The following is a 55,961-nucleotide window of genomic DNA, read 5'->3' as shown; positions in this document are numbered from 1 at the left end:
CCTCCGACCGCCTGGTTCGTAGCCAGGTACTCTATCCAGCTGAGCTAAGGGCGCACGGTATCTTCAAGAGAAGAAGTTGTGAAATATATCACATTCTGTTTCTACGAAACAAAAAAAAGGCCATAGGCCTGTAATGAATGGCGGTGAGGGAGGGATTCGAACCCTCGATGCGGCTACAAACCACATACTCCCTTAGCAGGGGAGCGCCTTCGGCCACTCGGCCACCTCACCTTATTCATTATTCTCGAAACACTTACAAGTAAGAGTAAAGAGAATGGTGCGCCCTGGAGGATTCGAACCTCCGACCGCCTGGTTCGTAGCCAGGTACTCTATCCAGCTGAGCTAAGGGCGCACATTGTTACTTCTGTGTTTGCTTGCAAATTCAAACGTGCAAGAAATGGCGGTGAGGGAGGGATTCGAACCCTCGATGCGGCTACAAACCACATACTCCCTTAGCAGGGGAGCGCCTTCGGCCTCTCGGCCACCTCACCGTCTTGCGGAGGCACATATTACGTTTTACCGAAAATATGTCAAACACTTTATTGAAAAAAATTGGACAAAAACACTCAACCGTTTGCTATTTAATCAAAGCGCTTGCAAATTGAACTTATAAGCTTCAAATCGCGCTTTTTCCCTTAAAAATTAAGGTGAAAGATTGGCAATAATAAACAGCCGAAAACAATTATCTAATTTATCCAGCAGCAAGTGCTACCGCTGTTTGCACAATACTACGGGATGCGTATTTGCGCCATAGGGGAAGCTAACAAATCTTGAGTTTGCGCAGACAAAATACCGTGCAATAGCGATGATCGATCCTATTTGTATTTCATAACGTCATAAAGTTCTCACTTCACCGCGTTAAGACTAACCCGTTACCACCCCATCGATGTTCAAATGCGTATTTCCATTCCCCCAAGATCAAAAAAGGCTAGCAACAATGCTAGCCTCTTCTCTACGCAAAAGTATTAGTAGTTGCCAGGTGCAACGTTACCATTACCTTTTTCAGCTTGAATGCGCATGTAGATCTCTTCACGGTGAACAGATACTTCTTTAGGTGCGTTAACACCAATACGTACTTGGTTACCTTTAACGCCTAGTACAGTAACTGTTACTTCGTCACCAATCATCAGTGTTTCGCCAACGCGGCGAGTCAAAATTAGCATTCTTTGCTCCTTGAGTAATCTCTAAATTTATCTAGCTACGCGAGCATTATCCAACAAAAGTTATATTTTCGTAAACTATCGATTGAGTTTATTTAACCAAAATGCACTTCTTTTTTAGGATAACCCTGTGTTTCACGCGCTACGATGTATGCATTGTGTAATATGTTAGCAGCCATATCGACTTGCGTTGGTGATATCACCAAAGTTAAAGACTGCTGTTGCAATAAGTGATGCTGTACATCAATTTCGCCTTCAGACAACAATCCATGTGAACTGACCACAATTTCTTGTGTTCGGCTTCCTACCACAGTTAACAAACTAACCTGTTCACTATTACGGATTTTCTCGTCAAAAACTAGTTTTAATTTAGCACTTATGTCCGGTTTGATAATGAGTGCTGCCCGTTCTGCTCCCTCGATCACACTACAGACTTCAATCCCTAATAAATGACAATGCGACATGAGGGACGGTAAATCTTGATTCAAACACTCGATGCGAACCATATCTCTTTGAATGGCTATCCCAGCAATATCATTCAAACAGTCATTACCCGCGATAAGAGTTCCCTCGCCTTCTTCAAAGCTCGAAAGCACTCTCAATGGTACATTGTGTCGCCACGCATGTTGAACACATGGAAGGTGTAAAACCTTAGCGCCTCTGCGAGCCATTTCTTCCATAGAGGGAAAATCTAAGGTATCTAATTTCTTAGATTGCTTAACCACTCTAGGGTCGCAGGAATATACGCCATCAACATCGGTATATATCTGACACTCTTTCGCTTGAAGGGCGCCCGCCAACGCAACGGCCGTGGTGTCTGAACCACCTCGCCCTAAGGTTGTGATATCACCTTTCGCATTAACGCCTTGAAAACCTGCAACAATGACAATCTGGTCATCATCTAACAGCGCTTTAATAGGAGCGGTATCAATACGCTCAATCGTCGCATTATTATGATTAGAATCGGTGTGTATTTTGGCTTGATAGCCAGTCATCGATGTCGCTTCATAACCCAACTTGTGCAACGTCATCGCCAACAAAGCCATGGAAACTTGTTCTCCAGCTGTTAACAGCACATCCAACTCTCTAGCGTTTGGTACGCTATCAACTTGTGAAGCTAAGTTAACTAACCGATTTGTTTCACCTGACATAGCAGAAACGACAACCAGGATCTGGTTCCCTTCATTTTTCGCTTCAATGATTTTTCCTGCTACATGATGGATTCGTTCAATTGAACCCACCGACGTTCCACCAAATTTCTGCACGATAAGAGGCATTTTCACCCGTCCTCACCTTCCCAAGACCAATGTCTATATATGACAAAAAAACACATACTCCGCGTCATGGCGAAGCAATAAAAAATTAACCAAGGAGTCTAACGTTACCATTAGCCTTCTTGGTTAATCTCAATCAAACCTTTTTCAGACGTTCTTCCAATGGGCTAAATAAAAGATGCCCAATCAGTTGATTGGGCATCTTTGTATCAATTACTTAAGCTTAAAGACGCTCTTCAAGCCAAATACGTACTGATTTAAGCGCTTCAGGTAGTGCTTCAACGTCAGTACCACCCGCTTGAGCCATATCTGGACGACCGCCGCCTTTACCACCAACTTGCTCAGCAACCATCTTAACGAGGTCACCCGCTTTAACTTTGCCGATAAGGTCTTTAGTTACGCCAGCAATCAGGCCAACTTTACCGTCTGCTACGTTCGCAATCAGGATGATGCCGCTACCCACTTGGTTTTTAGCATTATCAACCATAGTACGTAGGTTCTTGTTGTCTGCGCCTTCAATGGCAGCAACCAGAACTTTAGTACCAGAGATGTCTTCCACTTTACCCATGATGTTTGCGCCTTCAGCTGCAGCCATCTTTTCTTTAAGTAGTTGGATTTCTTTCTCTAGCGATTTCGCTTTCTTAGCTGATTCAGCAAGCTTCTCTTCGTAAGCGTTAGCCTGAGCTTCTACTGCATCTAGAGCTGCTTCACCCGTTACCGCTTCAATACGACGAATACCAGCAGCGATACCACCTTCTGAAATGATCTTGAATAGACCGATATCACCCGTGTTGCTTGCGTGGATACCACCACAAAGCTCAGTAGAGAAATCGCCCATAGACAGAACGCGAACTTCATCATCGTACTTCTCGCCAAACAGTGCCATTGCACCTTTTTCTTTCGCTGACTCGATGTCCATGATGTTCGTTTCAATCACATGATTCTTACGAACTTGTGCGTTAACTAGACGCTCTACTTCTTTAATCTGTGCTGGTGTTACCGCTTCAAGGTTAGAGAAGTCAAAACGTAGGTTGTCTGGCTTAACTAAAGAACCTTTCTGAGCAACGTGCTCACCTAGCACTTCGCGCAATGCTGAGTGAAGTAAGTGAGTTGCAGAGTGGTTTAGTGAGATAGCAGCACGACGCTCAGCATCAACGCGCGCTTCTACTTTATCGCCTTGAGCAAATACGCCTTCAACGAGCTCACCGTGGTGTGCAAATGCATTACCTAGCTTTTGAGTATCTTGTACTTTGAATAGACCCGACGCTGTGCTTAGCGTACCCGCGTCACCACATTGACCGCCTGACTCAGCGTAGAATGGTGTCTCTTCAAGGATGATGATTGCTTTGTCGCCCGCTGATAATGAAGATACTTCTTCGCCGTCAACGAATAGCGCAGAGATTTCACCTGCACCTTCAGTACCTGTGTAGCCACAGAACTCAGTGTTGGTGTCTACTTTGATCGTCGCGTTGTAATCCGTGCCGAATTGGCCCGCTTCACGAGCACGCTGACGCTGCTCTTCCATCGCCTTTTCAAAGCCTTCTTCATCAATAAATAAATTTCGCTCACGCGCTACATCGTTAGTAAGGTCTGCTGGGAAGCCGTATGTGTCATACAATTTAAACACAACCTCACCTGGTAAAACCCCAAATACTTCATTGCTATATTGCTCTTTATTCTGAATAGCTAAATTAAGCTCAGATTCAATAACATCCAATTCTTGGTTTAGAATAACCATGCCACGCTCTAGCGTGCGACCAAAGTTCTCTTCTTCGATGCGAAGTACTTTTTCAACAAGCTCTTGCTGTTTCTTAAGCTCTTCAGCCGCAGAGCCCATCACTTCAGCCAGTACACCCACAAGTTTGTGGAAGAACACGCCTTGTGCACCAATCTTGTTACCGTGACGAACTGCACGACGAATAATACGACGTAGAACGTAGCCACGACCTTCGTTTGAAGGCATGACACCATCAGCGATTAGGAATGAACAAGAACGGATGTGGTCAGCGATAACGCGCAGCGATTGGTTAGATAGGTCGTCGTGACCTACTACTTCTGCTGTCGCCTTGATTAGCTTTTGGAATACATCAATTTCGTAGTTAGAGTGAACGCCCTGCATGATTGCAGAGATACGCTCAATACCCATACCAGTATCTACAGCTGGCTTAGGTAGCGGTTCCATAGTGCCGTCAGCATGACGGTTGAACTGCATAAATACGTTGTTCCAAATCTCGATGAAACGGTCACCATCTTCTTCAGGTGTACCAGGACGACCGCCCCAGATGTGCTCACCGTGATCGTAGAAGATTTCAGTACATGGACCACAAGGACCTGTGTCACCCATTGTCCAGAAGTTATCAGATTCAAACTTCTTGCCACCTTCTTTGTCGCCGATGCGAACAATCTTGTCAGCTGGGATGCCCACTTTCTTGTTCCAGATTTCGAATGCTTCGTCATCTGTCTCGTAAACCGTTACTAACAGGCGATCTTTTGGCAGACCTAGTGTTTCAGTCAGGAATTCCCAAGCAAAGCCAATCGCTTCTTCTTTGAAGTAATCACCAAAGCTGAAGTTACCTAGCATTTCGAAGAATGTATGGTGACGAGCCGTGAAACCTACGTTTTCAAGGTCATTGTGTTTACCACCCGCACGTACACAACGCTGAGCCGTAGTTGCTCGAGTGTAGGCACGTTTTTCGGCGCCTAAGAAGCAATCTTTGAATTGGTTCATGCCTGCGTTAGTAAATAGCAGGGTTGGATCGTTATGTGGAACTAACGATGAACTGTCTACGATTTGGTGTTCTTTGCTCTCAAAGAACTTAAGGAACGCGTTGCGAACCTCATCAGTGCTCATGTACATGCAGCTCTTCCTGAAAATAGTCGAGTTAGAATTTTGCCGTATTGTAGATCATGGTTAAGGCTTCGACTAGTTTTCTTGTAGAAAAGACACCCTTGGGCAGGATTTTAGTTGGAATTCGATAAAATGAAGAATATTCCACTAGCTCGAGCAAAGAAAAAACAAAAAAAACCTCGCACAATATGTACGAGGCTTAAGCAGTTGGAACTCAATCGAAAACCAGTAAACCGTTATTAAGAGTCTGTCTTACTGGTTAATGCTTAGTGCGTAAGATAACCACTTCATTTTGGTCTAGGTTAAATGTGCCACTGCCATTAGAAACAACCACTTGGTCAGTTCCTAGTACACTGTCGTAAGTTCCGTTTGCCAATCCTAAATTCACCGCGTTAACCGATGTACCTTGACCGAGGTTCATTGCAACCACAACTACGTCATCGCCTGCGTTACGTTCATATACCAATACATCATTGCTTATCCAACGCTCGATATAATCACCTTGCTGAACCGCATAGCTTTCTTTACGAAGCTTACTTAATGTTTTTATCATCTTGTAAGCATTTGTCGTTTTATCAAAGCTTGGCATCATTTCACGGTTGTAAGGGTCATTACCTTGTTGACCAAAACCATTGGTAGTGAAGTTAGCCGCGTAGTGCTCTGTTCCGTAATAAATACAAGGAATGCCACGAGAGGTCATAATAAGCGCTAAACCCAGCTCCACTCTGTCTTGTGCAAATGCAACACTTTGACGACCACCCCACTTGTCTTTACCTGCGCCAAAGTTCTTCGCGTCTGAGCGTAAAACGGTAGAGATACGAGACGCGTCATGGTTATCCAAAAACACCACTTGCCAATCACTGCTTGTGAATTTTTGGTCACGTAATTTCATGTAATTATTAATAGCGTACATACCAATATTGTTATGGTGAAGTAATGCATTTTCGATCGTATTACGTAATCCAAAGTCAAGCAGTGCTGAACCTGATGTATTGGCAAAATCGATAGAAGCAAAGTTTGATCCCGTTGCGTCAGCGCCTGAATCCATCCACTCACCAAAGAAATAGAAATCTTTACCTTGGCTTTTCTTCGCGTATGCGTTTATTTGGCCAGTAAAATCTTGGATAAACTCTTTATCCATATGTTTCACCGCATCAATACGGATCGCATCTACCCCTAAATCAACCCAGAATTTCGCACCATCAATCAAATACTGACGCGCAGGGCCATCTTTACGTTGATCAAAATCGGTTAAGTTGAATAAGGTTTTATCGCGAACCGCCCTTGCGTCGTTCCATTCCCAATCTTTACCGTTTTCAGCGATCGCTCCATTATGATGGTAATACCCTGCATTATCATTTTTGTAGTCGGTAACTCGAACACCCTTTTTATAAAGTGCACCGTATTCCCCTTCATCATCAGGGTTAGAGTGATTAGGCGCATAGTCCAGCACGAGTTTCATGCCGTAGCTATCCATTTTCGTCTTTAATGCTTTAAAATCGGCAACGGTACCTAGATGCTCGTCAACTTTAAAGAAGTCACGTCCCCAGTAGCCGTGGTAACCCGCACCGCCTCGACTGTCAGGCACGTTAATGTTATCTGCTGGAGGCGTTATCCAAATGGCCGTGATCCCCATATCATGCAAGTAATCTAGCTTTGCAGTTAAACCTTTTAAGTCACCACCAAAGTATTTTTTGAAATCCGATTTGTCTGCCGAATACATGTCGGCACCCGTCGCTGTATTATTGGCTGAATCGCCATCATAGAAACGGTCAAGAAACACGAAATACATGGTTTCATCACGCATATCAAAGGGAAGCTTTTCATGGACCACCACTTTATTCGTGTCGTCATAGAAATTAATTTCGTAGGTTTTATTAGGGTCAACAGAGAAATTTGATAGAGGGTAGTTTTCAGACCAATCACCAAAGCGATCAACCTTAAAACTAGGAGAGTTCGTTCCATCACCGGTGTTAAATTTTTTCACTATTTGCCAGTGGTTTGCTTTCACTTTAACCATAGATTCAGCTTGCCAGTTATTGGCGGTACCACGGAAATAGGCCTGGTTCCAATCTGCCATAGCAGGTAGGGAAGCCAGTAATGCTGATAGCACAATAAGCTTATTCTTCATGTGTCGTCCTTTATTCACGTTATGGGGTTTCGTTTTATATTGTTTTTACTTTTATAATGCCGCGCTCTATAACTGTTACGTTAAATCACCATAATGAGGTCTATCAGCAACAGTAAATTTCAGGTACGACAAAGCCTTAAGAAATAATTCTCAGGATCATTTATATTTATTAGAATTCGGGTAATGCCCTGAACCTAGCAGGCCGGCTCAGGGCATGTTGTTAAGGTAAGTTTTGTAGAGTAATAGCCTTTACTATTTTGATCTTATTGACACTTTTTGCTGTGAAGCATTTTCGTTTTAAAAATAAACTTACAACGTCAGGTTCTGTTCGGTTTCACCATCAAAAATATGGCAAAAAGCAGAATCAAAATTAAAGCGTACTTGGCTGCCAATATCTGATGTACTTATGTTTTGGTTATTCACTCGCGCGACAATTTCGTTATCACCCAATTTGAAATACAGGTATTTTTCATTCCCTAAGTTTTCAACCACGGTCAACTCACCAGGGTGTACGTTCACCATCTCATCATCAGCAGCAATATTTATGTGTTCAGGTCGAATGCCTAGACACACGGGCTTATCAATATGGTCCACTAGCTTTTCTTGTAAACGTTTAGGGATAATAATTTGCGCGCCAGGGGCAAGTTCCACGTAAATGTCATCACCTAACTTACGCAGGGTCGTGTTCACTAGATTCATGGCTGGGGAGCCGATAAAACCCGCCACAAACTTGTTCTGTGGCGCGTTGTACAAGTTGGTCGGCGTGTCCACCTGCATAATATTACCTTGATTTAATACACAAATACGGTCGCCTAAGGTTAAAGCTTCCGTTTGATCGTGCGTGACATAAACCATGGTCGCAGGGTTACCTTCATCTTTAAGAGACTTGTGCAATTGTGCGATTTTTACACGCATCGAAACACGTAGTTTGGCATCAAGGTTGGATAGAGGCTCATCAAATAAGAATACGTCCGGTTTACGAACAATGGCTCGCCCCACTGCGACACGCTGACGCTGACCACCCGACATTTCTTTAGGCTTACGGTACAGGAGATCGGTAATTTCTAGTTTTTCAGCGGCATCTTCTACGCGTTGTTTGATCTCTTCTTTTGGTCGCTTTTGCATTTTCAAACCAAAGGCCATGTTATCGAAGACCGTTTTGTGTGGGTACAACGCATAGTTTTGGAATACCATGGCAATACCACGCTCTTTAGGCGCTAAATCATTCACCACTCTATCGCCAATACGCACTTCACCTGCTGAGATATCTTCTAAGCCAGCAATCATTCGCAATGTGGTAGATTTGGCGCAACCAGACGGCCCCACAAATACCATGAACTCACCTTCGTGAATATCTAAGTCAATTCCGTGTACGGCTTTAAAACCATTATCGTACTGTTTTTCTACTTTACGCAGGCTAACTGTTGCCATTTGAAACTCCGAATACGGGTTAAATCTTGATAGGTAAAAATCTTTTTAGCCAGTGACTGGAGCTCTCAAGTTACTGGCTAAAAAGACGTAAACATTAATCATTGAACATTTAGGGTTTATGTTTAAAACATAGGTACTCTGATATTCAGAGCACCTTTCATCTGTATCACTGCGTCAACCACGAGTTTATAAACGGTGTTATACAGCGTGGTTATAAATGATGATATAGAGTGGGTTATGTCGGTGCTACATCGGTTGGCTACATCGCTTATTTACACGCTTTAACCAATGCACGAACTGGCTTCTTATCTTCGTTAATTTCAACACTCCATAAATATTTGCCATCCTCTGGAATATTAACGGTTGTGTTTTTTGCAAAGCCACCGCGTTTTAGTGCTTTCTCATAACCTGCCGTCATCGACATGCCAGCTGCGGTAAATTGTGGAGACCAGCCCATCGTTGCGAACTGCAAACTTACGTTGCCCGCTTTTTCTTCGCTTACCACTTGGTAAATACCTTTGCCTTTATGCGACATTTGACGGTTTTCCATGTGGATCCACTGACCATCAGGGAAAGTGCCTATAACATAAAGTGAAGGACGAATTGGCCCGCGATCTTCCACCGTGGCGAGATTACAATCGGCGAAAGGACCTGTTGCTTTCATTTGATCAGCTGCTGGCGTGTCAGCTGTGCTCGCACAGCCCATTAACGCTGAAGATAAAAGTGCGGCTACAAGTAGAGTACGTTTCATTGTCATTTCCTTATTATTTTTTATATATGTAGGGTTCTATTCCGTTTTAGTCATCGCGAGTTAGGGCTTTAATTTTTTAAAGCTCTCGCTTCGGCAACCTATAAACGAAATAGTCTCGCTATTAAGCTCTTTTTCGGTACCACCGATCTTTTGTCTGTATCAAGTTCTAACGATTTAGAGTTTGGACGGGGGTTACTGTTTTTTTGATGAGTTAATTTGTTCAATACGGCTAAGTTTTTATAATAAGAACGTGCATCTTTCGCCGGATAACCGAACAGATCACTATTGGCAGGGAAAGAGTGGCTCACACCTGATTTGGCTTTAATAACGGAGTTTTTCCCGATAGTAAGATGCCCTGCGGTACCGGCTTGACCATGTACAATGACATGATCTTCCAAAGTAGTGTGGCCCGCAAAACCAGCCTGAGATACCAGTAAACAATGCTGACCTATTTTGCAGTCATGCCCTATTTGCACTAGGTTATCTATTTTGGTTCCACGACCAATAACGGTGTCGCCTAAAGTGCCTCTGTCGATGGTGTTATTACAGCCAATTTCAACTTCATCACCAATGATCACTCGACCCACACTTTCCACGCGTTCATAACGGGTGTTGTGCCCGGTCATGTATTCGAAGCTGTAATTACCAATGGAGTTGTTAGAGTCAATGGTGACATTGTTACCAATCACAGTGCCTTCTTTGATGACTGTATTGGCATGAATTGCAACGTTATTGCCGATTGTTACACCGTTCATGATTTTAACACCGGGCATGAAATGGCAACCTTCACCTATTTGACAATGCTTTCCGATATAAACATCGGGAGTATCTGATGTATTCCCTTGATCAAATAGTTGATATTTTTGAACTTTATAATGACGCATTAGTTGATTGAGCTTCTCAGCTTCGAGCTTCTCAATCACGATTTTTGTTTTTGCTTTAGTCTGTAAAATGGCTTCTGGCCCAACAATGACATCAGCCAAAGTTTCAGATAGCCCTTTTAAATCGGCTTTAGCAAAGACAATGGCTAAGCCGCCCTCTTCTACGCTAGAAACTGGGCGAATCTTCGATATTTCTACCGTGTTATCACCTTCAATTTTTCCACCAACGATTTGGGCGATATCTGAAACTTTGATCATAATATTACTCTGTCATTTGAGTTGTGATTAATACCACTTAGAAGCGGTAAAGCGCTTGTAGGTACATTGTTTCTTGTTCTACAGTTTTCTCTTCGCCTTTCAGCTTAGAGAAGGTCTCTGTGTCTTTAGCCCACTCAAGTTCGCCTTTTACCAACCAATCGTCGCCAATTGCTTGCTCATAGCCTAAAGTTGCCTTACGAATATCTTTGAAGAAAGTTTCGTTCTTTGCCCAACCGTCTGTATGTTTCGTTTCGTTTTCACCAATACGAGCACGAACGTACATAGTGCCGGCTTCTTCAAAGCTGTACTGAACGATTGGTTCAATATACATCTCGGTGAAATCGCTGGCTTCATTGATTGAACCGTTTCCGGTTTTCGCTTTATTTTCTTTAACTTGATAGTAGAGCTCAGCTGCAACTTCCCACTGACCAAAGCGCTTGTAAGGTTTAAATAAGAAACTGTAACCTTCCTCTTCACGAGAACCCCAAGCACTCTTATCTGAATCGTTGTATAGGTACTCTAGGTTTGAATAGAAGCCCGCTGAATATTCATTATTCCAGTACGTAAGGTATGGACGAATACTGTGCTCAGCTTTCGTGGTTTTCAAGCCGTCTACTTTCGCAGAGGTAACAATATCACCCTTTGTATATTCCAACTCATAGATCAAGCCCGTTCCCCAGCCATTTCCTAGTTGAAAACTTTTGTTTAATGATAATAAGTGCTTATATCCATTTTCTGTTTCTGCGTAATCGCCTTTCTTTTTCTTACGATTTTCAAGTTTGAACGCGTAAAGTGCGGTCGCATTCCACGCCGCGTTATTATAGAAGACGTTAAACACTTCATGAGTCGTTGTACGCTCTTTAGACTTGCCGCCACCCCATGATGCAAAATCAGTGATGTTTTTCTCTTCGACTTCAATCGATGTTCCAACATGCCCACCAAATTTTAAAGCGTCATAAAAAAAGATATCACTTGGAGACATAGTTCGGTCATCAGCAGCCGAAGCGCCAGCACTAATAAGTAAAGTGTTGGTGATCACTACAGACAATAATGTTTTTTTCACGGTCATTCCTTATTGATTCTTCACTGAATCATTTGTTGTTATTTGTAGGGTTATTTTTGTTCACTGTTTCTCTTTATCTATCCACTGTGTCTCTTGATAGGCTTGCTGATTTCGCAACATTTAACCAGAAAAACATAGTCGTCCGTAATGAACGCCTATTTATTGTTCTAGAATTATAAATGTTTTGCTTCCTATTGAATTTAGAAATGAGAGGTCAATCACCCTTGACTGCGGAGATTATTGATCACCATCACAAACGGTAGGCTTTTCATTAATCTAAGTATCAAAACGAACAAAGCACCGTTCAAAAGCCCCAATAAAAAAGACATAAAACCCTATAGCTACCAGATGTAAAAAGCACAAACAGAAGGTGATAACCATCACAAATACGCTGACATTTTAACCAGGTAATGTTGACATATTGTCGGCGAGACATACCATAGTAGTACTTAACGAACGACTACTAAGAATTTAAATAGCGCGGTGTCAGTATGAAAAATTCAGGAATGAAAAAGAATCTATTCGCGGCAGCCTTAATGGCGGCAACGTTAACGACCAGTACATTAGCGGCTGCAGCCGATGCAAACGCAGACACAATTCAGCCAGAAAATGGGGCTGAGTTGTTAATCTGGACCGACAAAACAACACTCGACTACATGGAGTACGCCGCTCAGTCCTTTAATAAAGAGTTAGGATACGATATTGATTTTTCATTCCGTGGGTTAGCGCCGATCGATGCCGCTTCTCGTTTGATTCAGGATGGCGGCTCTGCTCGCGTGGCAGATGTAGTAGAGATTGAACATGACTTATTGGGGCGATTAGTCGTGGCAGGTGGGGCGATGGAGAATCTGGTGTCTGCCGAACGTATCTCGAATACTTTTATGCCAAATGCGATTAATGCGTCTCAAGCTGAAGGGGTGAGCTATGGCTTCCCAGTTAGCTTCGCTACTACCGCTCTGTTCTACAATAAAGATTTACTGACTAAAGCACCTGAAACTTTTGAAGAAATTATTGAATTTTCAAAAACTTTCAACAATAAGCAAGAGCATAAATACGCACTGCTTTGGGACATACAGAACTATTACGAGTCTCGTATGTTTGTCACGCTTTACGGCGCATACGAATTTGGTAATAACGGTACCGATGCAAAAGACATCGGCATTAACTCTGAAAAAGCCCAACAAGGCTTAGAAGCAATGAAAACCCTGCAAGTGGCCAACAATTCAAATCCAGTTGATATGCGCAACCCGCAAGTACGTCGTGGCTTATTTAATGAAGGAAAAGTCGCCGCTATTATCGACGGCCCTTGGGCAATCGAAGGGTATCAAGAATCAGGTATAAATCTTGGTGTTGTACCTATGCCAAAATTAGCAGGCCAACAACCACGCACTTTTGCAACTGTTCGTCTTGCGGTTGTGTCTTCTTACACTGAGTATCCGAAAGCCGCACAATTATTTGCTGACTACCTTACTTCCGACGCGATGCTGAAAAAACGCTATGAGATGTCAAGAGCACTCCCTCCTATCCAGTCAGTTATGGAAGAGATCATTGTTGATGCCGATGAAGCAACTTACGCCATTATTACGCAAGGTTTCTACTCAGACGCAATGCCATCTATTCCTGAAATGGGCTTCATTTGGTCACCAATGGCCAGTGCTATTACAGACTACTGGGTAAACGATAAACCTGCGAGTTCTGTTCTAGACCGTGCGCTTTCGATCATCGAAGAACAAATAGAATTACAAGAGTAACCTCTGAACTCCCGTCGCGACTCACAAGCGACTTAGCTCATGCGCTGTGTCATAAAGCCACAGCGCTAGTTCAGGGCGTGACCAGAAAACGAATACAAACGACAACCTAAACAATAGAGATAAACAATGTTGTTAACAGAGAATCAGCCGGCATCGCGAATGCCCGCTTCACTCCTTATTATGGGGAGTACACAGATCGTAAAAGGTCATTGGATAAAAGGCGGTGTATTTTTAGCCATGCAGCTAATCACATTGTTGATTCTCCCGGAGCTGTTGGCCTCGCTAAAAGGCTTAGTCACTTTAGGAGATGTCGCTCAGGTTCGTGAAGGCTTTAAAATATTACAGGGCGATAACTCGGTCTTTATGTTGGTTGAAGGGGTCATAGCCCTACTCTACAGCTTCTTATTCATCTGTCTGTACATCGCTAATGTCCAAGATGCAAAAGTCAGCCTTAAGTCACGACTGAACCTTCGAGAACAATTTAAAGACATTTACGACCAAAAGTTCGCGTTCATCATGCTATCGCCAGCTTTTATTGCCAGTATCGCATTCATTATTTTACCAATCATAATTACGGTACTCGTCTCTTTCACTAACTATTCGGCACCTCATCATATCCCACCAAGAAACCTTGTAGATTGGGTGGGGTTTAAAAACTTTGTTTCACTATTTGAACTGAAAATATGGTCGAGCACTTTCTTCGGTGTCGCTTCTTGGACGGTTCTGTGGGCATTTTTTGCCACCATATGTACTTGTGGGTTTGGTTTTTTACTGGCGCTTGCGCTACAAAATCGAAACATTAAAGCAAAAAAAGCATGGCGCTTTATCTTTATTCTCCCTTATGCCATTCCTGCTTTCGTGACCTTATTGATGTTCCGCTTGCTACTGAATGGTATTGGACCAGTCAACGCAACGTTAAACTCGTGGGGCTTTGATTCGATTGCCTTCTTATCAGACCCTTTCACCGCAAAAATTACCGTTATCGCGGTGAGTGTTTGGGTTGGCGCACCTTACTTTATGCTGCTTATTGCAGGGGCACTGACTAACATTTCAAGCGAACTTTATGAAGCCAGTGAAGTCGATGGTGCAAGCAAGTTCCAGCAATTTAAAGAAATCACCCTGCCTATGGTGTTGCACCAAGTGGCCCCATCGTTGGTCATGACCTTTGCCCATAACTTCAATAACTTTGGGGCGATTTACCTGTTAACCGAAGGGGGTCCTATCAACCCTGAATATCGATTCGCAGGACATACCGACATTCTGATCACTTGGATTTACAAGCTCACGCTCGACTTCCAGCAGTATCAAATCGCTTCGGTTATCTCAATCATTATCTTCTTGTTCTTGTCTGGTATTGCGATATGGCAATTCAGCCGCATGAAGTCATTCAAAGACGATGTAGGTATGTAACATGGCTAATTTAAATAGTACGAATAAGTTAATTAACATGGACAAATACATTGGCAAAATAGGCACCCTAGTCGTGTACCTATTTCTCATTGCCAACGCATTATTAGTACTTGGACCAGTGATTTGGACAGTTCTAGCTTCATTCAAAACGGGGAATAACTTATTCAGTTCTTCTTTCACAAGCATTGACTTTACGCTCGACCACTACCGCGCATTGTTCACGGACACACCCTATTTAGACTGGTATAAAAACACCTTTCTTCTCGCGACAGCGAATATGGTTATCTCACTGGTTGTCGTGACTATTTCAGCGTTTGTGTTCTCTCGCTACCGCTTCAATGGTAAGCGCAACATTATGATGAGCATTCTTGTATTGCAGATGTTCCCGGCCTTTCTTTCGATGACGGCTATCTACATTTTGCTATCAAAAATGGGATTGATTGATACCTATGCTGGCTTGTTATTTGTGTATGTAACGGGCTCATTACCATTCATGATTTGGTTGGTGAAAGGTTATTTCGATGCCATTCCCACTTCATTAGATGAAGCAGCAAAAATTGATGGCGCAGGCCACATGACGATTTTCCTCGAGATCATTCTCCCTCTCGCGAAACCTATCTTAGTGTTTGTTGGTTTAGTGTCTTTCACCGCACCTTGGATGGACTTCATTTTACCTACGCTGATCTTACGCAGCGAAGAAAAAATGACGCTAGCCATCGGTATTTTCAGTTGGATTTCATCTAACTCAGCGGAGAATTTCACGCTGTTTGCCGCGGGTTCATTATTGGTTGCAGTGCCCATCACTTTGCTATTTGTTGCGACTCAAAAACACATTACTACCGGCCTCGTCAGCGGTGCAGTTAAAGAATAATAATTAGGGATGATTTCCGCTATGGCTATTACAAATTCAGTTATCAACAAACCGATTACAAAAAGCTCGCTGACTCACTCAGCAAAAAGTGCAGACAGCTACGCTTACAACAATGAAACGCTTCACCTTCGCTTACGCTGTGCAAAAGGCGAACTAGACAAGGTTTCACTTTGGATAGGCGACCCGTACCACTGGGCAGAAGGTGGCCTCGATGGTGGCAACCTAGGTGGCAGTGATGCACACGGTTGGGTGGGTGGCAATGAAGTGACCATGATTCATGAAGGGGAAACCGAGTACCACGACCACTGGTTTGCAGAGTTTACTCCACCGAAACGTCGTAGCCGCTATGGCTTTATTTTGTACGGAAAAGGCGGCGAAAAGATTCTATTTGGAGAAAAACGCTGCGCCGACATTTCAACGACTGAAAATGCAGAAATCGAGCTGAGCAACTTAAGTAATTTCTTCTGTTTTCCTTACATAAACCCTCGTGACGTTTTAAAAACACCGACGTGGATAAAAGACACCATTTGGTACCAAATATTCCCAGAGCGCTTTGCTAATGGTCGCCCTGAAACATCACCTGCCAACGTGCAGCCTTGGGGAACCAGACCTGTATCCGACAACTTTATGGGTGGCGATCTATGGGGCGTGATCGATAAGCTCGATTACCTGCAAGATCTTGGCGTGAATGGTTTGTATTTGTGCCCTATTTTCACAGCCAACGCCAATCATAAATACGACACTGTCGACTACTACAATGTAGACCCGCACTTTGGCGGCAATGAAGCTTTTAAAGCACTCGTCGATGAAGCCCATAAACGTGGCATGAAAATTATGCTCGACGCGGTGTTCAACCACATTGGGTCTCAATCTCCACTATGGCTAGACGTTGTGAATAACGGGGCAAAGTCCAAATACGCCGACTGGTTTTGGATCAATCAGTTCCCTGTATACCCAGATACGCCAAAAGAAGACTGGGATTTCTGGAACTTAAACTACGAAACTTTCGCCAACGTCGTCGAAATGCCAAAGCTGAATACTGAAAATGAAGAGTGTCGCGCATACTTATTAGACGTAGCGTGCCACTGGGTAGAAGAGTTCAACATTGATGGATGGCGTTTAGACGTAGCCAACGAAGTGGACCACGCGTTTTGGCGTGACTTCCGTAAAGTCGTAAAAGATGCCAACCCAGACTGCTACATTCTTGGTGAGATTTGGCACGAAGGTATGCCTTGGTTACGTGGCGACCAATACGATTCGTTGATGAATTACCCGCTGACACAAGCCATTACCGACTACTTTGGTCTTGGCGACGTTGATAAAGAGAGCTTTGTAAATGCAGTGAACGCGTCGTACATGGCATACCCACGCAACGTAAACGAAGCGATGTTTAACTTATTAGATAGCCATGACACCACTCGCATTATCTCTTTATGCCAGGGCGACAAACGTAAAGCTAAATTAGCCTATTTATTTATGTTCACTCAAGTCGGTGCTCCATGCATTTATTATGGTGGCGAAATTGGTATGGATGGCGGCCGCGGCATGGGCAGCGAAGACAACCGAAAATGCATGATATGGGAAGAATCAGAGCAAGACTTAGAATTCAAAAACTTCATTCAAGAAATGATCGCTTTGCGTAAAGCTAATCCCGATTTTAATCAGCCTAGCATTGACTGGTTAAACGTGGAGGATGAAAAAGGGACGGCAGACAAAGAGTGTATCGCTTACCGCCGTGGCAATTTAATGTTTGTTCTAAACAATAGCGATAAAGATAAACAGATCATGCTCGATGGAAAATCACTGACCATTAGCGCTTATGGCTACGTGATTGAGCAAGCGAACTAAATCCAAGTGTTTCGTTAATCAAATCATGCTCATTAAAGCAGAACCAAATATAGTGATGGGAATCGCGATTGATTCCCACTCTATTTACTCGGTCGCCAGCACTTCTAACGGACAAGAGGTGTATAGAATGGTGCAGCGCACTCCTGGCGACCTTGCCCACTTGACTCAGCATTTGATAAGCCGAATATCAAGCGTCAGCTACCGCTATGGACGTATCGCCGCGATAGGCATAAGTGTATCTGAGTTTTTGTTATCTCATCGCCAATCTGCACATAAACTTGCAAAATCAAGTCCTACTCACTCGCCAGAAATCACCCAATTAACACTAAACCTGAATCAGCATTTCAAGATCGACTGCTCGCTTGTGATGCATTCACACAGTGCGGCCATTGCGTGCGACGCTATTAGTAACGCCATGAAAAGCGCTGACTCAATTGAACAACCACTCTCGGCAGGTTCAAGTCTAAATAAGAGGGCTAGAGATTTACACAAAGAGGCCATACTCAGCGTATTTTTGGGCGATGGTTGTGGCATAAGTTTTTATCAAAATAACGAGCAAGTGCACCACCCATTAAGCTCACATTGGGCACATTCAACGTTACCAAATTTTCAATGGCTCGTTGATGGCTTAACTCCTATATGTCGCTGTGGAAACGAGGCGTGCATTGAACAGTTTTTATCCGCACCAAGTATTGAGCGGCAATATCATCAAGTCGTGCTAAAAGACCAAACTTTAACGCAAATTTTTTCAGGCGTAGACCAAAGTGAACCGCATGCATCGCGCATCTATCGTACTTATATCGACCAATTGGCGCGCAGTTTAGTTAATCCCATTCAGCAATTACAGCCCACACGACTCGTATTATCAGGCGAAGCAACGACCTATCCTACATTAACGGCAGATTTAAAAGTCGCATTGTCTCGCTACATTCACGTTAATGAAATTCCAGTGATTATTCACCCAAAACAAGATGAATTCACCTTTGCTCGCGGAGCGTTTCTCATCGCTGAAAAAAATCACAACAATCATTTACGCTCGTCGTGACAAGAATGGTAACCTTAGAAGGAGAAGATATTGAATAGTTTCAGAGGACAACCCGTGTCAGAGCTAGTCACCAAATTAATGGATTTTGGGTTTACCAAAACCGATGCGCTTGTTTATATTAATTTACTCAAAAATGGCCAATCCAGCGGATATAAAATCGCGAAAGAGATCTCTATCTCCCGCTCTTCTGTTTACTCGTCTATCGATAACCTTTACGCCAATGGCTACATTTTCATGTCTGATGGCGACACTAAAGAGTACGAAGCTAAATCACCAGACTTGATTTTCAGCCAGATAGAGAAAAAGACAGTCACCAATATTAATTTCCTTAAATCAGAATTATCTAAGATGATGCTAAAAGAGGAAAAAGAGTTCGTTTACAACGTATCGGGGTTCGACAACTTACTTCAAAAGGCCAAGGAAATCATTAATCAGGCAAATCTAGAAATTTACCTGAATACCGATTTTAACCTTGAATTGTTTGGCAAAGAATTATGCGACGCCGTGGAACGTGGAGTTCGAGTGATTGGCTTTTCATTCAACAAAATGGCGAGCCCACATGAAAAGATAGAATTACATTCGCGTTCTGAAAATGAAGAAACCGAATACCCTTCACACCGCTTTATGTGTGTAGCCGATATGAAGCTCGCCCTCATGTTCTCACACCGTGAAGAAACTTTAGGCTTATATGCAAACAATCGCTTAATTGTAAAAATGATCGCAGAGCATATTCACAGCGATATTTACCTAACAGAATACGAGCGCCTGGCTCCTAATCAGCACCAACACGTCAGAGTAAATACGATTCACGAACAGCACAATGCTATGGTACTCGACGAGCTTAAGAAGCACTAGTTCAGCAGATCGAATTCAATAATAAGATACGAACAAAGGTCTAGTAATAGGCCTTTAGGGACAAGAACTTTTGACGGTAATCGATTTAACCCAAAGGGTTTCTTTGATTATTTGATAAAGAATAGACCTATGAGTGCATGACTGTAAGTAATCTAGAGCAACCACCGTCACTTTCCTCTAAACATTCAAATACCTTACATTTTTACGACTAAAACAATAAAGCCTCGAAAATTCGAGGCTTTAAAATGTTTCAAAGTCATGCATTCTTATGAAGATGACTTAACAAAACGTTAGCTTATAGCTCTTCGTTTTCTTCTTCCTTCTCTGCACCTTTCTCTTCAAGCACAGCAGGAGTTAGCAGTAACTCACGAAGTTTAGTATCAATTTCTAGAGCAACTTCTGGGTTTTCACGCAGGTATTTACCAGCGTTAGCTTTACCTTGGCCGATCTTGTCGCCTTTGTAGCTGTACCAAGCGCCTGCTTTTTCTACTAGCTTATTCTTAACACCTAAGTCGATAAGCTCACCTTCGCGGTTGAAGCCTTTGCCGTAAAGGATTTGAGTTTCAGCTTGTTTGAATGGTGCAGCAATCTTGTTCTTAACAACCTTGATGCGAGTTTCGTTACCAACAACTTCATCACCATCTTTAATCGCGCCAGTACGGCGAATATCAAGACGAACAGATGCGTAGAACTTAAGTGCGTTACCACCTGTTGTTGTTTCAGGGTTACCAAACATCACACCAATTTTCATACGAATTTGGTTAATGAAGATAGCCATACAGTTAGACTGCTTGAGGTTACCAGTCAGCTTACGCATCGCTTGAGAAAGCATACGAGCCTGAAGACCCATGTGGCTGTCGCCCATTTCGCCTTCGATTTCTGCTTTAGGTGTTAGTGCAGCTACTGAGTCAATAACAAGAACGTCGATAGCACCTGAACGAGCCAGTGCATCACAGATTTCAAGCGCTTGCTCACCCGTATCTGGTTGAGAAACAAGAAGCGCATCGATATCAACACCCAACTTTTGAGCGTAGATAGGGTCTAGTGCGTGCTCGGCATCGACGAATGCACACGTTTTGCCCACTTTCTGTGCTGCAGCAATAAGCTCAAGCGTTAGCGTTGTTTTACCTGATGATTCTGGACCGTAAACTTCTACGATACGTCCCATCGGTAGGCCACCAGCACCTAGTGCGATATCTAGAGATAGAGAACCTGTAGAAATAGTTTCTACGTCCATTGTGCGGTTATCACCAAGACGCATGATAGAACCTTTACCAAATTGCTTTTCAATCTGACCAAGGGCTGCGGCTAACGCTTTTTGTTTATTCTCGTCCATCTCTATCTCCACATAATCGGTTGTCTTAACAAGCGATCTAGAATCTATTTCTAACCCACATAGGGGTGACTAATTGGCTTTCATTATACTGTTGATTCATACAGTGTCTATACCTGTATGAAAATAATTTGTACAAATGTTACTTACCTTCCATTGATAGGTAATCATAAATAACTTGTAGGGCATGGTGCGTGGCTTGTTGGCGTACTTGTGATCTGTCGCCTGTAAATACATGCGTTTCTACTTTATCCCAACCGTTTAGTGCTTTCCAAGCGAAACATACCGTTCCAACAGGCTTATCTTCGGTCGCGCCACCTGGGCCAGCAATGCCACTGATCGATACAGAGATAGTCCCATTTGAATGTTGCAATGCCCCGCTCGCCATTTCTATTACGACAGGCTCACTCACCGCACCGAACTCAACTAAGGTTTTAAGCTGTACGCCGATCATCTCTTGCTTCGCTTCATTGCTGTAGGTAACAAAAGCGCGATCAAACCAACCAGAGCTCCCTGCGATATCCGTCACCGCACTAGCAACCCCACCGCCAGTGCAAGATTCAGCCGTCACTAAAACGTGTTTATGTTTAGCAAGTAAGTATCCAAGCTGTTCACTAAGATCTTGAGTCATCTGCATCATCAACTTCCCTTTATCTACTGTCATATCATTCGGATTCGCATCTTTTCGCATGTGTCGCTTTTCGCACGAAACGCTTTCACGTATCCTAAGCCGCAATAGAAATAAACGAAAGAAGTTAACTGTGAAAGCCGATCAAAAACATACTCCCATGATGCAGCAGTACCTAAAGCTAAAAGCAGAAAATCCAGAAATTCTGCTGTTCTACCGCATGGGCGATTTCTACGAGCTTTTCTATGATGATGCTAAAAAAGCTTCTCAACTCCTCGATATTTCACTGACTAAACGTGGTTCATCAAATGGTGAACCGATTCCTATGGCGGGTGTTCCTTACCATGCCGTTGAAGGGTACCTTGCAAAGTTAGTGCAACTTGGTGAATCCGTAGCAATTTGTGAGCAGATTGGTAATCCAGCAACTTCAAAGGGCCCGGTTGATCGCGCTGTCGTAAGAATTGTGACTCCGGGAACCGTAACCGACGAAGCACTGCTTTCTGAGCGTGTTGATAACCTGATTGCCTCTATTTACCACCACAATGGTAAATTTGGCTACGCGACGCTTGATATTACTTCTGGCCGATTCCAGCTATGTGAGCCGGAAACCGAAGAAGCAATGGCGGCAGAACTGCAGAGAACCTCTCCTCGTGAGCTACTGTTCCCTGAAGATTTCGAACCTGTAAATCTAATGGCAAGCCGTAATGGCAATCGCCGCCGCCCGGTATGGGAATTTGAATTAGATACCGCGAAGCAGCAATTGAATAAGCAGTTTGGTACTCGCGATCTGGTTGGCTTTGGCGTAGAAGGCGCGAAACTAGGCTTATGTGCGGCTGGTTGTTTGATCCAATACGTGAAAGATACCCAACGTACCGCCCTTCCACATATCCGTTCACTGACGATGGATAAACAAGATCACTCGGTGATCCTCGATGCAGCAACTCGTCGTAATTTGGAGATCACGCAAAATCTTGGTGGTGGTACTGATAACACCCTTGCCGAAGTACTAGATCACACTGCGACAGCTATGGGTAGCCGTATGCTTAAGCGCTGGTTACATCAACCAATGCGCAATATCTCTGCACTCGATCAGCGCCTAGATGCGATTGGTGAAATGAAAGATTTGGCTCTCTTTACAGAGCTACAGCCAACCTTGAAACAGATCGGGGATATCGAACGTATTCTTGCTCGATTAGCACTTCGTTCAGCTCGTCCTCGCGATATGGCACGTCTTCGCCAAGCGATGGAATATTTGCCAGAGCTTGCAGAAACACTGACGCAATTGAAGCACCCATACCTAACTCAACTTGCTCAATATGCCTCGCCTGTGGATGAGGTTTCTGAACTACTTGAGCGAGCGATCAAAGAGAACCCTCCCGTGGTTATCCGTGACGGAGGTGTAATTGCAGAAGGCTACAATGCCGAGTTAGACGAATGGCGCGACCTTGCGGCTGGCGCAACCGAATTTCTTGATAAACTAGAGCAAGAAGAGCGCGAACGTCATGGTATCGATACACTTAAAGTGGGCTACAACAACGTACACGGTTTCTTCATTCAAGTAAGCCGCGGACAAAGCCACCTTGTGCCACCACACTATGTTCGCCGTCAAACGCTGAAAAATGCAGAGCGTTACATCATTCCTGAGCTAAAAGAGCACGAAGACAAAGTACTTAGCTCTAAATCGAAAGCCCTAGCTATCGAGAAGAAGTTGTGGGATGAGTTGTTTGATTTGTTACTGCCTTATCTAGAGCGACTACAAAACATTGCTTCTTCAGTGTCTCAACTGGATGTTCTACAAAACTTAGCTGAACGTGCAGACACCCTTGATTACTGTCGTCCAACCATGACAGAGTCAGCTGGCGTACAAATTCAGGCAGGTCGTCACCCTGTCGTTGAACAAGTAATGGACGAACCCTTTATTGCTAACCCTATCGACCTCAATGATCAACGTAAGATGCTGATCATCACAGGTCCAAACATGGGTGGTAAGTCGACCTACATGCGTCAGACTGCACTCATTGCGCTGATGGCTCATATTGGTTGTTATGTTCCAGCAGAAAGCGCGACGATTGGTTCTATCGACCGTATCTTTACTCGTATTGGCGCATCCGATGACTTGGCTTCAGGTCGTTCAACCTTCATGGTTGAGATGACAGAAACCGCAAACATTCTACACAACGCGACACCAAATAGCCTTGTGTTAATGGATGAAATCGGTCGTGGTACCAGTACTTACGATGGTCTGTCTCTGGCTTGGGCAAGTGCGGAATGGCTAGCCAATCAAATCAATGCGATGACACTATTTGCAACGCACTACTTTGAGCTAACTGAGCTGCCTAACCAACTTCCAACACTGGCTAACGTGCACCTAGACGCGGTAGAACACGGCGACAGCATTGCCTTTATGCACGCTGTTCAAGAAGGTGCCGCAAGTAAATCTTACGGTCTAGCGGTAGCGGGATTGGCTGGTGTACCGAAAGCGGTAATCAAGAATGCTCGAGCGAAGTTGACTCAACTAGAAGCGTTAAGCATGGAGTCACCAACATCAAAACCAAGTGGCGTTGATATCGCAAACCAACTGAGCCTGATCCCTGAACCGAGTGAAGTGGAGCAAGCACTAGCGAATGTTGATCCTGATGATCTAACACCTCGCCAAGCACTAGAAGAGCTCTACCGTTTGAAGAAGTTGCTTTAGTCTCTTTCCAAGTAGCTTGTTATTGTCGTTTTTTACTGTCACTTGAGTCGGCAGCATCAAATACCAAAGCCACAAACAAAAAAACGCTGACTTAAAGTCAGCGTTTTTATTTGTCTTCTATTCAAAGAAACATCATCAGTTCATTTAGTCGTTTTCTACGTTGAACAGATTTTCCATGTTCAAGCCTTGCTTGATTAGAATTTCACGTAAACGACGAAGACCTTCAACTTGGATTTGGCGAACACGTTCACGAGTCAGGCTAATTTCACGACCTACTTCTTCTAGTGTTGATGGTTCATAGCCTAGTAATCCAAAGCGACGCGCAAGCACCTCTTTCTGCTTAGGATTCAGCTCATCAAGCCAGAAAATCAACGAGTTCTTAATATCGCTATCTTGAGTTGAAACCTCAGGGTCTGAGTTGTTGATGTCCGGAATTATATCCAGTAGCGCTTTCTCACCATCACCACCAATAGGTGTATCAACGGAGCTCACTCTTTCGTTTAGACGAAGCATCTTGCTCACATCACCAACAGGTTTGTCTAGTTTAGAAGCAATTTCTTCTGCCGTTGGTTCATGGTCAAGTTTTTGTGAAAGTTCTCTTGCGGTACGTAGATAGATGTTCAGCTCTTTCACAACATGGATTGGCAAACGGATAGTGCGAGTCTGATTCATTAGCGCACGTTCAATGGTTTGACGAATCCACCATGTCGCGTAAGTTGAGAAACGGAAGCCACGCTCTGGATCAAACTTCTCTACAGCGCGAATCAAACCTAGGTTGCCTTCTTCGATTAGATCGAGAAGCGCCAAGCCACGGTTGCTATAACGACGAGAAATTTTCACCACCAAACGCAGGTTACTTTCGATCATGCGTTTACGTGCTGCTTCATCACCGCGTAGAGCTCGACGCGCATAAAGCACTTCTTCTTCAGCGGTTAATAGTGGTGAGAAACCGATTTCGCCTAAGTAGAGTTGAGTCGCATCTAAGCTTTTAGACGTAACTTCAGTCTCTTCTTTCGCTTCGGTTTTCTTAGTGACTGTTCGTTTTGCTTTTCCAAGAGCTTCCTGTTCCGTGGTTGCTTGGTTAAGATCGAACTCTTCTTTGGTTACTGCATTGCTTATACTCATAACGCCTCCCCCTGGCGAAATTAGCATGACATTACAACTTCATATGTCGCTAAATGACTATGTCACTCCATACAATACGTAATTTTTGCATATTGTATTTAAGGTAAATACCGTTTTGGATTAACTGATTTACCTTGGTAACGAATCTCAAAGTGCAGCCTGACACTGCTGGCTCCAGAGCTTCCCATTGTTGCAATTTTCTGCCCTGGTTTCACACTTTGCCCTTCAGATACTAATAGTCGGTCGTTATGCGCGTATGCACTTAAGTAATTATCATTGTGCTTCACAATCACTAGATTGCCGTAGCCTCGTAATGCATTACCCGAATAAACAACCGTTCCCCCTGCAGTAGATACTATTGGCTGACCTCGCTGTCCTGCTATGTCTATGCCTTTATTTCCTTGTTCGCCTACAGAGAACTTCTTAATTACTCTCCCTTTCGTTGGCCATAACCATTTGGATACTTTGTTACTCGTTGGTTTTGTTGGCGGTGTAACATTCTGTTTACCTTTAGAACCAACATACTCCTTTGATTTGGATTGTACAACCTTCTTTTGTGGATCTTTTTTCGCCACTTTGGTGGTTGTTTGAGCAGGCGTAGGTTTAGAGTTTTTACTCTTTTGAGGTGTTGTTTTAGGTTTGCTTGAGGCCAACAAAGTTGTGGATGCGGCAACAGGCGCAGCGACGGCTGCAACCGCTACCGTTGATTTACCATACGCTGGAGCGTTGTAGCTAGGACGCCATAACTTAAGGCTCTGTCCGGGATGGATGGTATAAGGTGCAGACAGATTGTTATAACGAATAAGCTCTTTAACATCTTTATTTGTTACGTAAGCAATAAAATAAAGGGTATCGCCTTTTTTCACTTCATAGTAACTACCACGATAACTACCACGATCAATCGATGAGTAATTCTTGTTTAAGCTTGAAACTGGCGCAGGCGAATTCGCCGCACACCCAACAAGTGCACAGCTAAGCAGTAGAGAACTTCCTTTAAAAACCTTCGAACGCATCGACTTTCTATCCACCTACACCATCAATAATTTTATTAAGCTAACTCACCAGGTACAAGAGGTACAAATCGCACCATCTCGATAACACTCGATAAAAACTCATCACCGTGGCGAACAATCTTCAACAGTTGTTGTTCGTCATCCCCGACCGGAATTAATAAGCGGCCTCCATCTTTCAACTGCTGCAAAAGCGCTTGAGGGATCGACTCTGCAGCAGCGGTGACAATAATCGCATCAAAAGGCGCCTTAGAAGACCAACCTTGCCAACCATCACCGTGCTTGGTTGAGATATTGTAGAAATCGAGTTGCTTCAACCTACGCTTAGCATCCCATTGTAGCGACTTTATTCTTTCAACCGAATACACGTGATCAACCAACTGAGCCAAAACAGCCGTTTGATAACCAGAACCCGTTCCGATCTCCAAAACGCGGCTGTCTTGTTGTAACTCAAGTAACTCGGTCATTTTAGCAACAATATAAGGCTGAGAAATTGTCTGCCCCTGCCCGATCGGCAGCGCATTATTATCATAGGCTTGGTGATGCATAGCCTGTGATAAAAAGCTCTCTCTCGGTAGTAAGTAAATAGCATCAAGAACCTTTTGATCCCGAATACCATTTTCTATCAGAAAAGTAACTAAGCGCTCAGCTTGTGGATTACTCACTTATTTATCCCCTAACCATGTAGTCATCGCACCCAACGACTCATGTGCCGTCAGATCAACTTGTAGTGGTGTTACCGACACAAAACCATGTTCAATGGCGTAAAAATCGGTACCCTCACCAGCATCTTGCTCCTTACCAGGAGGGCCAAGCCAATAGATATCATGACCACGTGGGTCTTTCTGCTTAATCATATCTTCAGCATGGTGACGAGCACCTAGACGTGTCACCTGAGTACCCGATAGTTGATCTAATGCTAAATCAGGGACGTTCACGTTTAACAGGCGATTGGTCGGGATTGGGTTTGCTAAATGTTGTTCGACAATACGGCGAGCAACCGCTGCTGCTGTCTTAAAATGTTGTTTTCCAACCAGAGAAAATGCCACCGATTGAACACCTAGAAAGTGGCCTTCCATTGCTGCTGCGACTGTACCTGAATAAAGCACGTCATCACCAAGGTTAGCTCCGTGATTAATACCCGTTAAAACCAGATCAGGCATGTCACTCTTTAGGAGTTCATTTAACGCAAAGTGTACACAGTCGGTCGGTGTTCCTTGTACCGAATAGGTATTTTTAGCAATCTCTTGAACACGTAAAGGCTGTTCTAAAGTTAATGAATTTGAAGCACCAGAGCGATTACGGTCAGGTGCCACAATGATAACTTCAGCAAGATCACGTAATTCATTTGCCAGCTCATGAATACCTTGAGCATGTACACCATCATCGTTGCTGAGTAAAATCTTCATCTTGTATCCTTTCTTTTGTACCAATGCCAAGTCACTTAAATACCGATATAAAGTCACTTAAATATCAATATAAAGTCACTTAAATATCAATATAAAGTGACTTAGACCCAAGCAGAATCATTATTGCTCGTAGGTTCTTTCTACGTGTACTTCTTCAACTAACTCACGAACGATAGCGGTTGCGAAGCAGCCTGCGTCCAGAGAAAATTTAAGAGTGATATTGTCTTCGTTTACTTCCCACACTAAACCCATCGGCTTCAACGACGCTTCACGGCGATCATGGCGCATACGGTTGCCACAAATAAGCGCCATTAGATCCGGTTCAGCATCAAGGTGTTTCTGCTCTAGAGCTTGAGACGCATCCGTCGTCGGTAACGCATTATCTCCAGCTAAAGCAACGGTAATAAACGCAGAACCATTGGCGATATCTTGGTTTACAGCTTCGATATTAGCGGCTGTCACAGCAAGTTGAGCATCGTTTTTAACAACAATATCGCCGACCAATGCCGAAGCAAACGCATCGTGCTCAATACGGTCAGAAAGAATTAAATTGTAGATCCAAGAACGAGCTGCAGAGAGGTACAAGCTGCGCTTATTTTGATTACGTGTACGAACGTTTTCACGCCCCCAACGACGAGCTTCAGATAAGTTGTTACCTTCATTGCCAAACCTCTGAGCACCAAAGTAATTTGGCACGCCCACTTGAGCGACTTTTTCCAAACGTTTGACTACATCATCGCAGTCCGTTACTTCAGACAAAGTTAGCTCAAATTGGTTGCCAACTAAATCGCCTGGACGTAACTTTTTGTTGTGGCGTGCTGTCGCCAAGATCTCAATGCTTGGGTATTGTGCAAGAAAAGCAGAAAAGTCAGGTTCACCTTTTGGTAGATGCACGCTCAACCACTGTTCTGTCACAGCATGACGGTCTTTCAAACCAGCCCAACTCACGTCTTTCGACTTAACACCACACGCTTTAGCCAGCTCGTTTGCTACAAAGCTCGTGTTCTCACCCGTTTTACGAATACGAACCATAAGGTGTTCGCCTTCACCAGTGAACTCAAAACCTAAGTCTTCATTAACGACAAAGTGTTCGGCTTTTGCTTTTAGTTTTGCTTTCGCAGTTGGTTTACCGTTTAGATAAGCCAATGAAGATAAAATATCTGACATGCTGTTCTTTTCGTGTTGGTGCTTACGCACTTTTAGTAATTAGGACCACCGCTTCACATGCGATGCCCTCTTTGCGACCTGTAAAACCTAAACGCTCAGTGGTCGTCGCTTTTACATTCACATTGCTAATGCTGGTTTCTAAATCTTGTGCGATAGCGTGGCACATAGAGTCTATATGAGGCGCCATCTTTGGAGCTTGCGCCATGATAGTAATATCGGCATTACCAATCACGTAGCCTTGTTCTTTTACTCGACGATAAACATCTTTTAGAAGTTCACGGCTATCCGCGCCTTTCCACTCATCATCAGTATCGGGGAAATGACGACCAATATCACCGGCAGCAATCGCACCTAATAAAGCGTCACTCAACGCATGAAGGGCAACATCACCATCTGAGTGTGCGATAAGACCCTGCTCATAAGGGACTCTAACGCCACCTATAATTACCGGACCTTCACCACCAAACTTATGTACATCAAAGCCATGGCCAATACGAATCATCATTATTCCTTATTCTGACTTAAATAGAACTCAGCAAGTGCTAAATCTTCAGGCTGAGTAATCTTAAAATTATCTGAACGCCCTGCCACTAAAGCGGGCGATAAACCTTTCCATTCAAAGGCTGAGGCTTCATCGGTAATCGAAACGCCTTGTTGCAACGCCTCGCTTAATGCATTCCACAGAGGCTTTGCTCTGAACATTTGCGGCGTAAGTGCATGCCATAGATCGGCTCGCTCAACGGTATGTTCGATCTGCCCTTGGGCACCTCGCTTCATCGTGTCACGAACTGGCGCCGCTAAAATAGCCCCTACATCATGGCTCATCGCGCCGGAAATTAGCTTGTCGATATCACTGAGTTGAACACAAGGCCTTGCCGCATCGTGAACCATTACCCAATCGCTAAGCTGCTGCTCAGCGATACAGTTTAGCGCAGAGAGTACCGAGTCCGCTCGTTCGCTTCCGCCAGACACTCTGACCACTTTTGGATTCTGGTTGAGTGCTAACTCCGGGTAATAGGGGTCATCATCGCTGATCGCAACGACAATTTGAGATACTTGTGGATGAGACAGTAATTTCTCAATGGTGTGCTCTAAAATCGTTTTGCCGTTAATCTTAAGATATTGCTTAGGCCGGTCTGCTTTCATTCGGCTACCGACGCCTGCTGCAGGTACAACGGCTATCACACTTTGAAGTTGAGTCGACATTAATGGGATTCCTCACCAATGATGCGGAAAAACGTTTCGCCTTCTTTTACCATTCCAAGCTCATGACGTGCGCGCTCTTCTATCGCGTCTAAGCCTTGGCGTAGATCGTCGATTTCCGCAAACATCTCTGCGTTACGAAGATGAAGCTTTTCGTTTACTTGCTGTTGAACTTGGATTTCGTTGTTCACACCGTAGTAATCAGAAATACCATTTTTACCGAGCCACAGTGTGTGTTGTAGCCAGCCAAACACTATGAGCAGTACTAAAGCAAAAATTCGCATAACACCTTTCGCCGGTTGAAAAAGAAGGAACTAGAATAAGGCACATATATACCATAATGAGCTTATTGGTGCGAGATATGTGGTGTTAGGGAATCAATAAGTCGGAGAATTATTGTCGGGACAAGTATGGTAACAATGAAATTCCCGACTCCTTCCTTCGTCAGTCTAGGGAATGACGAACTTTAGATGTAACGAGGAGGAGCTTTAGAAATTAGATCTCACTTTCCTACAAGCAAAAAAAACGCCCTACCGAAGTAGAGCGTTTTCAAAAGCTTTAAGCTAATAATTCACGAGGCTTTAAGTCTTGAAGAAAGTGCTGACCTTTAACGTCTTTAAGACCGCTTTCGTTGTAAAAAGGAGGAGTTTTAGAACCTAGAGCTTCTTCCCGTCATTTTCTACAGACAAAAAAATGCCCCGCATAAGCGAGGCATTTAAAAAGCTTAGATTAATAATTCGCTAGGAATTATTGACCTTTAACTTCTTTAAGACCGTTGTAAGGAGCTTTAGAACCTAGAGCTTCTTCGATACGGATAAGTTGGTTGTACTTAGCAACACGGTCAGAACGACTCATAGAACCAGTTTTAATTTGACCTGCAGCTGTACCTACCGCTAGATCAGCGATAGTTGCATCTTCAGTTTCGCCAGAACGGTGAGAGATTACTGCAGTGTAGCCAGCGTCTTTAGCCATCTTGATAGCAGCTAGAGTCTCTGTTAGAGAACCGATTTGGTTGAACTTGATAAGGATAGAGTTAGCTACGCCTTTCTCGATACCTTCAGCAAGAATCTTAGTGTTTGTAACGAACAGATCGTCACCAACGATTTGAAGCTTGTCGCCTAGAAGTTCAGTTTGGTGCTTGAAGCCATCCCAATCAGACTCGTCAAGACCATCTTCGATAGAAACGATTGGGAAGTTGTTCGCTAGCTCAGCTAGGTAGTGGTTGAACTCTACAGAAGTGAAAGTTTTACCTTCGCCCTTCATGTTGTAGATACCAGCTTCTTTGTCGAAGAACTCAGATGCTGCACAGTCCATAGCAAGAGTAACGTCTTTACCTAGTTCGTAACCAGCAGCTGCAACAGCTTCTGCGATAACTTCTAGAGCTTCAGCGTTAGACTTAAGGTTAGGAGCGAAACCACCTTCATCACCAACTGCAGTGCTGTAGCCTTTAGACTTAAGAACTTTAGCTAGGTTGTGGAATACTTCAGCGCCGATACGTAGACCTTCTTTAAGAGTCTTAGCGCCAACTGGTTGGATCATGAACTCTTGGATGTCAACGTTGTTATCTGCGTGCTCACCACCGTTGATGATGTTCATCATTGGTAGAGGCATAGAGAATTGACCAGCAGTACCGTTTAGCTCTGCAATGTGCTCGTAAAGAGGCATGCCTTTCGCAGCAGCAGCAGCTTTTGCGTTAGCTAGAGATACAGCTAGGATAGCGTTCGCACCGAACTTAGACTTGTTTTCAGTACCGTCTAGGTCAAGCATGATTTGGTCAACGTCAGCTTGTGCTTTAGCGTCAGAACCTACTAGAGCTTCAGCGATTGGGCCGTTAACAGCTTCAATAGCTTTAAGAACACCTTTACCTAGGAAACGTGATTTGTCGCCGTCACGTAGCTCAAGAGCTTCGCGTGAACCAGTAGATGCGCCAGATGGAGCAGCAGCCATACCTACGAAACCGCCTTCTAGGTGTACTTCAGCTTCTACAGTTGGGTTACCACGTGAATCGATGATTTCACGACCTAGAACTTTAACGATCTTAGACATTGAATGTTTCCTTCTCGTTGAATATATAAATGTCAAATTTAAAGGTAGCAGCACAACTTACGCAGCTACCTGTATTCCTTTTTACTTCTCTAATTCGCCGCGCTGGAACTCGCCAGCTGCTTTAACGAAACCTGCAAACAATGGGTGACCATCGCGAGGTGTTGAAGTGAACTCTGGGTGGAATTGAGCAGCAACGAACCATGGATGGTTCGGGTTCTCGATAACTTCAACCAGTTTCTTGTCCGCAGATAGACCCGATACTTTTAGGCCCGCTTTTTCAATTTGTGGACGAAGATTGTTGTTCACTTCGTAACGGTGACGATGACGTTCATGGATCGTCGCGCTACCGTATAATTCGTAAGCTTTTGTCCCTTTCGCTAGGTGACAAAGCTGTGAACCAAGACGCATTGTGCCGCCAAGGTCAGATGTTTCTGTACGCTCTTCAACTTTACCTTCGCCATCAGTCCACTCAGTGATAAGACCAACAACTGGGTACTTAGTTTCAGTACAGAATTCAGAAGAGTGTGCCCCTTCCATTTTCGCAACGTTACGAGCGTACTCGATAAGTGCTACTTGCATACCTAGACAGATACCTAAGTAAGGTACTTTGTTTTCACGAGCGTATTGAGCAGCAAGAATCTTACCTTCAACACCACGATCACCAAAGCCACCAGGAACTAGGATTGCATCTAGGCCTTCTAAAACTTCTACGCCACGAGACTCAACGTCTTGTGAATCTACGTATTTAATATTAACGCTTAGGCGATTTTTCAAGCCCGCGTGTTTTAGCGCTTCATTTACTGATTTGTATGCGTCTGGTAGTTCAATGTACTTACCAACCATACCAATCGTCACTTCACCCGTTGGGTTAGCTTCTTCGTAAATTACTTGTTCCCATTCAGACAGGTCTGCTTCTGGAGCTGTGATGCCGAAACGCTTACATACAAGTTCATCAGTGCCTTGAGCTTTAATAAGCTGAGGGATCTTGTAGATAGAGTCAACATCGCGCATAGAAATAACTGCATTTTCTTGCACATTACAGAACAGAGCAATTTTCTTACGCTCGTTCGAAGGAATGTTGCGGTCTGAACGACAAACTAGAATGTCTGGCTGAATACCAATAGACAGCAGCTCTTTTACAGAGTGTTGCGTTGGCTTAGTTTTCACTTCGCCCGCAGCTGCTAGGTATGGCACTAGAGTAAGGTGCATGAACATTGCGCGTTCACGGCCTAGCTCTACTGCTAGCTGACGAATCGCTTCCATGAATGGTAGAGATTCGATATCACCAACCGTACCACCAACTTCAACTAGCGCGATATCGTGGCCAGCTGCGCCAGAAATTACACGTTCTTTGATAGAGTTAGTGATGTGCGGGATAACCTGAATAGTTGCACCTAGGTAATCACCGCGACGCTCTTTAGCGAGTACGTCTGAGTAAACACGACCTGCAGTGAAGTTGTTACGCTTAGTCATCTTGGTGCGAATGAATCGCTCGTAGTGACCAAGGTCAAGGTCAGTTTCAGCGCCATCTTCCGTAACGAACACTTCACCGTGTTGAGTCGGGCTCATTGTGCCTGGATCAACGTTGATGTAAGGGTCAAGCTTCATCATAGTCACTTTAAGACCACGAGCTTCTAAAATAGCCGCAAGAGATGCTGCTGCAATACCTTTACCTAGAGAGGATACAACCCCGCCAGTAACAAAAATGTAATTTGTCGTCATGTTTAACCTGAAATTGGTTGAATGAGGGAAATGGATTACTTCTGGACGGGATGAAAATATACCAGAAGCCCCTTATCGCCACAACGTGAAATCTATCACACTGCTATTTTTTATTTTTTGCTTCAAATCAATTCATGATAAAAGCTTTGATGATCTTTTCTCCGCCACTTTGACTTCATCCCATATGGAATCAAGCTGTTGTAGAGAAAAGTCGGTCAAAATTTTATCTTGCTGACGAACTTTTTGTTCCACACCTTTAAAGCGGCGTGAAAATTTCAGATTGGCTTTATTGAGAGCCGTTTCTGGATTTTTACCCAAATGTCGCACTAAATTGACGGTAGCAAACAACAAATCACCCAGCTCTTCTTCAACTAAATCTTCGTTTGGCGTTACTTGAAGCGCTTCTTCTAGCACCTCATCAACTTCCTCTAAAACCTTATCGGCGACTGGGCCAATAGAGTCCCAATCAAAGCCAAATTTCGCGACTTGCTTTTGAATTTTTGTAGCACGCGAAAGTGCAGGTAGAGAGTTTGGTATTGAGTCTAGAATACTTTCTTGAGTTTTGCCTGCCTGTGCTTTCTCTTTGGCTTTTTCAGCTTCCCAGTTGGCATTAATTTCGTCATCACTGGCAAACTCGGTATCAGAAAACACATGCGGATGGCGGCGCGTTAGCTTCTCATTGATGCCATCGACCACATCAGAGAACTCAAACAGTCCCTGCTCTTTCGCGAGCTGGCTGTAGAAAATCACCTGAAACAACAAATCACCCAGCTCTTCTTGTAGGTTCGGCCAATCTTTGTTGTGAATCGCGTCCACTACTTCATAGGTTTCTTCGATAGTATGCGGGACAATTGTTTCAAAATTTTGTTTCAAATCCCAAGGACAGCCACCTTCAGGATCGCGCAGCTTAGTCATGATCTGTTCAAGTTGTTCAATCGGGTGATTCATTGTTTTCTTCCTATTCACTGTCTTTGATTTTTTAAATTTATAACGTCTTCTAAAACTAAAAAAGGTGAGTAGCCAAAACCACTCACCTTTGTTGATACTGTCTAATTCTCTAAATAATTGAAACTGTGGCTAGGCGACAAGCAAGCGAGACTCCTGAGCATAGCTTGTCTATGTGATTGAGCGAGTGCGCGCAGGCAACAACGCCATCAGCTTCAAGTATGACGAGAATTTTAGCCGAGGCGTTTTACGCTCATGACATCTTTGATTTGTTCGACTCGACTCGTCACTCGACTCAGAATTTCAATGTTGGTCACTTCCAGATCGAAATCCATCACCGACAGCTGACGTTTATAGTCAATACGGCTCTTCATTGTCGTCACACTGACTTTTTCGTTCAAGAACAGGGATGTAATGTCTTTCAACAAGCCGGTACGTTCTAGCGCCTCTACACGCAGTGTTAAGATATACGAGCCAACAAAACCATCTCCCCACACCGTATCGATGATACGTTCAGGGGCATGTAGGTTAAGTTCACTTAACTGCTCACAATCGCTGCGGTGTACTGAGATACCACGCCCTTGAGTAATGTAACCTTTGATCACATCCCCTGGGATAGGCTGACAACAACGAGCCAAGTGGGTCATTAGGTTATCAACACCTTCAACAACGACAGCATCCTTTTTCGGACGGCTCTGATGTGCTGGCTTATTGTCAGACTCAAGCAACTTCTCGAGTGCTTTCTTATCTTCTTCTTCAGCCGTCGGCTTATTGACCAGAGCATTGATGTGATTAACCACTTGGTTAATACGCAAATCGCCGCTACCAATACCTGCATACAATTCATCAGGTGTATTGACGTTGAATCGTTTCAGCGCATATTGCTCAGCATCTTTCAGTGTTGCGCCGACTCTGCCTAGCTCGACTTCTAGGATGTCTCGTCCAGCTTCAAGGTTTTTCTCACGACTCTGAGCGCGGAACCAAGCGTTAATTTTTGCTCGAGCTCGACTTGAATGAACAAAACCTGTCGTCGGATTCAACCAATCACGTGATGGATTCGGTTCTTTTTGAGTGATGATTTCAACTTGATCACCCATCGCCAACTTATGAGTAAACGGAACGATTCGACCTGCGACTTTGGCACCGATACAACGGTGTCCAACCATCGAGTGGATGTGGTAAGCAAAGTCCAACGGTGTTGCACCCATTGGTAAATCGACCACATCACCGCGAGGTGTAAAGGCATAGACACGATCATCAAAGACTTGGCTACGTACTTCATCCAGCATTTCGCCAGAATCCGACATCTCTTCTTGCCAGTCGATAAGCTTACGCAACCAAGTAATTTTCTCATCGTAGCCACTGCGTACGCCGCTAGATGCACCTTCTTTATACTTCCAGTGCGCAGCCACACCTAACTCAGAGTCTTCATGCATCTGCTTGGTACGAATCTGAATTTCAATGGTCTTGCCTTCAGGGCCAAGAACTACGGTATGAATCGATTGGTAACCATTGGGCTTAGGATTCGCCACATAGTCATCAAATTCACTTGGAAGGTGTTTATATTTGGTGTGAACCACACCTAGACCGGCATAACAGTCTTGCAGTTGGTCGGCAATAATACGTACCGCACGCACGTCAAAAAGCTCATCAAACTCTAAGCCCTTTTTCTGCATTTTACGCCAGATGCTGTAGATGTGTTTGGGACGACCGCTGACTTCAGCATTGATGCTTGAACGGTTCATTTCTGATGTTAGGTCATCAACAAAGTCAGTGATGTATTGTTCGCGCACGATACGACGCTCTGACAGCTGTTTGGCAATCTGCTTGTAGGTATCTGGTTGTTGATAGCGGAAAGCGTAATCTTCAATTTCCCACTTTAGCTGACCAATGCCCAAACGGTTTGCAAGAGGCGCATAGATGTTAGCACACTCTTTTGCTGCCGCACGGCGAACAGCATCAGGGGCCTTTTTCACCTCGATGAGGTTGCAAATTCGTTCTGCTAGCTTGATGACGACGCAGCGGAAATCATCGACCATGGCCAGTAGCATTCGTCGAACGTTATCTACTTGCCCCGAGGCAGCACTGCCTTCAAGGGTAACGTTGAGCTGGCCCAAAGCTGCCATTTCTTCAACGCCATCAATTAACTTTACGGTTTCTTTACCGTAGCTTTCTTCAAACGCTTCGCGTCCAAAAACGCCGCTTGAAACAACGGGGAAAAGTTGCGCTGCAATTAAAGTGGCACGGTCCATCGACAACGTAACCAAGATTTCGATCATCTCACGTCCACGCCAAAGCAGGAGCGACGCTTGCTCGTGATCTTTTAATAGCTCTTCACAGTGACGATAAACTTTGGTCAGTTTATTCGAGGTTTTTACGTCTTGATTCAGTGACGCAATCCAACTTTCTAGCTCAAACTGTTCGCTTGGGTTTAAATGTGCGCTTCGTACCGCAACCATCATGCCTTCCTAGTTATTATGTTTTATACCCAATTCAATATGACTAACTGATTCCAAGCTAGTTCGACTCATATTGATATCAGCGCAGGCTTCCCTGCGCCTTTGTGATTCATTTTTAAGCCTTATTTAAGGGCTTCTAAGCCTTGATAAAGAGAGCCATCGATTCTAGATGACTGGTATGAGGGAACATATCCAACATACCAAGTTTGGCTAATTGATAGCCTTGTTTTTCTAAACTCTCAGAATCTCTCGCTAGAGTAGCAGGATTACACGAAACATAAACCACACGCTTCGCTCCTAACGCTGAAATTTGATCAACGATCCCACTCGCTCCAGCGCGTGCTGGGTCAAGTAATACTTTATCAAATTTCTCTTTTGCCCAAAGCTGTGAAGATAAATCTTCTTCGAGGTTCGCTTGGTAAAACTCCGTATTGCTTAACTGGTTTAACGCCGCATTAGCCGTTGCCTGTTGAACCATTTCATCAACGCCTTCCACACCAACGACAAACGCCGATTGTTGTGCGATAGGCAGACTGAAGTTGCCTAAACCACAAAACAGGTCAAGCACACGCTCATCCGCTTGAGGCTCTAACCACTCAATCGCTTGAGCCACCATCTGTTGGTTCACTTTCTGGTTAACTTGTATAAAGTGGTTTGGCTCAAAAGGTAAGGTTACGCCGGTTTCACTATAGCTTGGCGAATCACCCACCAAACGAACCAACTTATCGGTTTCTGGCATCGAATACAGCGTTGCACCTTCTTCTTTCGCGAGCGTCATCAACGCTTGCTCATCTTTTTCAACCAAAGGTTTAAGGTGACGCAGCACCATAACAGGGCCAGTATCACCCAACACCAATTCAACATGTCCTAAAGACGTAAGGCTACTGAAAGTGTTCAGTAAACTTTTCAGTTTTGGCAGCAATACATTAAGGCGAGTATCCAGCACGGCGCAGTCGGTGATGTTTTCAATCTGTTTACTTTGTTTCTTACGGAAACCAAACTGAAGCTGCTGTGTCTTCTTATCAACAAATAGACTGATACGCGCGCGACGACGATAACCGGTTTCATCACCGACAATCGGCTGAGCGACTTCGGTGTTAGCCGTTTGGTATTTGCTCATCAGGTGCGTCAAAGATTGTGATTTATGCTCAACCTGAGATGAGTAACCGAGATGTTGAAGATGACAGCCACCACACTGATTAAAGTGCTTACAGAATGGCTTTAAACGCAGCTCACTCGGTTGAAGTAATTTGATGAGTTTTGCTCGCGAAAACTTACTTTTGCTCTCAGTAAGTTGAATAACCACCTTCTCACCGGGCAATGCGCCATCAATGAAAACTGGTTTATTCTTCTGATAAGCGATGCCAGCGCCATTGTGATCCATTCGTTCAACCAAAACCGATTGATGCTTGGTCTCGAGTTGAGTTTTCTTTTTTGGTTGGAAAAAACGTGCCATTGCTTGTGCCTAATGTATCTTTTAATAAGTAATTGGTATCCAGGACTCACTATTCTGTCTTGGAATCATTGTCGAACGTCACGGCTTTGATTAAGCTTACCGTTCACTTAACCGCCATTGTGTGCGTTATTTTCCCATATCCAGACCTCGATGTAATTAAAGAACATGACCAGATATGGCTTAAGAGCCCGTGTAATTACCTTAACTCTAGCTCCAACCCTAATTATTGGGCTGCTATTGAGTGCATTTTTCTCATTTAACCGCTATCAAGACCTTGAAGGTCAAGTGGTTAACACTGGTACTAGCATCATTGAACCACTAGCGATTGCGAGTGAGTCTGGCATGAAGCTCGAAAGTCGAGAGTCTGTTCGTCAGCTGATTAGCTATGCACATCGAAAAAATTCTAAGTTAGTGCGCAGTATTGCGGTGTTTGATGAACGTCATGAGTTGTTTGTAACGTCAAACTTCCATCCTGATTTTGAAAGCCTGACCTATCCGAAAGATAAACCGATTCCGCATTTAAGCTCATCGAACCTGCTCGATAACACGCTGATTCTTAGGACACCCATCATCGCTGAGGGACAATACATCAACTCAGCTAATGGCCAGTCTCAAGCGAACCAAGCGATCGGTTATATTGCGATAGAGTTAGACTTGTCGTCACTTCGATTGCAGCAATATCAAGAAGTGTTCTCTGCCTTCTTGGTGCTGATCCTCGGTCTTGGACTTTCTGGGGTATTTGCCTTCCGCTTGATGCACGATGTAACCCAACCGATCACACACATGAAAAACATGGTCGACCGAATTCGTCGTGGTCACCTCGATGTGCGTATCGAAGGCAAAATGCATGGTGAGCTTGATTCACTGAAAAACGGTATCAACGCGATGGCGGTCTCGCTATCAGAATATCACGTCGAGATGCAGCACAGCATCGACCAAGCAACATCTGATCTGCGTGAAACCCTAGAGCAATTAGAGATTCAAAACGTTGAGTTAGACATTGCGAAAAAACGAGCTCAAGAAGCCGCTCGTGTTAAATCCGAGTTCTTGGCGAATATGTCTCATGAGCTTAGAACACCACTGAATGGTGTGATTGGCTTTACTCGTCAGATGCTCAAGACACACCTATCGAACAGCCAAACCGACTACTTACAGACCATTGAACGCTCGGCCAATAACCTACTCAGCATCATCAACGATATCTTGGACTTCTCAAAACTTGAAGCCGGCAAGCTCGCTCTAGAAAATATTCCATTTGAGTTCCAAGCGAGCCTAGAAGAGGTGGTTAACCTTCAAGCCACTAATGCTCATGAAAAAGGTCTTGAGCTTACACTTAAGATCGACCCGAAAGTACCACCAGGCGTTGTTGGTGATCCACTGCGTATCCAACAGATCCTGACTAACCTTGTGGGTAACTCGATCAAGTTTACCGAGCGTGGCAACATTGACATCAGCGTTGAACTTCGTTCACAAAGCGAAGACAGCATTGAGCTGCAGTTTATGGTTCGAGATACGGGCATTGGTATCTCAGAGCGCCAACAAGCACAACTTTTCCAAGCCTTCAGCCAAGCCGATGCGAGCATCTCTCGTCGTTATGGTGGTACAGGCTTAGGTCTGGTAATCACCCAAAAACTGGTCAGCCAAATGGGCGGAGAGATCAGCCTAACCAGTCGTCTTCACCAAGGCTCCACATTCTGGTTCACCCTGAGACTATCGACTACCGATATGCCGATGACAGAATTAATTGAGACTCAGTGCCTGCAAGACAAGCAACTGCTGCTTATCGAGCCAAACATGCAAGCGGCATCAATTACTCAGCAGATCCTAACCCAAGAAGGCTTAGTGGTAACGTACCGTTCGGTTATGCCTGACGAATCTACCTCGTATGACTACGTCCTACTTAACTTAGCCGCGAACCAAGAGTATCAATTTGATACCGTGAGTGGTTGGGCGATTGGCGCGAAGAAGATCGCTCAGAACGTGATTATTGGTACACCAAGTACCGAGCTAGCGTTGGGTGAGCAATTGATGAAAGAAGTCGATGTTCAGTGCATTACTAAGCCTCTCTCTCGCAAGAAGTTGCTGCAAACTTTGGTATCGAATCAAGCTCCAACCTTAATTGCACCCGCTATTGAAACACATTCAGAAGAGAAACTACCGCTTACGGTATTGGCGGTCGACGACAACCCTGCCAACCTTAAACTGATTACTGCGCTGCTAAAAGAGCGCGTAGAGACAGTGATCAGTTGTACTAGTGGTCAGAAAGCTCTCGACAAAGCGACAGAGACTCCATTTGATGTCATTTTCATGGATATTCAAATGCCGCAGATGGACGGCGTGACCGCTTGCCAAAAAATTAAGGCGTTGGCGAACAATGCAAACACGCCTGTGATTGCTGTTACCGCGCATGCAATGATGGGAGAGCGTGACCGACTACTTGAAGCAGGTATGGATGACTACCTAACCAAGCCTATCGAAGAGCATGTGTTACAACAGGTTCTTATTCATTGGAGCCCTACCTCTGAGATTGAGCACATTGATAAAATAGACCCAGATCACCCGGCGGTCTCTGCTGAAATCGACCACAACTCTGTTTCAGAAGTTGAAGCCAGCGAGCACAAGAACATCATCATTGATTGGCAAGCTGCTTTGAAACAAGCCGCCAATAAAGAAGACCTCGCACGCGATATGCTGCAAATGCTCGTAGATTTTATTCCTGAAGTTTATGAGGCTGCAGACAAGGCGATAGAAGACAGTGACTACCCCGTTGAAGCGCTGACACACATCATCCACAAGATGCATGGCAGCAGCTCATACAGTGGGGTACCAAGGCTTAAGTCGGTATGTGCAACGATAGAGAAAGAACTTCGTTCAGGCACTTCTGTTGAAGACATTGAACCGGAGCTTTTTGAACTTCAGGATGAATTAGATAAGGTTCAAGCAACCGCGATTCATTATTTGAAACCAGCCAAGACCTAGCGAATATTTCTTACTCACAAACATTCATTAAACGGTTTACCAGCCAATAAAAAAGCAGAGCTCATGAGCTCTGCTTTTTTCTGTCTAGAACCTAGGGTGCTAGATATAGAGTAGCGGTAATCTATTTACGACTCGAGTAGTACCGTCGCCACCGCATAATGGCGCTCATCAGAGATAGTCAGGTGAATCGACTTTGTACCACTCGCATCTGCGATTTCACGCGCTTTTTTATGCAGGCTTAGAACTGGCTTGCCATGCTCATCGTTTGAAATCTCGAAATCGTGGAAGGTCACACCAAGAGCGATGCCTGTGCCTAATGCCTTAGACGCCGCCTCTTTTGCAGCAAAACGCTTTGCAAGGTAACGCCCTTTTTGCTTAAGTTGCTGGAATACTTCAAATTCAGAATCGGTCAAAATACGCTGAGCGAAAGCCTCACCACTTCGTGATAATGCCTTTTCAACACGTTCAATTTCTGCGATATCTGTACCTAATCCAACAACAGCCATGTTTACCCTACTACCAACTTCTATCTATTAACTTTTCGATTCTACTGATTAACCGCTTAACGCTTACAACTAAACGAATGCCGAGTTAAAGAACTAAGCGTTGTTGCGCGCTGTTTCCATCACGGCTTTCATGTCTGCAACGGCTTTATTCAAACCATCAAAGACTGCGCGGCCCATGATCGAGTGACCGATGTTCAACTCGTAAATCTCAGGAAGTGCCGCAATTGGCGCTACGTTATGGTAAGTCAGACCGTGACCCGCATTCACTGTAATACCAAGGTCGTCTGCGTAGCTTGCACCTGCAGCAATCTTTTTAAGCTCGTCTTGTTGGTCTTCTTCAGTTTTAGCATCAGCATAGTGGCCAGTGTGCAGTTCAATGAACGGTGCGCCACACGCTTTCGCAGCATCGATTTGCTCACGATCGGCATCGATAAACAGAGATACTTTGATACCAGCAGCGGACAATTTTTCGGTCGCCGCTTTGATCTTTTCAAGTTGACCAACTACATCCAAGCCACCTTCAGTCGTTAGCTCTTCGCGTTTTTCTGGAACTAAGCAAACGAACTCAGGATTAGTATCGAGTGCAATTTGAACCATCTCGTCCGTTACGGCCATCTCTAAGTTCATGCGAGTCTGGATTGTCTCAGCAAGAATACGTACATCGCGATCAACAATATGACGGCGATCTTCACGCAAGTGAATCGTAATGCCGTCAGCACCCGCACGTTCAGCAATTTCAGCTGCGTGTACTGGGTCTGGATATTTAGTACCACGTGCATTACGTAGAGTTGCAATATGGTCGATATTAACGCCTAAAAGGATTGAGCTCATTTTCCAATACTCCGTGCTCTAGAGAGGGCTATTGTTGGCATAAATAGCTCTCTACTTTTTAATGGTTTGCCGCCAAGATACGGCTTTAAGGCTATGCGTGTAAAGCGTTTTGCCGCTTTTAACTGCTCTTTAGTGATAAACCTACGCTCACTGATTGCGATAAGTTCATCGCCCATAAAAGTCAGGTTATCTCGACGCACCGAAGCGATGAAGCCTTTCTGCTCTCGATAGCGATAAGTCATGCTCGGATCAATCGCTTCGCCAGTGCCCGCGCAGTGTAAAAAGTCGACGCCATACCCCATAGCGGAAAGTAGAGCCAATTCAAAACGACGCAGTGCTGGCTCAGGGTTCTCATTATGAGCGAGTTCTGTTAAGGCATGAAGATAGTCATGAAAAAATGCGGGCATGGCCACTTCGGCCATCAACACTCGCCCAACTAATTCATTAACGTACATTGCTGAATACAGATTAATGCCAGCAAGAGGAAGCCCCAAGCTGATCGGTTCAGCTTGGCGCAACGTTTTCATTGAACCATTGCCAGACCACTTAAGCAGTAGCGGCGTAAAAGGTTGCAATGCACCTTTCAAATTAGAACGCTTACTCCGCGCACCTTTAGACATCAACGTCACCCGACCGTACTCTTCGCTGAAGACGTCCAGAATCAGGCTCGACTCACTGTATGGTCGACGGTGCAACACAAAGCATCGCTGTAACCCTTCGCTCAATCACTTACCCTTCTTACAGATACAAAAAGAGAGAGTTCGCACTCTCTCTTGTATTTATATTCAATTCAACTTTCTTAATATCAGAAAGTGACGTTCAATATATTATAGATCGTCGATGTAGCCTAACGAGCGAAGTGCACGCTCATCGTCAGCCCAACCAGACTTAACTTTAACCCAAGTCTCTAGGTAAACCTTACGACCGAACAGTTCTTCCATGTCGATACGAGCTTCACGACCAATCGTTTTGATCTTCTCGCCCGCTTTACCAATTACCATCTTCTTCTGACCAGTACGTTCAACAAGAATCAAAGCATTGATGTGGAAACCATCGTTATCTGGGTTGTAATCAAAACGCTCGATCTCAACCGTTACTGAGTAAGGTAGCTCTTCGCCTGTGAATCGCATCAGTTTTTCACGGATGATTTCAGAGGCCATAAAGCGCTGTGAGCGATCCGTTACGTACTCTTCAGGGAAGTGGTGCGTCGCTTTTGGTAAAGAATTACGAACGTGCTTACGCAGTACATCGATATTCTTACCTTGCTTCGCTGAGATTGGCACAACATCAAGGAAGTCCATCTTCTTAGACACTTCCATCATATGTTGCATCACGTCTGTACGGTCTTGAACGTTATCTACTTTGTTAATACAAAGGACAACTGGGAAATCTGTTTTTCTCAGCTTATTCAGTACCATTTCATCGTCGTCAGTCCAGTGAGTACCGTCAACAAGGAAGAATACTAGATTCACATCGCTCAGTGAGCTGTTCGCCGCACGGTTCATCAAACGGTTAATTGCACGCTTTTCTTCAATATGAAGTCCAGGAGTATCAACGTAGATCGCTTGGTAATCGCCTTCAGTTTCTACGCCCATAATACGGTGGCGTGTCGTCTGAGGTTTACGTGATGTGATCGAGATTTTCTGACCCAAAATATGGTTCAGAAGCGTCGATTTACCTACGTTTGGTCGACCCACGATAGCGATGAAGCCACAGTGTTGGTTTTCCGGTAGGCCCGTTTTTTTGCTATCAGATGAAAAGAATGCATCGATATCGAAATCTTGATTGTTATCAGACATTGCTTAGTTGCTCTAATGCTGTTTCAGCAGCCGCTTGTTCTGCCTTGCGGCGGCTAGTGCCTTTACCGATAACAGGTTTATCCACACCTGCCACTTCACACTCAACCGTAAACTCTTGGTTGTGTGCTTCACCTTTAATATTAGTCACAGTGTAGACAGGTAGGGGATTTCTTCGACCTTGTAAAAACTCTTGTAAGCGAGTTTTTGGATCTTTTTGAGATACACCAGGCTGAATAGACTCTAGGCGAGATTGGTACCAGCTTAAAATAATACGGCGAACAACCTCGGTATCACTATCTAAATAGACAGCACCGATGATCGCTTCAACCGCATCCGCTAGAATAGAATCACGACGGAAACCGCCACTCTTCAACTCACCTGGACCTAATTTTAAGTAATCTCCTAGTTCGAATTCACGACCTAGTTCTGCCAATGTATGACCACGTACTAATGTTGCGCGCATGCGGCTCATATCACCTTCGTTTACCTTAGGGAAACGGTGGTAAAGATCATCAGCGATAACAAAACTTAAAATTGAATCGCCCAGAAACTCAAGACGTTCGTTATGTTTACCTGCGGCACTGCGGTGAGTCAGCGCCAAATGGATAAGATCGGCATCATTAAACTGATAGCCAATCTTTCTCTCTAGTTTATCAATTGGAGAATTCATGCTCTCTCGATGTGTTATGTGATCGATTAATGAATCCCACCGATGCGATTAAAACGCACACCAGTAGGAATCCATGTTGGAAGTACACTGTCTGAACCACGTTCGAATTCGAAGCTGATCCAAATAGCAACGGCCTTACCAACAAGGTTTGCTTCAGGGACAAAGCCCCAGTAACGGCTGTCAGCACTGTTGTCACGGTTATCACCCATAACAAAGTATTGGCCTTCTGGAACGATCCACTCGTTAACACCATTGCGAGGTTGATATGCTTGCACACGATCACGGCGTAATGGGTTAACTAAGATTTGGTGCTCCACGTCACCCAGTTGTTCATTCAACTGAATTAGAGGCACACCATCTTGAATAAATTGGCTTTCTTCAACGTTACTCAACTTCACTGGTTTACAGTTACTGCCACCCTTCGCTTGAATGCAGATTTCTTTATTGCTGCTGTAGCGAATGGTATCACCCGGCATACCAATAACACGCTTGATGTAGTCGATATTCGGCTGAGGTGGGTATTTGAATACGATTGAATCACCACGTTCTGGTTTGCCTGTTTCTACCAGTTGAGTGCGCCATACAGGATCTTTTAGACCATAAGCGTACTTTTCTACCAAGATGAAATCACCAACCAATAGTGTTGGCATCATCGAGCCAGATGGAATTTGAAACGGTTCATAAATAAATGAACGCAAAACCAAAACAAATGCAATTACAGGGAAAATGGACACACTGTTCTCAACCCACCAAGGCTGAGCCGTAACTTTTGCGCTGGTTGCAGCGTCTAGGCCATTCGACTGTGCTTCAACGTCAGCCAGTTTTTGTTGGCGCTTCTTCGCCCACACAAACTTTTCCAACGCCCATACAATGCCAGTCACTAGAGTTACGATCACTAAGATAAGCGAAAATGTATTAGCCATTGATATCCCTTAAATTTCATTTCTTTAAAAATAACGAAAGTGAAAGAGTATAACCCTTTCACTCTGCTTAATATTTCTAATCCGTATCAATCATGCTGACTAAATGCTGGGGAGATTACGCAGGAAAAATCGTTTAGTTCGAGGCGCAAAGTGCAGTGACTAGTGGGCCTAATTGCAATCTTTGCAACAAAGAAATAAACGATTTTAACCAGTAATGTTCAGCAGATAGTTAGTGCGATTGATACCTAGTCTTTGCCAACATGAAGAATTGCTAAGAATGCTTCTTGAGGCAGTTCAACGTTACCGATCTGCTTCATACGCTTCTTACCTTCTTTTTGTTTCTTAAGAAGTTTCTTCTTACGACTGATATCACCACCGTAACATTTTGCGATTACGTTCTTACGCAGTTGTTTCACTGTAGAACGAGCAATAATGTGGTTACCAATCGCGGCTTGAATCGCGATATCAAACATCTGGCGAGGGATGAATTCTTTCATCTTCTCAACCAGTAGACGACCACGAGACTGGGCAATATCTTTGTGTGTAATGATCGCCAGTGCATCAACCGTTTCACCATTCAACAATACATCTACACGTACCATGTTTGATGCTTCGTAACGTTGGAAGTTGTAATCCAATGATGCGTACCCGCGAGACGTTGACTTCAGACGGTCGAAGAAGTCTAGAACCACCTCAGCCATTGGAAGATCGTACGTCACAGCAACTTGGTTACCGTGATAAACCATGTCGACTTGCACGCCACGCTTCTCAACACACAGTGTGATCACGTTGCCTAGGTAATCCGAAGGTACCAGAATATTACAGCGAGCAATCGGTTCACGAATTTCTTCTAAGTCATTAATAGCAGGCAGTTTAGCCGGGCTATCAACATAGAGAATTGTGCCATCCGTTTTTACAACTTCGTACACTACGGTTGGTGCCGTTGTGATTAGGTCTAGGTCGTATTCACGCTCTAAACGCTCTTGGATGATCTCCATGTGAAGCATTCCTAAGAAGCCACAACGGAAACCAAAGCCAAGTGCTGCTGAACTTTCTGGTTCGTAAAATAGTGATGCATCGTTCAGGCTTAGTTTGCCTAGTGCGTCACGGAAGTTTTCGTAGTCATCAGACGATACTGGGAATAGACCTGCGTATACCTGAGGCTTCACTTTTTGGAAACCAGGTAGACGTTCTGTGCTGCCGCCTTTTGCAAGCGTCAACGTATCACCAACAGGTGCGCCAAGGATGTCTTTAATACCACAAACAACCCAGCCAACTTCGCCAGTATTTAGCTCAGTTGTGTCGATTTGCTTAGGTGTGAAGATACCTAGACGGTCAACACCCCAAACTTGGTCTGTCGACATTACTTTAATCTTGTCGTTCTTCTTCAGCTTACCGTTCTTGATACGAACCAAAGAAACAACGCCTAAGTAGTTATCGAACCAAGAGTCAATGATCAGAGCTTGTAGTGGCGCTTCTGGATCACCTTCCGGTGGCGGGATAGCCGTTACGATGTTTTCAAGAACGTCATCAACACCGATACCGGTTTTTGCAGAACAACGCGTCGCTTCCATCGCATCGATACCAACGATCTCTTCGATTTCTTCAGCAACTCGTTCAGGTTCAGCTGCAGGTAAGTCAATCTTGTTCAAGATTGGCACTACTTCCAGTTCCATTTCGATCGCGGTGTAACAGTTTGCTAGAGTTTGAGCTTCAACACCTTGGCCGGCATCCACTACAAGAAGCGCGCCTTCACAAGCGGCTAGAGAGCGAGATACTTCGTAAGAGAAGTCTACGTGTCCAGGGGTATCGATAAAGTTAAGTTGGTAAGTTTCACCATCTTTAGCTTTGTAATCTAAAGTCACACTCTGCGCTTTAATTGTAATACCACGCTCGCGTTCTATATCCATAGAATCGAGGACTTGAGCTGCCATCTCACGTTCACTTAACCCTCCACAAACTTGGATTAAGCGGTCAGAAAGGGTCGACTTACCGTGGTCGATGTGGGCGATAATCGAAAAATTACGAATGTGCTTCATAGGCTTGGTGTGACTAAACTCTTTGAATAGGGATAATAAGAAAGCCGCAACGCGTCCAATCTACAGTCAGCATTGGTGGCGGCATTTCAATCAAGTTGGCAGATTCTACCCAATTTAAGGGCAATAAGCATCATAAATTAGATGAGAGACTTGCCTAGGATTCTAATCAAGACAACTTCTTGCTTGGATTTGTCTTCCATTGGTTTAGCTAAGCGCTTCGCCAAACCAATACCACCAGCAGTAAACAGCGCTGCAGTTAAGATAACAATGCCCTCGCCCCCTTGGAGTAAGGGTTGTAACAAGAGTTGTCCAAAACCAGCACCAACCATCAACATGAAAAGCGGGATAAGATAAACAATAGCCGCAGACTGAAGTAGGCTTTTTTCTGGAAAGCCAATTTCTACGATCTGGCCTGCTTTGACTAGGCTTTGGGTTTTAAGCTGCCAAAACAAGGATTTATTGCCAACAGCCTTGGTCACAATACCCGTTCCGCAGCTTTTTTGAGATGAGCAACTGCTGCAACTGGTTTGTTGTTCGCAGCTCAGTTGAACAAAATATTGCTTACCTTTTTGTTCGACTGAGCTAACGGTCGCCAACGCAGTCATCATTGCGCTGGTGCCGGTTTATTGAACGTGACGGATTGAGCGATACGCTTGGCCGTTGCTGGCGGAATATCACCAACCACAGAGATTTCTTTGTCGCCAATCACTAAGCTGTGCAAGGTTCTTCGCCCTTGGCGTACCAGCTGTCCTTTCAATGAATGTTCGTCTTTATCGGCGATATAAACCGAAAAGCTAAATAATCCATCACTGAAAAGCTGGCTTTCAACCATTTTTTCGGTCGCAGCCATTTGGTAACGGCTGAGTTCTTTCGATTTAAATCCTTCTGGCACCCACGAGGCCTGCCAGTCGGTCTCGCTCACCAAGCCTTCTGGCAATGACAAAACCTTCGGCAATTTAGCTTGATTCAAACCGCCCATTGCTTCTGCAATTTTATCGTTCACGACATAAGAGATAGTGCGGTACTGCTCAAGCACTTCGCCATCACGATCCAAAAGATCGGCACGCAAAGGAAGGTTGGTTTTCTCATCTACCCAAACCACATAAGAGTATCGAAGGCCGTCTTTCGGCACAACGCGTAATACTTGCGTGGTACTGCCCGCCTCACGAGAACGCCCAACTTTTACAAAATCGTAGTATTGGTTGAGAGAATCGATATCTCGATTAATCATCGGAATGACAGGTGCAACCATGCTGCCAGACTGAATAGTAAATGGCTCTGTACCCGGTTCGATGTAGCTAACTTCATTGCCACGTCGAATAACCTCACGAACAGGGCCGCTTAGATAAACAAGGTGTGCAAGTTGTTGGTCGTCGTTAACTGCATGACGATAAAGCAGAGGTTCAATACTGCTCTTCTTTATCAATATGTAGGAGAGTTCGTAATTTAGATGCTGACTGGCCTCGTTCATTTGATGTAACAAGGCCTTTGCAGTGGTTTCCTCTGCAAAGGCTGTTGGAGACATCAAGCTGAACAGTGTCAGTGCACTGACCAGGATTTTCTTCATTCAATATCCGATTCTAGGTGTGCATCTTCCATTGGCGATGCATCACTGTTTAATCTTAGTTGTAGCTCATAATCTTCTAACAATGCATGAACGCGTTTGCGTTGCTCTTGCATGTTAGCTTCAGATGCAGGTCTCTCAACAGAGTCACGTGTTAAGCTTACTGGTTCCGCAGAACCTGCAAATGGAATCGTCTGGAGTACAGGCAACTGCTCTGGAGCTGCGGGATCGCTGCCGCCGTATTGCTGAACACCTAATACAACTGCTAATGAAACACACGCTGCCACGGCAACTTGTCCAAACTGTTGTAACCACGCAGGAAGCTGACGCTTCGCTTGCTGAGGTTTAGGCTGCTCTTCTATCGGAGCAACAATAGGTTCAACATTCACTTGGTGCAGGTTCGACATTGAACCATGTGCAGGCTCATCATCAAGCGCTGCCGCTACACTGTTAGCAATGTTCCACTCTGGAGTTTCTGGCGCATCCCCACGCATAACATCACCAATTAAATGGTAACTCTGCCAGGTATCCATGCTTTCTTGATCAGATTCGAGATCTACTATGAGAGCTTTATCGATCGTTTCACCATCCATGAGTGCCGAAAGCTTTTCTTTATCAGCCATTATTTTCACCATAATTATTACAAGTTCTAGCGTTGTAAAAGAGGTTTAATTTTCTTTTCTACCGCTTCACGAGCTCGGAAAATACGCGAACGTACGGTTCCTACAGGGCAATCCATTACTTCTGCAATCTCTTCGTAGCTCAAACCTTCGAGCTCACGCAACGTCATTGCAGTTTTTAAGTCTTCGGGTAGCGCTTCAATCGCTCCAAAAACAACTTGTTTCAATTCGTTTGACAGCGTTAAGTTCTCAGGGTTCGATATTTCTTTTAACGCGCTGCCTGTTTCGTAATATTCTGCATCTTCTGCATCGACATCTGTTGCTGGCGGCCTGCGGCTCTGGGCAACAATATGATTTTTAGCGGTGTTCACGGCAATTCGGTACAACCATGTATAGAAAGCACTCTCACCACGAAAGTTAGGTATCGCGCGGTAAGCTTTAATAAAAGCTTCTTGTGCTACATCAGGTACATCACCGGAATTATTCACGTATCGAGAGATAAGATTACAAACTTTGTTTTGATACTTAACCACTAATAAGTTAAATGCCTGCTTATCTCCACTCTGAACTCGCTCAATCAACACTTGATCGGTTAGCTGCTCGTTCATTCGAGCGGGTACTCCTATTGTTATAACCCTTACCTTCACAGATATGGGTACTAATTATGCGAAATGTAGTATTGACACCACCGTCTACAAGAGCACTATTGTGACTAAGCCAAATACCGAAAGTTCCAACTTTCCTAAAATTATTTGCCATTATTGTTTCACAATGTGATGTAATAAAAATAGTTATCCCTATCAATTTGGGGAAACTTGAGCAAAAGCAATGGTATTGAGCAATTAAATATTTCTAGATAGCTGTCTATATATTGATTTTGTGTCGTGTTTTAGGATGACTAGGGAAAGATTATAACAGTCTTACCCAAACTCCTAAAACAAGACGAAGTCAATTGAGCATGGACAACTCGACTATAGCCCGGGATTTAATAAGTTTTATGAACGCAAACCGTGAACATCAGTGTGATGTATTAGTGGTAGGAAGTGGTGCGGCAGGCTTGTCATTAGCCTTACGCGTAGCAGAACATGCAAAAGTAATTGTATTAAGCAAAGGACCACGCAGCGAAGGATCGACGTATTACGCACAAGGTGGTATTGCGGCGGTGTTCGATGAATCGGACAGTATTGAGTCTCATGTAGAAGATACTCAAATTGCTGGGGCTGGGTTATGCGAAGAAGATACAGTTCAATTCATTGCTGAAAATGCTAAAGAGTGTGTGCAATGGCTGATTGATGGTGGTGTTCCATTTGATAAAGATGAGAACAGCACAGAAGGCCAACCAAAGTATCACCTCACTCGTGAGGGCGGCCACAGTCACCGCAGAATTCTGCACGCTGCCGATGCAACTGGCATGGCGATGCAAACCTCACTGCAAGATAACGTCAAGAATCACCCAAACATCGAGATCTTCGAGCGTCACAATGCGCTGGATTTAATCACCGAAGATAAGATAGGAGGTTCGAAAGACAAGGTTATCGGTGCCTATATTTGGAACCGTAACCAAGAACACGTTGAAACCGTGCGCGCTAAATTTGTTGTATTAGCAACAGGCGGCGCTTCAAAGGTTTACCAATACACCTCTAACCCAGATGTCTCTTCAGGTGATGGTATTGCTATCGCTTGGCGTGCGGGTTGTCGTGTGGCAAACCTTGAGTTCAACCAGTTCCACCCGACTTGCTTATTCCACCCAGAAGCGCGTAACTTCCTACTAACGGAAGCATTGCGTGGTGAAGGTGCCTATTTGCGTCGCCCAGATGGCTCTCGCTTTATGAAGGACTTCGATGAGCGCGGTGAATTGGCTCCACGCGATGTGGTTGCTCGTGCGATTGACTTTGAAATGAAGCGCTTAGGTGCTGACTGCATGTATGTTGATATCAGCCACAAACCTGAAGAATTCATCACGACGCATTTCCCAATGATCCATACTCGCTTGATGGATTTGGGGATTGATATGACCAAAGAACCGATTCCAATCGTACCGGCAGCTCACTACACTTGTGGTGGTGTCATGGTGAATAAGCAAGGTCAAACCGACTTAACTAACCTATATGCAATTGGCGAAGTGAGTTATACCGGCTTGCACGGTGCAAACCGTATGGCTTCAAACTCACTGCTTGAGTGTGTGGTATACGCGTGGGCAGCCGCAAAAGATATCGTTGAAAACATCGACCAATCTCAACTGTGCGCTGAACTTCCGGCATGGGATGAAAGCCAAGTCACCAACAGTGATGAAGAAGTGATCATTCAACACAACTGGCACGAGCTAAGACTGTTCATGTGGGATTACATGGGTATTGTTCGAACGGACAAACGCCTTGAACGTGCAATGCGCCGCATTCAGATGTTGCAGCAGGAAACTCATGAGTACTACAGCTACTTTAAGGTTTCAAATAACCTATTAGAACTGCGTAACTTACTACAAGTGGCTGAGTTGATGGTTCGCTGTGCAATGCAACGTAAAGAGAGCCGCGGCCTACACTACACGCTGGATTACCCAGAACTTGCTGAAGACAGCGGCCCAACCATTCTGACACCAGAGAAAAACCAGTCTTAATTTTTGGTCATGGAAAAAGACGACAGGGAGCCTAGCGCTCCCTTTCTTTTATCTTTGGTTCTTGTTTATCCAATGCTTTCGTTTATCAAACGGACTCGTTGTAAATGCGCCAAGAAGTGTCGATATTCACGTTCATTGCAACTATCTCGCCACAACAAGACTGAATATCCGCACTCAAACTGCAATTTAACGAAGAACTGCGCCCAAATCTTATCAACGGACTTAAGTGTGTAGGCTTGTTCATTGAGTCGGATCTCGCCATCTTCTTTATAGTCAAAGCACCCATGTGCTGTATTCAAGATTACATGATTGGCTTTAAACAAACTGAACACTAAAGCTAAACAATAGAGGGCAACAGCGAGTGGAATAGAAGAGAAAACGATGAAAAACAAAAGGCACCCAAAAACAGTGCCTTTTGCAAATAATGCGGAATACGAAGGGTTAAGCTGAAGCTTAACGAACCTTGCTGAGGTTATGCGCGACAATTTTATCAACCATTGAAGCATGGCCTAGGTTTTCACTGCGTCCGTGTCCCATTACCCAAGTAAACAGGTCTGGGTCATCACACTCTAATAGAGAAACAAACTCACGCTGCTCCTGCTCTTGCAATGAATCAAAACACTCTTCGAAAAATGGCATGATAACTACGTCAAGTTCCAACATGCCACGACGGCAACCCCATTTAATTCGTGCTTTCTGCTCTGCAGTGTACATTGGCTATCCTCACCTATAATTTTTCTTTCTCGGAGTGTAACAAGTCATACGCTCTGCAACTACTATGTGAGTCACAGTCCCTATCTAAGCTCACAAAAAAACCTAAGCTGACAAAGAAACAGAACCGGATTAACATAGAGCCAAATAAAATTCTTAGGAAAGATAAAATGGATTGGAAAAACACATTTCAGCCGCTCGCTCATACGCAAAATGAATCGCTTCCAGATCTGATGATGACACACGTGTCAGACTGGAGTGCAATCACCATGATAGGCGATGACAAAAAGTCGTACCTGCAAGGTCAAGTAACGTGCGATGTCGTCACTCTTCCTAATGATGAATCCACGTTAGGCGCGCATTGTGATGCGAAAGGAAAGGTTTGGAGTATCTTTCGTTTGTTCCACCACAATGGTGGCTACGCTCTTATGCAGCCTAAGTCTGCGATTGAAATCGAGTTAGTTGAAATTAAAAAATACGCCGTATTCTCTAAGGTTGATATTGAGCAAACGTCTGACGTTGTTATCGGTGTCATGGGCGCGTCAGCTGATCAATACATTGACTCAATTTCAGAAAGCCAAGGTAAAGTGCGTGTAATCTCTGGTGGCACCGCTGTTCAAGTCTCTGACAACCGCTGGGCTCTACTTGTTACGCAAGAAGCAGCAGAAGCCTTGGTATCAAGCAGCACTGCAGAAAAAGTATCAGAAGCGCTTTGGCAGTATCATGAAATTCTTGATGCTCAGCCGAACCTATCGAAAGCAGAGCAAAACGAACACATCCCTCAAGCACTCAACCTGCAAGCGATTGGCGGTATCAGCTTTTCAAAAGGCTGTTACACAGGTCAAGAAACAGTTGCTCGTGCTAAATACCGTGGCATGAACAAGCGTGAAATGCGCATTGTTTCAGGAACGAGTTCAGATGTATTGTCTCTAGAGAATACGATTGAACTAGAGCGCAGCGTAGGTGAGAACTGGCGCGGTGCAGGCCGACTATTAAACGTCTATCAATTTGCTGATAATCAGGCGATTGGTTTGATGGTGTTGCCAAACAACCTTGATGACGATGTTCAGCTTCGATTGACTGCGCAACCTGAGCAAATATGGAACATTCTGCCACTGCCTTACAGCCTTGACGAAGAGTAGCCACGTGGAAACACTGATTACACAATGGTTAGATCAACAGCAGGTGGACTATCGCCTGTTGGTGCAAAGCAAGCCAACCACCAGCATCGAAGAGACAGCGCAAGAACGAGGTATTAATGCCTCTCAAATGGTCAAGTGCATCCTGCTTAAGGATATGGGAAACCAGTATGCGTTGGCCTGTACTCCTGGCGATCGCTCTATCGATCCAAAGAAAGTACGCTCGGTACTGAATTGCCGTCGAATGACCTGCGTATCACTCGCTGATGTTGAAGCCATCACCGGCTTTAAAGCTGGATGTGTTGGGCCTATTGCTCTAAAGAGATACATGCCGATCATTTTTGATCCTTCCATTCAGAGCAACTCGACCGTTACCATTAGCTCGGGTGATCGAATGGCTGGCGTTGCGTTGGATCCCAATGATCTCATAGCACTATGTGCACCGATCGTCGCTGACATCAGTCGATGAACGTTTCGAACAGATCATGCTTCGCAAACTTCATTTCAATATTTCATTGAGTACATTTTTAGTGTGAACTTCGTCATAAGAAAAACACACCCACCCTAAATAGTTACTCAAAATAAAAGCATAAGTAGTCACAAGGTTGAATTTGCGTTATTGTAATTTTACTGACTAGCCTTTAAGCAAATCAGTACAAGTGAATCCACTGAGTAACATCAGTATCCACTTTTGTGTAATGCATCTGTGACTATTCGCCCGTTTTAGACGGGCTTTTTTTTGGTTCATCGCGGATTAGCGGGAACTTAAAACAAAAACGGTAGTAAGTGAT

At 44.3% G+C, this 55,961-nt stretch carries 47 protein-coding genes and 3 tRNA genes; 11 read left to right on the top strand and 39 right to left on the bottom strand.

The window, feature by feature from the left end:
- Positions 1 to 138: 138 nt before the first annotated feature.
- The 11 genes from ACED42_RS13960 to ACED42_RS13910 form a co-directional block, all read right to left on the bottom strand.
- A tRNA-Ser gene (locus tag ACED42_RS13960) sits at positions 139 to 231 on the bottom strand.
- A gap of 44 nt (positions 232 to 275) precedes the next feature.
- Positions 276 to 352, bottom strand: a tRNA-Arg gene (locus tag ACED42_RS13955).
- 46 nt (positions 353 to 398) lie between these two features.
- Positions 399 to 491: transfer RNA gene (locus ACED42_RS13950), tRNA-Ser, on the bottom strand.
- Positions 492 to 965: 474 nt separating this feature from the next.
- Positions 966 to 1,163: a carbon storage regulator CsrA gene (gene csrA / locus ACED42_RS13945; RefSeq protein WP_009847619.1), complete on the bottom strand. Its 198-nt coding sequence runs from the start codon at positions 1,161 to 1,163 to the stop codon at positions 966 to 968.
- 92 nt (positions 1,164 to 1,255) lie between these two features.
- Positions 1,256 to 2,437, bottom strand: coding sequence for an aspartate kinase (locus tag ACED42_RS13940; protein WP_081326135.1), 1,182 nt, complete (start codon positions 2,435 to 2,437; stop codon positions 1,256 to 1,258).
- Between the two features lie 220 nt (positions 2,438 to 2,657).
- Positions 2,658 to 5,291, bottom strand: a complete 2,634-nt coding sequence (gene alaS, locus ACED42_RS13935; protein WP_371702959.1) for an alanine--tRNA ligase — start codon at positions 5,289 to 5,291, stop codon at positions 2,658 to 2,660.
- A 250-nt stretch (positions 5,292 to 5,541) separates the two neighbouring features.
- Entirely contained in the window at positions 5,542 to 7,413 is a 1,872-nt protein-coding gene (locus ACED42_RS13930; protein ID WP_371702957.1) for an alpha-amylase family glycosyl hydrolase, read from the bottom strand.
- A gap of 309 nt (positions 7,414 to 7,722) precedes the next feature.
- Positions 7,723 to 8,844 (bottom strand): ABC transporter ATP-binding protein, encoded by a 1,122-nt coding sequence (locus ACED42_RS13925; RefSeq protein WP_371702955.1) that lies wholly within the window; start codon positions 8,842 to 8,844, stop codon positions 7,723 to 7,725.
- A 268-nt stretch (positions 8,845 to 9,112) separates the two neighbouring features.
- On the bottom strand, positions 9,113 to 9,595 hold the full coding sequence (locus ACED42_RS13920; RefSeq protein ID WP_009847624.1) for a glycosidase: 483 nt from the start codon (positions 9,593 to 9,595) through the stop codon (positions 9,113 to 9,115).
- A gap of 98 nt (positions 9,596 to 9,693) precedes the next feature.
- Positions 9,694 to 10,734 carry a UDP-3-O-(3-hydroxymyristoyl)glucosamine N-acyltransferase gene (gene lpxD, locus ACED42_RS13915; protein ID WP_017097678.1) on the bottom strand — a complete coding sequence of 347 codons (1,041 nt, stop codon included), beginning with the start codon at positions 10,732 to 10,734 and terminating at the stop codon, positions 9,694 to 9,696.
- 37 nt (positions 10,735 to 10,771) lie between these two features.
- A complete protein-coding gene (locus ACED42_RS13910; RefSeq protein ID WP_371702953.1) occupies positions 10,772 to 11,803 on the bottom strand; it encodes a porin in 1,032 nt (343 codons plus the stop codon).
- A gap of 500 nt (positions 11,804 to 12,303) precedes the next feature.
- Here ACED42_RS13910 and ACED42_RS13905 point away from each other — a divergent pair, with 500 nt between their 5' ends.
- From ACED42_RS13905 to ACED42_RS13880, 6 genes are all read left to right on the top strand, one after another.
- On the top strand, positions 12,304 to 13,548 hold the full coding sequence (locus tag ACED42_RS13905; RefSeq protein WP_017100763.1) for a maltose ABC transporter substrate-binding protein: 1,245 nt from the start codon (positions 12,304 to 12,306) through the stop codon (positions 13,546 to 13,548).
- A 126-nt stretch (positions 13,549 to 13,674) separates the two neighbouring features.
- The gene (locus ACED42_RS13900) at positions 13,675 to 14,958 is read left to right on the top strand and encodes a carbohydrate ABC transporter permease (RefSeq protein WP_009847628.1); all 1,284 of its coding nucleotides are present in this window, start codon (positions 13,675 to 13,677) and stop codon (positions 14,956 to 14,958) included.
- 37 nt (positions 14,959 to 14,995) lie between these two features.
- A complete protein-coding gene (locus ACED42_RS13895) occupies positions 14,996 to 15,829 on the top strand; it encodes a sugar ABC transporter permease (protein ID WP_029223077.1) in 834 nt (277 codons plus the stop codon).
- Positions 15,830 to 15,838: 9 nt separating this feature from the next.
- On the top strand, positions 15,839 to 17,677 hold the full coding sequence (locus ACED42_RS13890) for a glycoside hydrolase family 13 protein (RefSeq protein ID WP_371702951.1): 1,839 nt from the start codon (positions 15,839 to 15,841) through the stop codon (positions 17,675 to 17,677).
- Positions 17,661 to 18,722: an ROK family protein gene (locus tag ACED42_RS13885; RefSeq protein ID WP_371702949.1), complete on the top strand. Its 1,062-nt coding sequence runs from the start codon at positions 17,661 to 17,663 to the stop codon at positions 18,720 to 18,722. Before ACED42_RS13890 ends, ACED42_RS13885 begins: the two co-directional genes overlap by 17 nt.
- Positions 18,723 to 18,776: 54 nt before the next feature.
- Positions 18,777 to 19,577 carry a TrmB family transcriptional regulator gene (locus tag ACED42_RS13880; RefSeq protein ID WP_009847632.1) on the top strand — a complete coding sequence of 267 codons (801 nt, stop codon included), beginning with the start codon at positions 18,777 to 18,779 and terminating at the stop codon, positions 19,575 to 19,577.
- Positions 19,578 to 19,872: 295 nt separating this feature from the next.
- On the opposite strand, the gene recA is transcribed toward ACED42_RS13880, so the two are convergent.
- Together recA and ACED42_RS13870 are read right to left on the bottom strand one after the other, a co-directional pair.
- A complete protein-coding gene (recA, locus tag ACED42_RS13875) occupies positions 19,873 to 20,913 on the bottom strand; it encodes a recombinase RecA (protein ID WP_009847633.1) in 1,041 nt (346 codons plus the stop codon).
- Between the two features lie 139 nt (positions 20,914 to 21,052).
- Positions 21,053 to 21,547, bottom strand: coding sequence for a CinA family protein (locus ACED42_RS13870; protein ID WP_029225457.1), 495 nt, complete (start codon positions 21,545 to 21,547; stop codon positions 21,053 to 21,055).
- A gap of 124 nt (positions 21,548 to 21,671) precedes the next feature.
- Here ACED42_RS13870 and mutS point away from each other — a divergent pair, with 124 nt between their 5' ends.
- The gene (gene mutS / locus ACED42_RS13865) at positions 21,672 to 24,233 is read left to right on the top strand and encodes a DNA mismatch repair protein MutS (protein WP_371702947.1); all 2,562 of its coding nucleotides are present in this window, start codon (positions 21,672 to 21,674) and stop codon (positions 24,231 to 24,233) included.
- A 144-nt stretch (positions 24,234 to 24,377) separates the two neighbouring features.
- On the opposite strand, the gene rpoS is transcribed toward mutS, so the two are convergent.
- The 13 genes from rpoS to rlmD all read right to left on the bottom strand — a co-directional run bounded on the left by rpoS (position 24,378) and on the right by rlmD (position 38,775).
- A complete protein-coding gene (gene rpoS / locus ACED42_RS13860; RefSeq protein ID WP_009847636.1) occupies positions 24,378 to 25,358 on the bottom strand; it encodes an RNA polymerase sigma factor RpoS in 981 nt (326 codons plus the stop codon).
- Positions 25,359 to 25,456: 98 nt separating this feature from the next.
- Positions 25,457 to 26,371, bottom strand: a complete 915-nt coding sequence (gene nlpD, locus ACED42_RS13855) for a murein hydrolase activator NlpD (RefSeq protein WP_371702945.1) — start codon at positions 26,369 to 26,371, stop codon at positions 25,457 to 25,459.
- A gap of 35 nt (positions 26,372 to 26,406) precedes the next feature.
- Complete coding sequence (locus ACED42_RS13850; RefSeq protein WP_017100754.1) at positions 26,407 to 27,033, bottom strand: protein-L-isoaspartate(D-aspartate) O-methyltransferase; 627 nt, start codon at positions 27,031 to 27,033, stop codon at positions 26,407 to 26,409.
- Complete coding sequence (gene surE, locus ACED42_RS13845) at positions 27,034 to 27,777, bottom strand: 5'/3'-nucleotidase SurE (RefSeq protein ID WP_371702943.1); 744 nt, start codon at positions 27,775 to 27,777, stop codon at positions 27,034 to 27,036.
- A gap of 120 nt (positions 27,778 to 27,897) precedes the next feature.
- Entirely contained in the window at positions 27,898 to 28,944 is a 1,047-nt protein-coding gene (gene truD / locus ACED42_RS13840) for a tRNA pseudouridine(13) synthase TruD (protein ID WP_371702941.1), read from the bottom strand.
- 22 nt (positions 28,945 to 28,966) lie between these two features.
- Complete coding sequence (gene ispF / locus ACED42_RS13835; protein WP_041472915.1) at positions 28,967 to 29,446, bottom strand: 2-C-methyl-D-erythritol 2,4-cyclodiphosphate synthase; 480 nt, start codon at positions 29,444 to 29,446, stop codon at positions 28,967 to 28,969.
- 2 nt (positions 29,447 to 29,448) lie between these two features.
- On the bottom strand, positions 29,449 to 30,150 hold the full coding sequence (gene ispD / locus ACED42_RS13830; protein ID WP_009847642.1) for a 2-C-methyl-D-erythritol 4-phosphate cytidylyltransferase: 702 nt from the start codon (positions 30,148 to 30,150) through the stop codon (positions 29,449 to 29,451).
- Positions 30,150 to 30,431 carry a cell division protein FtsB gene (ftsB, locus tag ACED42_RS13825; protein WP_012604777.1) on the bottom strand — a complete coding sequence of 94 codons (282 nt, stop codon included), beginning with the start codon at positions 30,429 to 30,431 and terminating at the stop codon, positions 30,150 to 30,152. The genes ispD and ftsB overlap by 1 nt, the downstream gene beginning before the upstream one ends.
- Positions 30,432 to 30,894: 463 nt before the next feature.
- The gene (eno, locus tag ACED42_RS13820; RefSeq protein WP_009847644.1) at positions 30,895 to 32,193 is read right to left on the bottom strand and encodes a phosphopyruvate hydratase; all 1,299 of its coding nucleotides are present in this window, start codon (positions 32,191 to 32,193) and stop codon (positions 30,895 to 30,897) included.
- Between the two features lie 81 nt (positions 32,194 to 32,274).
- Positions 32,275 to 33,915 (bottom strand): CTP synthase, encoded by a 1,641-nt coding sequence (locus tag ACED42_RS13815; RefSeq protein ID WP_012604779.1) that lies wholly within the window; start codon positions 33,913 to 33,915, stop codon positions 32,275 to 32,277.
- A gap of 132 nt (positions 33,916 to 34,047) precedes the next feature.
- Positions 34,048 to 34,863 (bottom strand): nucleoside triphosphate pyrophosphohydrolase, encoded by an 816-nt coding sequence (gene mazG, locus ACED42_RS13810; RefSeq protein WP_029223900.1) that lies wholly within the window; start codon positions 34,861 to 34,863, stop codon positions 34,048 to 34,050.
- 230 nt (positions 34,864 to 35,093) lie between these two features.
- On the bottom strand, positions 35,094 to 37,319 hold the full coding sequence (relA, locus tag ACED42_RS13805) for a GTP diphosphokinase (protein WP_009847647.1): 2,226 nt from the start codon (positions 37,317 to 37,319) through the stop codon (positions 35,094 to 35,096).
- Between the two features lie 136 nt (positions 37,320 to 37,455).
- A complete protein-coding gene (gene rlmD, locus ACED42_RS13800; RefSeq protein ID WP_371702939.1) occupies positions 37,456 to 38,775 on the bottom strand; it encodes a 23S rRNA (uracil(1939)-C(5))-methyltransferase RlmD in 1,320 nt (439 codons plus the stop codon).
- A gap of 165 nt (positions 38,776 to 38,940) precedes the next feature.
- Between rlmD and barA the strand changes: the two genes are divergently transcribed.
- Complete coding sequence (gene barA, locus ACED42_RS13795; RefSeq protein ID WP_371702937.1) at positions 38,941 to 41,754, top strand: two-component sensor histidine kinase BarA; 2,814 nt, start codon at positions 38,941 to 38,943, stop codon at positions 41,752 to 41,754.
- A 125-nt stretch (positions 41,755 to 41,879) separates the two neighbouring features.
- On the opposite strand, the gene acpS is transcribed toward barA, so the two are convergent.
- From acpS to rpoE, 11 genes are all read right to left on the bottom strand, one after another.
- Positions 41,880 to 42,260, bottom strand: a complete 381-nt coding sequence (gene acpS, locus ACED42_RS13790; RefSeq protein WP_009847650.1) for a holo-ACP synthase — start codon at positions 42,258 to 42,260, stop codon at positions 41,880 to 41,882.
- Between the two features lie 93 nt (positions 42,261 to 42,353).
- Entirely contained in the window at positions 42,354 to 43,091 is a 738-nt protein-coding gene (pdxJ, locus tag ACED42_RS13785) for a pyridoxine 5'-phosphate synthase (RefSeq protein ID WP_009847651.1), read from the bottom strand.
- Positions 43,088 to 43,816, bottom strand: a complete 729-nt coding sequence (gene recO, locus ACED42_RS13780; RefSeq protein ID WP_012604785.1) for a DNA repair protein RecO — start codon at positions 43,814 to 43,816, stop codon at positions 43,088 to 43,090. The genes pdxJ and recO overlap by 4 nt, the downstream gene beginning before the upstream one ends.
- A 102-nt stretch (positions 43,817 to 43,918) precedes the next feature.
- On the bottom strand, positions 43,919 to 44,890 hold the full coding sequence (era, locus tag ACED42_RS13775; RefSeq protein ID WP_004735384.1) for a GTPase Era: 972 nt from the start codon (positions 44,888 to 44,890) through the stop codon (positions 43,919 to 43,921).
- Positions 44,883 to 45,560, bottom strand: a complete 678-nt coding sequence (gene rnc, locus ACED42_RS13770) for a ribonuclease III (RefSeq protein ID WP_004735383.1) — start codon at positions 45,558 to 45,560, stop codon at positions 44,883 to 44,885. The genes era and rnc overlap by 8 nt, the downstream gene beginning before the upstream one ends.
- Positions 45,561 to 45,586: 26 nt before the next feature.
- Positions 45,587 to 46,483, bottom strand: a complete 897-nt coding sequence (lepB, locus tag ACED42_RS13765; protein WP_102249683.1) for a signal peptidase I — start codon at positions 46,481 to 46,483, stop codon at positions 45,587 to 45,589.
- A 245-nt stretch (positions 46,484 to 46,728) separates the two neighbouring features.
- Positions 46,729 to 48,522: a translation elongation factor 4 gene (lepA, locus tag ACED42_RS13760; protein ID WP_009847653.1), complete on the bottom strand. Its 1,794-nt coding sequence runs from the start codon at positions 48,520 to 48,522 to the stop codon at positions 46,729 to 46,731.
- A gap of 137 nt (positions 48,523 to 48,659) precedes the next feature.
- Complete coding sequence (locus ACED42_RS13755; RefSeq protein ID WP_009847654.1) at positions 48,660 to 49,130, bottom strand: SoxR reducing system RseC family protein; 471 nt, start codon at positions 49,128 to 49,130, stop codon at positions 48,660 to 48,662.
- A complete protein-coding gene (gene rseB / locus ACED42_RS13750; RefSeq protein ID WP_009847655.1) occupies positions 49,127 to 50,089 on the bottom strand; it encodes a sigma-E factor regulatory protein RseB in 963 nt (320 codons plus the stop codon). The genes ACED42_RS13755 and rseB overlap by 4 nt, the downstream gene beginning before the upstream one ends.
- Positions 50,086 to 50,709, bottom strand: a complete 624-nt coding sequence (locus tag ACED42_RS13745; RefSeq protein WP_029223850.1) for a sigma-E factor negative regulatory protein — start codon at positions 50,707 to 50,709, stop codon at positions 50,086 to 50,088. The genes rseB and ACED42_RS13745 overlap by 4 nt, the downstream gene beginning before the upstream one ends.
- Positions 50,710 to 50,735: 26 nt before the next feature.
- The gene (gene rpoE, locus ACED42_RS13740; RefSeq protein ID WP_004735377.1) at positions 50,736 to 51,314 is read right to left on the bottom strand and encodes an RNA polymerase sigma factor RpoE; all 579 of its coding nucleotides are present in this window, start codon (positions 51,312 to 51,314) and stop codon (positions 50,736 to 50,738) included.
- A 389-nt stretch (positions 51,315 to 51,703) separates the two neighbouring features.
- Here rpoE and nadB point away from each other — a divergent pair, with 389 nt between their 5' ends.
- Positions 51,704 to 53,320, top strand: coding sequence for an L-aspartate oxidase (gene nadB, locus ACED42_RS13735; protein WP_012604791.1), 1,617 nt, complete (start codon positions 51,704 to 51,706; stop codon positions 53,318 to 53,320).
- Positions 53,321 to 53,385: 65 nt separating this feature from the next.
- Here nadB and ACED42_RS13730 read toward each other — a convergent pair whose 3' ends face one another.
- Both ACED42_RS13730 and ACED42_RS13725 read right to left on the bottom strand, forming a co-directional pair.
- On the bottom strand, positions 53,386 to 53,826 hold the full coding sequence (locus tag ACED42_RS13730) for a protein YgfX (RefSeq protein WP_012604792.1): 441 nt from the start codon (positions 53,824 to 53,826) through the stop codon (positions 53,386 to 53,388).
- Entirely contained in the window at positions 53,774 to 54,034 is a 261-nt protein-coding gene (locus ACED42_RS13725; protein ID WP_004735374.1) for a succinate dehydrogenase assembly factor 2, read from the bottom strand. Before ACED42_RS13725 ends, ACED42_RS13730 begins: the two co-directional genes overlap by 53 nt.
- 167 nt (positions 54,035 to 54,201) lie before the next feature.
- Between ACED42_RS13725 and ygfZ the strand changes: the two genes are divergently transcribed.
- Together ygfZ and ACED42_RS13715 are read left to right on the top strand one after the other, a co-directional pair.
- Positions 54,202 to 55,173, top strand: coding sequence for a tRNA-modifying protein YgfZ (gene ygfZ, locus ACED42_RS13720; RefSeq protein WP_017100744.1), 972 nt, complete (start codon positions 54,202 to 54,204; stop codon positions 55,171 to 55,173).
- A 4-nt stretch (positions 55,174 to 55,177) separates the two neighbouring features.
- Positions 55,178 to 55,639, top strand: coding sequence for an aminoacyl-tRNA deacylase (locus ACED42_RS13715; RefSeq protein WP_009847659.1), 462 nt, complete (start codon positions 55,178 to 55,180; stop codon positions 55,637 to 55,639).
- Positions 55,640 to 55,961 lie beyond the last annotated feature (322 nt).

This window comes from Vibrio sp. FF145 (assembly GCF_041439075.1).
Taxonomy (GTDB): Bacteria; Pseudomonadota; Gammaproteobacteria; order Enterobacterales; family Vibrionaceae; genus Vibrio; species Vibrio tasmaniensis_A.
Note: the sequence above shows the minus strand (reverse complement) of the source record. Positions and strands in the feature narration are given on the sequence as shown.

Excerpts from the sequence above, each read along its gene's own strand:
- csrA (WP_009847619.1), bottom strand. The coding sequence starts at position 1,163 with ATGCTAATTTTGACTCGCCGCGTTGGCGAAACACTGATGATTGGTGAC.
- ACED42_RS13940 (WP_081326135.1), bottom strand. The coding sequence starts at position 2,437 with ATGCCTCTTATCGTGCAGAAATTTGGTGGAACGTCGGTGGGTTCAATT.
- alaS (WP_371702959.1), bottom strand. The coding sequence starts at position 5,291 with ATGTACATGAGCACTGATGAGGTTCGCAACGCGTTCCTTAAGTTCTTT.
- ACED42_RS13930 (WP_371702957.1), bottom strand. The coding sequence starts at position 7,413 with ATGAAGAATAAGCTTATTGTGCTATCAGCATTACTGGCTTCCCTACCT.
- ACED42_RS13925 (WP_371702955.1), bottom strand. The coding sequence starts at position 8,844 with ATGGCAACAGTTAGCCTGCGTAAAGTAGAAAAACAGTACGATAATGGT.
- ACED42_RS13920 (WP_009847624.1), bottom strand. The coding sequence starts at position 9,595 with ATGAAACGTACTCTACTTGTAGCCGCACTTTTATCTTCAGCGTTAATG.
- lpxD (WP_017097678.1), bottom strand. The coding sequence starts at position 10,734 with ATGATCAAAGTTTCAGATATCGCCCAAATCGTTGGTGGAAAAATTGAA.
- ACED42_RS13910 (WP_371702953.1), bottom strand. The coding sequence starts at position 11,803 with ATGACCGTGAAAAAAACATTATTGTCTGTAGTGATCACCAACACTTTA.
- ACED42_RS13905 (WP_017100763.1), top strand. The coding sequence starts at position 12,304 with ATGAAAAAGAATCTATTCGCGGCAGCCTTAATGGCGGCAACGTTAACG.
- ACED42_RS13900 (WP_009847628.1), top strand. The coding sequence starts at position 13,675 with ATGTTGTTAACAGAGAATCAGCCGGCATCGCGAATGCCCGCTTCACTC.
- ACED42_RS13895 (WP_029223077.1), top strand. The coding sequence starts at position 14,996 with ATGGACAAATACATTGGCAAAATAGGCACCCTAGTCGTGTACCTATTT.
- ACED42_RS13890 (WP_371702951.1), top strand. The coding sequence starts at position 15,839 with ATGATTTCCGCTATGGCTATTACAAATTCAGTTATCAACAAACCGATT.
- recA (WP_009847633.1), bottom strand. The coding sequence starts at position 20,913 with ATGGACGAGAATAAACAAAAAGCGTTAGCCGCAGCCCTTGGTCAGATT.
- ACED42_RS13870 (WP_029225457.1), bottom strand. The coding sequence starts at position 21,547 with ATGCAGATGACTCAAGATCTTAGTGAACAGCTTGGATACTTACTTGCT.
- rpoS (WP_009847636.1), bottom strand. The coding sequence starts at position 25,358 with ATGAGTATAAGCAATGCAGTAACCAAAGAAGAGTTCGATCTTAACCAA.
- nlpD (WP_371702945.1), bottom strand. The coding sequence starts at position 26,371 with ATGCGTTCGAAGGTTTTTAAAGGAAGTTCTCTACTGCTTAGCTGTGCA.
- surE (WP_371702943.1), bottom strand. The coding sequence starts at position 27,777 with ATGAAGATTTTACTCAGCAACGATGATGGTGTACATGCTCAAGGTATT.
- truD (WP_371702941.1), bottom strand. The coding sequence starts at position 28,944 with ATGTCAGATATTTTATCTTCATTGGCTTATCTAAACGGTAAACCAACT.
- ispF (WP_041472915.1), bottom strand. The coding sequence starts at position 29,446 with ATGATTCGTATTGGCCATGGCTTTGATGTACATAAGTTTGGTGGTGAA.
- ispD (WP_009847642.1), bottom strand. The coding sequence starts at position 30,150 with ATGTCGACTCAACTTCAAAGTGTGATAGCCGTTGTACCTGCAGCAGGC.
- ftsB (WP_012604777.1), bottom strand. The coding sequence starts at position 30,431 with ATGCGAATTTTTGCTTTAGTACTGCTCATAGTGTTTGGCTGGCTACAA.
- eno (WP_009847644.1), bottom strand. The coding sequence starts at position 32,193 with ATGTCTAAGATCGTTAAAGTTCTAGGTCGTGAAATCATCGATTCACGT.
- ACED42_RS13815 (WP_012604779.1), bottom strand. The coding sequence starts at position 33,915 with ATGACGACAAATTACATTTTTGTTACTGGCGGGGTTGTATCCTCTCTA.
- mazG (WP_029223900.1), bottom strand. The coding sequence starts at position 34,863 with ATGAATCACCCGATTGAACAACTTGAACAGATCATGACTAAGCTGCGC.
- relA (WP_009847647.1), bottom strand. The coding sequence starts at position 37,319 with ATGGTTGCGGTACGAAGCGCACATTTAAACCCAAGCGAACAGTTTGAG.
- rlmD (WP_371702939.1), bottom strand. The coding sequence starts at position 38,775 with ATGGCACGTTTTTTCCAACCAAAAAAGAAAACTCAACTCGAGACCAAG.
- barA (WP_371702937.1), top strand. The coding sequence starts at position 38,941 with ATGACCAGATATGGCTTAAGAGCCCGTGTAATTACCTTAACTCTAGCT.
- acpS (WP_009847650.1), bottom strand. The coding sequence starts at position 42,260 with ATGGCTGTTGTTGGATTAGGTACAGATATCGCAGAAATTGAACGTGTT.
- pdxJ (WP_009847651.1), bottom strand. The coding sequence starts at position 43,091 with ATGAGCTCAATCCTTTTAGGCGTTAATATCGACCATATTGCAACTCTA.
- era (WP_004735384.1), bottom strand. The coding sequence starts at position 44,890 with ATGTCTGATAACAATCAAGATTTCGATATCGATGCATTCTTTTCATCT.
- rnc (WP_004735383.1), bottom strand. The coding sequence starts at position 45,560 with ATGAATTCTCCAATTGATAAACTAGAGAGAAAGATTGGCTATCAGTTT.
- lepB (WP_102249683.1), bottom strand. The coding sequence starts at position 46,483 with ATGGCTAATACATTTTCGCTTATCTTAGTGATCGTAACTCTAGTGACT.
- lepA (WP_009847653.1), bottom strand. The coding sequence starts at position 48,522 with ATGAAGCACATTCGTAATTTTTCGATTATCGCCCACATCGACCACGGT.
- ACED42_RS13755 (WP_009847654.1), bottom strand. The coding sequence starts at position 49,130 with ATGATGACTGCGTTGGCGACCGTTAGCTCAGTCGAACAAAAAGGTAAG.
- rseB (WP_009847655.1), bottom strand. The coding sequence starts at position 50,089 with ATGAAGAAAATCCTGGTCAGTGCACTGACACTGTTCAGCTTGATGTCT.
- ACED42_RS13745 (WP_029223850.1), bottom strand. The coding sequence starts at position 50,709 with ATGGCTGATAAAGAAAAGCTTTCGGCACTCATGGATGGTGAAACGATC.
- rpoE (WP_004735377.1), bottom strand. The coding sequence starts at position 51,314 with ATGAACGAGCAGCTAACCGATCAAGTGTTGATTGAGCGAGTTCAGAGT.
- nadB (WP_012604791.1), top strand. The coding sequence starts at position 51,704 with ATGAACGCAAACCGTGAACATCAGTGTGATGTATTAGTGGTAGGAAGT.
- ACED42_RS13730 (WP_012604792.1), bottom strand. The coding sequence starts at position 53,826 with ATGCTTCAATGGTTGATAAAATTGTCGCGCATAACCTCAGCAAGGTTC.
- ACED42_RS13725 (WP_004735374.1), bottom strand. The coding sequence starts at position 54,034 with ATGTACACTGCAGAGCAGAAAGCACGAATTAAATGGGGTTGCCGTCGT.
- ygfZ (WP_017100744.1), top strand. The coding sequence starts at position 54,202 with ATGGATTGGAAAAACACATTTCAGCCGCTCGCTCATACGCAAAATGAA.